Source organism: Pseudomonas atagonensis (assembly GCF_011369485.1).
GTDB classification, from domain to species: domain Bacteria; phylum Pseudomonadota; class Gammaproteobacteria; order Pseudomonadales; family Pseudomonadaceae; genus Aquipseudomonas; species Aquipseudomonas atagonensis.
Genome location: NZ_VXCA01000034.1, coordinates 1 through 57,671, shown reverse-complemented (window position 1 = coordinate 57,671; position 57,671 = coordinate 1). Strand labels below are relative to the sequence as shown.

The 57,671-nt window shown below is 59.3% G+C and carries 49 protein-coding genes (1 of these 49 running past the window's edge); 19 read left to right on the top strand and 30 right to left on the bottom strand.

From position 1 onward, the window contains the following. From F2P67_RS22835 to F2P67_RS22825, 3 genes are all read left to right on the top strand, one after another. A protein-coding gene (locus F2P67_RS22835; protein ID WP_166224047.1) for a glutamine--tRNA ligase/YqeY domain fusion protein crosses the window boundary here: on the top strand, window positions 1-931 show its 3' portion. 770 nt of this gene lie to the left of the window's left edge; only the last 931 of its 1,701 coding nucleotides appear in the window; its start codon lies beyond the left edge, outside the window; its stop codon occupies window positions 929-931. Between the two features lie 22 nt (window positions 932-953). Then, window positions 954-2,336, top strand: a complete 1,383-nt coding sequence (gene cysS, locus F2P67_RS22830) for a cysteine--tRNA ligase (protein WP_166224044.1) — start codon at window positions 954-956, stop codon at window positions 2,334-2,336. 326 nt (window positions 2,337-2,662) lie between these two features. Further along, a complete protein-coding gene (locus F2P67_RS22825; RefSeq protein ID WP_166224040.1) occupies window positions 2,663-3,880 on the top strand; it encodes an MFS transporter in 1,218 nt (405 codons plus the stop codon). Between the two features lie 190 nt (window positions 3,881-4,070). On the opposite strand, the gene F2P67_RS22820 is transcribed toward F2P67_RS22825, so the two are convergent. Then, a complete protein-coding gene (locus tag F2P67_RS22820) occupies window positions 4,071-5,912 on the bottom strand; it encodes a sigma-54-dependent Fis family transcriptional regulator (protein ID WP_166224037.1) in 1,842 nt (613 codons plus the stop codon). A 383-nt stretch (window positions 5,913-6,295) separates the two neighbouring features. Here F2P67_RS22820 and F2P67_RS22815 point away from each other — a divergent pair, with 383 nt between their 5' ends. Genes F2P67_RS22815 through F2P67_RS22790 form a run of 6 tightly spaced genes read left to right on the top strand, consistent with a single transcriptional unit; the run spans window position 6,296 to window position 12,252 of the window. Beyond that, complete coding sequence (locus tag F2P67_RS22815; protein WP_166224034.1) at window positions 6,296-7,390, top strand: ABC transporter ATP-binding protein; 1,095 nt, start codon at window positions 6,296-6,298, stop codon at window positions 7,388-7,390. Next, the gene (locus F2P67_RS22810; RefSeq protein ID WP_166224031.1) at window positions 7,390-8,505 is read left to right on the top strand and encodes an ABC transporter ATP-binding protein; all 1,116 of its coding nucleotides are present in this window, start codon (window positions 7,390-7,392) and stop codon (window positions 8,503-8,505) included. Before F2P67_RS22815 ends, F2P67_RS22810 begins: the two co-directional genes overlap by 1 nt. Beyond that, on the top strand, window positions 8,502-9,368 hold the full coding sequence (locus F2P67_RS22805; protein WP_166224028.1) for a carbohydrate ABC transporter permease: 867 nt from the start codon (window positions 8,502-8,504) through the stop codon (window positions 9,366-9,368). The genes F2P67_RS22810 and F2P67_RS22805 overlap by 4 nt, the downstream gene beginning before the upstream one ends. A 9-nt stretch (window positions 9,369-9,377) precedes the next feature. Beyond that, the gene (locus F2P67_RS22800) at window positions 9,378-10,178 is read left to right on the top strand and encodes a carbohydrate ABC transporter permease (RefSeq protein WP_027614646.1); all 801 of its coding nucleotides are present in this window, start codon (window positions 9,378-9,380) and stop codon (window positions 10,176-10,178) included. Window positions 10,179-10,188: 10 nt separating this feature from the next. Further along, window positions 10,189-10,461, top strand: coding sequence for a DUF2160 domain-containing protein (locus F2P67_RS22795; RefSeq protein WP_103305295.1), 273 nt, complete (start codon window positions 10,189-10,191; stop codon window positions 10,459-10,461). Between the two features lie 48 nt (window positions 10,462-10,509). Then, window positions 10,510-12,252: an ABC transporter substrate-binding protein gene (locus F2P67_RS22790; protein ID WP_053121662.1), complete on the top strand. Its 1,743-nt coding sequence runs from the start codon at window positions 10,510-10,512 to the stop codon at window positions 12,250-12,252. Window positions 12,253-12,619: 367 nt separating this feature from the next. Here F2P67_RS22790 and F2P67_RS22785 read toward each other — a convergent pair whose 3' ends face one another. From F2P67_RS22785 to F2P67_RS22775, 3 genes are all read right to left on the bottom strand, one after another. Beyond that, window positions 12,620-12,823 carry a hypothetical protein gene (locus F2P67_RS22785; RefSeq protein WP_246226540.1) on the bottom strand — a complete coding sequence of 68 codons (204 nt, stop codon included), beginning with the start codon at window positions 12,821-12,823 and terminating at the stop codon, window positions 12,620-12,622. A 225-nt stretch (window positions 12,824-13,048) separates the two neighbouring features. Beyond that, window positions 13,049-14,488, bottom strand: coding sequence for a heavy metal sensor histidine kinase (locus tag F2P67_RS22780; RefSeq protein WP_166224022.1), 1,440 nt, complete (start codon window positions 14,486-14,488; stop codon window positions 13,049-13,051). Continuing rightward, the gene (locus F2P67_RS22775; RefSeq protein ID WP_166224019.1) at window positions 14,485-15,159 is read right to left on the bottom strand and encodes a heavy metal response regulator transcription factor; all 675 of its coding nucleotides are present in this window, start codon (window positions 15,157-15,159) and stop codon (window positions 14,485-14,487) included. The genes F2P67_RS22780 and F2P67_RS22775 overlap by 4 nt, the downstream gene beginning before the upstream one ends. Before the next feature lie 409 nt (window positions 15,160-15,568). Here F2P67_RS22775 and F2P67_RS22770 point away from each other — a divergent pair, with 409 nt between their 5' ends. The 7 genes from F2P67_RS22770 to F2P67_RS22740 all read left to right on the top strand — a co-directional run bounded on the left by F2P67_RS22770 (window position 15,569) and on the right by F2P67_RS22740 (window position 23,047). Continuing rightward, a complete protein-coding gene (locus F2P67_RS22770) occupies window positions 15,569-16,816 on the top strand; it encodes a TolC family protein (protein ID WP_166224016.1) in 1,248 nt (415 codons plus the stop codon). A gap of 49 nt (window positions 16,817-16,865) precedes the next feature. Next, entirely contained in the window at window positions 16,866-18,068 is a 1,203-nt protein-coding gene (locus F2P67_RS22765) for an efflux RND transporter periplasmic adaptor subunit (protein ID WP_166224013.1), read from the top strand. 15 nt (window positions 18,069-18,083) lie between these two features. Then, window positions 18,084-21,233, top strand: coding sequence for a CusA/CzcA family heavy metal efflux RND transporter (locus F2P67_RS22760; RefSeq protein WP_166224010.1), 3,150 nt, complete (start codon window positions 18,084-18,086; stop codon window positions 21,231-21,233). 134 nt (window positions 21,234-21,367) lie between these two features. After that, window positions 21,368-21,571 carry a co-regulatory protein PtrA N-terminal domain-containing protein gene (locus F2P67_RS22755; protein WP_166224007.1) on the top strand — a complete coding sequence of 68 codons (204 nt, stop codon included), beginning with the start codon at window positions 21,368-21,370 and terminating at the stop codon, window positions 21,569-21,571. Window positions 21,572-21,649: 78 nt separating this feature from the next. After that, complete coding sequence (locus F2P67_RS22750; protein ID WP_166224004.1) at window positions 21,650-21,982, top strand: DUF2790 domain-containing protein; 333 nt, start codon at window positions 21,650-21,652, stop codon at window positions 21,980-21,982. A 353-nt stretch (window positions 21,983-22,335) separates the two neighbouring features. Beyond that, complete coding sequence (locus F2P67_RS22745; RefSeq protein WP_166224001.1) at window positions 22,336-22,716, top strand: DUF6124 family protein; 381 nt, start codon at window positions 22,336-22,338, stop codon at window positions 22,714-22,716. Window positions 22,717-22,801: 85 nt separating this feature from the next. Then, entirely contained in the window at window positions 22,802-23,047 is a 246-nt protein-coding gene (locus tag F2P67_RS22740) for a hypothetical protein (RefSeq protein WP_166223998.1), read from the top strand. Window positions 23,048-23,513: 466 nt separating this feature from the next. Here the strand turns inward: F2P67_RS22740 and F2P67_RS22735 are convergent, their stop codons facing one another. The 25 genes from F2P67_RS22735 to F2P67_RS22615 form a co-directional block, all read right to left on the bottom strand. Further along, the gene (locus F2P67_RS22735) at window positions 23,514-24,839 is read right to left on the bottom strand and encodes an OprD family porin (RefSeq protein ID WP_166223995.1); all 1,326 of its coding nucleotides are present in this window, start codon (window positions 24,837-24,839) and stop codon (window positions 23,514-23,516) included. A gap of 172 nt (window positions 24,840-25,011) precedes the next feature. Continuing rightward, window positions 25,012-25,326, bottom strand: a complete 315-nt coding sequence (locus tag F2P67_RS22730) for a helix-turn-helix domain-containing protein (protein ID WP_027614657.1) — start codon at window positions 25,324-25,326, stop codon at window positions 25,012-25,014. Continuing rightward, window positions 25,316-25,717, bottom strand: coding sequence for a type II toxin-antitoxin system RelE/ParE family toxin (locus tag F2P67_RS22725; RefSeq protein ID WP_166223992.1), 402 nt, complete (start codon window positions 25,715-25,717; stop codon window positions 25,316-25,318). The genes F2P67_RS22730 and F2P67_RS22725 overlap by 11 nt, the downstream gene beginning before the upstream one ends. Window positions 25,718-26,119: 402 nt before the next feature. Next, window positions 26,120-27,583 (bottom strand): NADH-quinone oxidoreductase subunit NuoN, encoded by a 1,464-nt coding sequence (nuoN, locus tag F2P67_RS22720; RefSeq protein WP_007920173.1) that lies wholly within the window; start codon window positions 27,581-27,583, stop codon window positions 26,120-26,122. Window positions 27,584-27,590: 7 nt separating this feature from the next. Then, the gene (nuoM, locus tag F2P67_RS22715; RefSeq protein WP_166223989.1) at window positions 27,591-29,123 is read right to left on the bottom strand and encodes an NADH-quinone oxidoreductase subunit M; all 1,533 of its coding nucleotides are present in this window, start codon (window positions 29,121-29,123) and stop codon (window positions 27,591-27,593) included. Between the two features lie 39 nt (window positions 29,124-29,162). Then, a complete protein-coding gene (gene nuoL, locus F2P67_RS22710) occupies window positions 29,163-31,016 on the bottom strand; it encodes an NADH-quinone oxidoreductase subunit L (protein WP_166223987.1) in 1,854 nt (617 codons plus the stop codon). Continuing rightward, window positions 31,013-31,321 carry an NADH-quinone oxidoreductase subunit NuoK gene (gene nuoK, locus F2P67_RS22705; protein WP_003180046.1) on the bottom strand — a complete coding sequence of 103 codons (309 nt, stop codon included), beginning with the start codon at window positions 31,319-31,321 and terminating at the stop codon, window positions 31,013-31,015. The genes nuoL and nuoK overlap by 4 nt, the downstream gene beginning before the upstream one ends. Window positions 31,322-31,324: 3 nt before the next feature. Beyond that, window positions 31,325-31,825 carry an NADH-quinone oxidoreductase subunit J gene (gene nuoJ, locus F2P67_RS22700; protein ID WP_025108991.1) on the bottom strand — a complete coding sequence of 167 codons (501 nt, stop codon included), beginning with the start codon at window positions 31,823-31,825 and terminating at the stop codon, window positions 31,325-31,327. Between the two features lie 9 nt (window positions 31,826-31,834). Continuing rightward, entirely contained in the window at window positions 31,835-32,383 is a 549-nt protein-coding gene (gene nuoI / locus F2P67_RS22695) for an NADH-quinone oxidoreductase subunit NuoI (protein WP_003223795.1), read from the bottom strand. A gap of 11 nt (window positions 32,384-32,394) precedes the next feature. Next, on the bottom strand, window positions 32,395-33,402 hold the full coding sequence (nuoH, locus tag F2P67_RS22690; protein WP_166223984.1) for an NADH-quinone oxidoreductase subunit NuoH: 1,008 nt from the start codon (window positions 33,400-33,402) through the stop codon (window positions 32,395-32,397). Further along, window positions 33,399-36,113, bottom strand: coding sequence for an NADH-quinone oxidoreductase subunit NuoG (gene nuoG, locus F2P67_RS22685; RefSeq protein WP_166223981.1), 2,715 nt, complete (start codon window positions 36,111-36,113; stop codon window positions 33,399-33,401). Before nuoG ends, nuoH begins: the two co-directional genes overlap by 4 nt. A gap of 136 nt (window positions 36,114-36,249) precedes the next feature. Further along, window positions 36,250-37,605 carry an NADH-quinone oxidoreductase subunit NuoF gene (gene nuoF / locus F2P67_RS22680; RefSeq protein WP_166223978.1) on the bottom strand — a complete coding sequence of 452 codons (1,356 nt, stop codon included), beginning with the start codon at window positions 37,603-37,605 and terminating at the stop codon, window positions 36,250-36,252. Beyond that, entirely contained in the window at window positions 37,602-38,099 is a 498-nt protein-coding gene (gene nuoE / locus F2P67_RS22675; protein ID WP_003223804.1) for an NADH-quinone oxidoreductase subunit NuoE, read from the bottom strand. The genes nuoF and nuoE overlap by 4 nt, the downstream gene beginning before the upstream one ends. Before the next feature lie 2 nt (window positions 38,100-38,101). Further along, window positions 38,102-39,886: an NADH-quinone oxidoreductase subunit C/D gene (gene nuoC / locus F2P67_RS22670; RefSeq protein ID WP_166223974.1), complete on the bottom strand. Its 1,785-nt coding sequence runs from the start codon at window positions 39,884-39,886 to the stop codon at window positions 38,102-38,104. A 73-nt stretch (window positions 39,887-39,959) separates the two neighbouring features. Next, on the bottom strand, window positions 39,960-40,634 hold the full coding sequence (locus tag F2P67_RS22665; protein WP_003223809.1) for a NuoB/complex I 20 kDa subunit family protein: 675 nt from the start codon (window positions 40,632-40,634) through the stop codon (window positions 39,960-39,962). A gap of 10 nt (window positions 40,635-40,644) precedes the next feature. After that, entirely contained in the window at window positions 40,645-41,058 is a 414-nt protein-coding gene (locus F2P67_RS22660) for an NADH-quinone oxidoreductase subunit A (protein ID WP_003223812.1), read from the bottom strand. A 642-nt stretch (window positions 41,059-41,700) separates the two neighbouring features. Further along, the gene (aceA, locus tag F2P67_RS22655) at window positions 41,701-43,026 is read right to left on the bottom strand and encodes an isocitrate lyase (protein WP_016775277.1); all 1,326 of its coding nucleotides are present in this window, start codon (window positions 43,024-43,026) and stop codon (window positions 41,701-41,703) included. A 477-nt stretch (window positions 43,027-43,503) separates the two neighbouring features. Then, window positions 43,504-44,256: a secretin N-terminal domain-containing protein gene (locus tag F2P67_RS22650; protein ID WP_166223971.1), complete on the bottom strand. Its 753-nt coding sequence runs from the start codon at window positions 44,254-44,256 to the stop codon at window positions 43,504-43,506. 242 nt (window positions 44,257-44,498) lie between these two features. Next, window positions 44,499-44,924, bottom strand: a complete 426-nt coding sequence (locus F2P67_RS22645) for a GNAT family N-acetyltransferase (protein WP_166223968.1) — start codon at window positions 44,922-44,924, stop codon at window positions 44,499-44,501. Then, window positions 44,917-46,089 carry a ribosomal protein uL16 3-hydroxylase gene (locus F2P67_RS22640; protein ID WP_166223966.1) on the bottom strand — a complete coding sequence of 391 codons (1,173 nt, stop codon included), beginning with the start codon at window positions 46,087-46,089 and terminating at the stop codon, window positions 44,917-44,919. The genes F2P67_RS22645 and F2P67_RS22640 overlap by 8 nt, the downstream gene beginning before the upstream one ends. An 86-nt stretch (window positions 46,090-46,175) precedes the next feature. Further along, entirely contained in the window at window positions 46,176-47,546 is a 1,371-nt protein-coding gene (purB, locus tag F2P67_RS22635; RefSeq protein ID WP_166223963.1) for an adenylosuccinate lyase, read from the bottom strand. Between the two features lie 126 nt (window positions 47,547-47,672). Further along, window positions 47,673-48,296 carry a high frequency lysogenization protein HflD gene (gene hflD, locus F2P67_RS22630; RefSeq protein ID WP_166223960.1) on the bottom strand — a complete coding sequence of 208 codons (624 nt, stop codon included), beginning with the start codon at window positions 48,294-48,296 and terminating at the stop codon, window positions 47,673-47,675. Continuing rightward, on the bottom strand, window positions 48,293-49,417 hold the full coding sequence (gene mnmA, locus F2P67_RS22625) for a tRNA 2-thiouridine(34) synthase MnmA (protein WP_166223957.1): 1,125 nt from the start codon (window positions 49,415-49,417) through the stop codon (window positions 48,293-48,295). Before mnmA ends, hflD begins: the two co-directional genes overlap by 4 nt. Before the next feature lie 59 nt (window positions 49,418-49,476). After that, complete coding sequence (locus F2P67_RS22620; RefSeq protein ID WP_166223954.1) at window positions 49,477-49,923, bottom strand: NUDIX hydrolase; 447 nt, start codon at window positions 49,921-49,923, stop codon at window positions 49,477-49,479. 218 nt (window positions 49,924-50,141) lie between these two features. Beyond that, a complete protein-coding gene (locus tag F2P67_RS22615; protein WP_166223951.1) occupies window positions 50,142-52,367 on the bottom strand; it encodes an NADP-dependent isocitrate dehydrogenase in 2,226 nt (741 codons plus the stop codon). A 480-nt stretch (window positions 52,368-52,847) separates the two neighbouring features. Between F2P67_RS22615 and icd the strand changes: the two genes are divergently transcribed. After that, window positions 52,848-54,104, top strand: coding sequence for an NADP-dependent isocitrate dehydrogenase (icd, locus tag F2P67_RS22610; RefSeq protein ID WP_095192705.1), 1,257 nt, complete (start codon window positions 52,848-52,850; stop codon window positions 54,102-54,104). 79 nt (window positions 54,105-54,183) lie between these two features. Here the strand turns inward: icd and F2P67_RS22605 are convergent, their stop codons facing one another. Beyond that, window positions 54,184-54,477: a cold shock domain-containing protein gene (locus F2P67_RS22605; RefSeq protein ID WP_166223948.1), complete on the bottom strand. Its 294-nt coding sequence runs from the start codon at window positions 54,475-54,477 to the stop codon at window positions 54,184-54,186. A gap of 224 nt (window positions 54,478-54,701) precedes the next feature. On the opposite strand from F2P67_RS22605, the gene clpS reads away from it, so the two are divergent. Both clpS and clpA read left to right on the top strand, forming a co-directional pair. Beyond that, a complete protein-coding gene (gene clpS / locus F2P67_RS22600) occupies window positions 54,702-55,085 on the top strand; it encodes an ATP-dependent Clp protease adapter ClpS (protein WP_016987405.1) in 384 nt (127 codons plus the stop codon). Between the two features lie 30 nt (window positions 55,086-55,115). Further along, window positions 55,116-57,386: an ATP-dependent Clp protease ATP-binding subunit ClpA gene (gene clpA, locus F2P67_RS22595; protein ID WP_007964841.1), complete on the top strand. Its 2,271-nt coding sequence runs from the start codon at window positions 55,116-55,118 to the stop codon at window positions 57,384-57,386. Window positions 57,387-57,671: the final 285 nt, after the last annotated feature.

Genomic DNA, 57,671 nt, shown 5'->3' with positions numbered 1-57,671 from the left:
CGCATTGCCAGTGCCGGCGCACCCGCGTCAGTACGAGTTCAGCCGTCTGAACCTGAACTACACCATCACCAGCAAGCGCAAGCTCAAGCAGCTTGTGGACGAGAAACACGTCAATGGCTGGGACGATCCGCGCATGTCGACGCTGTCGGGCTTCCGCCGCCGTGGCTACACCCCGGCGTCGATCCGCAACTTCTGCGACATGATCGGCACCAACCGTTCCGACGGCGTGGTCGACTTCGGCATGCTCGAGTTCAGCATCCGTCAGGACCTGGACGCGAACGCACCGCGCGCCATGTGCGTGCTGCGTCCGTTGAAAGTGGTCATCACCAACTACCCGGAAGATCAGGTCGAGAACCTCGAACTGCCGCGTCATCCGCAGAAAGAAGAACTCGGCGTTCGCAAGCTGCCGTTCGCCCGTGAAATCTACATCGACCGCGATGACTTCATGGAAGAGCCACCAAAGGGCTACAAGCGCCTGGAGCCGAACGGCGAAGTGCGTCTGCGCGGCAGCTACGTGATCCGTGCCGACGAAGCGATCAAGGATGCCGACGGCAACATCGTCGAGCTGCGTTGCTCGTACGATCCGGACACCCTGGGCAAGAACCCTGAAGGTCGCAAGGTCAAAGGCGTGATCCACTGGGTGCCGGCCGCTGCCAGCATCGAGTGCGAAGTGCGTCTGTACGATCGCCTGTTCCGTTCTCCGAACCCGGAGAAGGCCGAGGACAGCGCGAGTTTCCTGGACAACATCAACCCTGACTCACTGCAAGTGCTGACCGGTTGTCGTGCTGAACCCTCGCTGGGCAACGCACAGCCGGAAGACCGTTTCCAGTTCGAGCGCGAAGGCTACTTCGTCGCGGATATCAAGGACTCGAAACCAGGTCAGCCGGTATTCAACCGTACCGTGACCCTGCGTGATTCGTGGGGCCAGTGATTCTGCGTCAAGGAAATTTAAAGTGCTGACGATCTACAACACGCTCACCAAGAGCAAAGAAGTCTTCAAGCCGCTGGATGGCAACAATGTGCGCATGTACGTCTGCGGGATGACTGTGTACGACTACTGCCACATCGGCCACGGCCGCAGCATGGTCGCGTTTGACCTGGTGACCCGCTGGTTGCGGTTCAGCGGTTATAACCTGACCTATGTGCGCAACATCACCGACATCGAAGACAAGATCATCAATCGTGCCCGCGAGAACGGCGAGCCGTATGACGCGCTGACCGAGCGCATGATCGCCGCAATGCACGAGGACGAGGCGCGCCTCAACATCCTCAAACCGGACATGGAACCACGTGCCACGGACCACATCCCGGGCATGCTGTCGATGATCCAGACCCTGATCGACAAGGGTTACGCCTACGCTCCGGGCAATGGCGACGTGTACTACCGCGTCGCGAAGTTCATGGGTTACGGCAAGCTGTCGCGCAAGAAGGTCGAAGACCTGCGCATCGGCGCGCGGATCGAAGTCGACGAAGCCAAGGAAGATCCGCTGGACTTCGTACTGTGGAAAGGCGTCAAGCCGGGCGAGCCGAGCTGGGAATCGCCGTGGGGCGCCGGGCGTCCGGGCTGGCACATCGAGTGCTCGGTGATGTCCACCTGCTGCCTCGGCGAGACTTTCGACATTCATGGCGGCGGCAGCGACCTCGAGTTCCCGCACCATGAAAACGAAATCGCCCAGAGCGAAGCGGCCACCGGCAAGACCTACGCCAACGCGTGGATGCATTGCGGCATGATCCGTATCAATGGCGAGAAGATGTCCAAGTCCTTGAACAACTTCTTCACCATTCGCGACGTGCTCGACAAGTACCACCCGGAAGTCGTGCGTTACCTGCTGGTGTCGAGCCACTACCGCAGCGCGATCAACTATTCGGAAGACAACCTCAAGGACGCCAAGGGCGCACTGGAGCGCTTCTACCACGCGTTGAAAGGCCTGCCGAACGTGGCGCCGGCCGGTGGCGAAGCGTTCGTCGAGCGTTTCACCACGGTGATGAACGACGACTTCGGCACCCCTGAAGCCTGCGCGGTGCTGTTCGAGATGGTGCGTGAGATCAACCGTCTGCGCGAGAGCGATCTCGATGCGGCGGCCGGTCTGGCGGCGCGTCTGAAAGAGCTGGCGAGCGTGCTGGGCGTGTTGCAACTGGAGGCCGATGAATTCCTCCAGGCCGGCGCCGAAGGGCGTGTCGATGCGGCTGAAGTTGACGCGCTGATCGCTGCGCGTCTGGCAGCACGGGCGGGTAAAGACTGGGCCGAATCCGACCGCATCCGCGACCAGCTCACTGCCATGGGCGTGGTGCTGGAAGACGGCAAGGGTGGGACTACCTGGCGTTTGGCTGACTGATCGCTGTGTTTGGCTTCAAAACAAAACCCGCTTTGTGCGGGTTTTTGTTTGGCTGCGAAAAGAGCTCCTCACCCTAACCCTCTCCCGGAGGGAGAGGGGACTGATTGGGGGATGTTCAAGAAATACGCCGGCCTGAAAGCTTTTCTCCGAATCCATAATCGACGCAATCTCTCAGGTCGATGTACAACGCCAGACACCTCGGTCGGCTCCCTCTCCCTCCGGGAGAGGGCTGGGGTGAGGGATTGCTTTTGATGTTCGCGTAGGTCTTGATGTCGGCAACGCGCTCAGCCGGAATCTGAGCGGCGACGATTCGGAACGGAGAGATCATGGCAAACCACTATCGCGAACTCCTGACAACCCCCGGCGCAACGGGATTGGTGCTCGCGAGTTCCATCGCCCGATTACCGCAGGCAATGATCGGCATCGGCATCATCACCATGCTGGTGCAGCAGACCGGCGTTTACTGGCTGGCCGGCGCAGTCGCCGGTACGTTTACCCTGGCCAATGCGCTGCTTGGCCCGCGCATCTCCAAGCAGGTTGATCAGCGTGGTCAGAGTCGCGTGCTGCCCGTTGTCACGGTTTTCAGCATCGTCATGTTGCTGGCGCTGATTGTGGCCGTGCACCTGAAGGCGCCCGCCGCGTTGTTTTTTGTGCTGGCGGCACTGGCGGGGACAATGCCAAGCATGCCGTCCATGATCCGCGCCCGCTGGACGCAGTTGTTCCGTGGCAAGCCGCAGTTGCACACCGCGTTCTCGCTGGACACAGTCCTCACCGAACTGGCTTACATCATCGGCCCGCCGCTGGCGATCGGCTTGAGCGTGAGCTTTTTCGCGGAGGCCGGGCCGCTGGTGGCGGTGGCGCTGCTGGCTGTAGGCGTGACGGCGTTTCTCATGCAGCGTCAGACCGAACCGAAAGTAGTGGCGGGCAACCGGAAAAACAGCGGATCGACCCTGCTGATCCCCGGCGTTCGCACCATTGTCCTCGCGTTGTTGGCGATGGGCGTTATCGGTGGAGCAATCGATGTTGCCGTCGTGGCGTTCGCCAATGCCCAGGGCTGGCCAGCGTCTGCCACCTTCATCCTCGCCGCCTATGCGTTCGGCTCGCTGGTGGCGGGCCTGACCTTCGGCGCGTTGCGGGTTTCGCTGGCGATTGAAAAACAGTTCTTTATCGGGATATTGGTCACGGCAGTCACCGGCGTATTGCCGATCTTCTCACCGGACGTTTATGTGCTGTCGGCGATGCTCTTTATCGCCGGCATCTCGTTTGCGCCGACCATGGTTGTGGTCATGAAGCTGGGGACGATCATCATCCCACCGTCAAGGATGACCGAAGGGCTGACGTGGATGACCACCGGCATCAGCATCGGTGTGGCGCTTGGGGGCATGCTGGCGGGGGTGGTTATCGATGCTTTTGGTGCACGAGCAGGGTTTGGCGTGGCGATTGGCGCGGGGGTGATGATGATGGTGGTGGTGCTGATTGGGCTGCGCACATTGGCGGCAGTTTCAACTGCGCGTGTTGAGCCGGCCTTTTCGCCCTCACCCTAGCCCTCTCCCCCAGGAGAGGGGACTGATTGGGGGCTATTCACGAGATACACCGACCTGAACGATGTGCGCCGAATCCATAATCGCCACGATGTTTCAGGTCGATGTCCAGCGCCAGACACCTCGGTCGGCTCCCTCTACCTCTGGGAGAGGGCTGGGCGGGCGGCGTTCCGATGAGGGGCGTGGGATTCACTCAACCCTCAATCTGCCGCAACCGCTTATAAAGCGTGTTTCGACTAACGCCCAGCCTTCTGGCCAAGTGCGAGATATTCCCCCCGGCCGCCTTCAACTCCCGGTTCAATGCTTCAACATCATTCAAATCCAATCCCAGCGGCTGCGCGCTCTCAACCGGCTCCATCTCCAGATCGACAAAAAAATCATCCGGCAAATGCTCCGGCCGCACCGGTTGTTCCTCGGCCATGGCCAACGCCACCTGCATCACACTACTAACCTGACGCAAATTCCCCGGCCACGGATGACGGCTGAACAGCTCCAGCACCTCTTGGCTCAATCCCGCCCATTGCGTCGGCTCACGATGCTGCTCCCACAGCCGCTTAAACAACGCCTCCTTGTCACTGCGCTCCCGAAGTGGCGGCAACTCCAGCGTCAGCCCGCCAATGCGGTAATACAAATCCTCTCGGAAACGCCCCAACTGCACCTGTTCGCGCAGTGATCGGTTGGTCGCCGAGATAATCCGCAAATCCACCGCGAACAGCTCGCTGCTGCCCACCGGTTGCACGCAACGCTCCTGCAAAACCCGCAATAACCGCGCCTGGGTCGGCAGTGGCATGTCGCCGATTTCGTCGAGAAACAGCGTGCCTTTGTCGGCCTTGCGGATCAGGCCGATGCTGCCTTTCTGATTGGCGCCGGTGAACGCGCCTTTCTCGTAGCCGAACAGTTCGGATTCCACCAGCTCGGCGGGGATCGCTGCGCAGTTGACGGCGATGAATGCCTGTTTGCTGCGGGAGCTGGCCTGATGCAGGGCTTTGACGAACACTTCCTTGCCGACGCCGGTTTCGCCATGAATCAGCAACGGAATGTCTTTTTCCAGCAAGCGTTCGGCCTGACGCACGGCTTTTTCCACGCGACTGTCGCCGAAATGCAGGCTGTTGAGGCTGATCGTTGTGGGGGCGGGCGGTTTGGTGGCTTCGGCGGTAAACACCCGTGCCTGAATCGGCGCCTGTTTTGGCCGCTTCAACAAACACTGGAAACGGTTGCGTCCAGAGGTTTGCAAGGCGAACGGCAAGCCGTCTGGCTGATTGATCAACTCCAGCAACGACACCTTGAACAGACTCTCGACGCTGACCCGCGACAAGCGAACACCGAGCAGATTGTCGGCCCGGCGGTTGGCCGAGAGCACCTGACCGCTTTCATCAAAAATCAGCAGCCCGGCCCACTGACTGTCGAGGTTGTTCAACCCCGTGTTGAAGGTCAATTGAAAATGCTGGCCATGGAACAGGTTGAGGATCAGCCGGTTCTCCACGGTCTGGCTCATCATCTTGACCATGCCCAACGTGTGTGAGGGCGGCAGGTAGCTGTCGCTGGAGACATCGAGCACGGCAATGACTTTGCGCTCGGCATCGAAAATCGGTGCGGCAGAACCGGTCATGAAGCGGTTGGCCTTGAGAAAGTGTTCATCGTGTTCGATGTGCACGGCTTGCTCGCAGGCCAGTGCGGTGCCGATTGCATTGGTGCCGCTGGCGCGCTCCATCCAGCTCGCACCGGCCTGAAACCCACGGGCCAGGTTCGGCTCGATAAAGCGCTGAGTGCCCCACGACGTCAGTACCTGGCCCTGATTGTCAGCGAGCATGATCAGGCAATTGGAATTGCTCAGGATGTTTTCGTAATAGGGCAGGACTTCCTGGTGCGTGGTCTGCACCAGCGAATGATGGCGGTCGAGCAGATGGGTAATGCCGGCGGCGGGCAATTGATCGAAGGCCGGCGTGCTTTGGTGGTCGAGACCGAACGCGCGGCAACGTTGCCAGGAATGCTGGACGATCGCGTCGTGGGACAGCGGCGGGGCAGGTGCGGCCATGGCAGTGGGCCTCTGATGCAGCGATTTTTATTGTTGTTATGAACCCGTCTCTTGAACACCACACAGATCAACTGTGGGAGCGGGCTTGCTCACGAAAGCGCAGTATCAGTCACCCATCCAGTGAATGACACACCGCATTCGCGAGCAAGCCCGCTCCCACATTTGGATCTTCAGCGTTCATGATATTGGGCAAAAAGCGTTCATAGAGTGTTGTTCACTATTGTTCATTGTCAATCGCCCCACTGTTCAAATGTGTTCAGCAATGAACGCCTGTTCTCCACGTTTTCAGCGAATTTCACGACAAATCAACAGCTTGCCTTTTCTGGCACGAAACTCGCTCCTGTGCACAGGTCGCTTGACTCCAATAATAAAAAGGCCGAGCCATGTCACTCACCCTGGAGCACGTCAGCCGTACCGTCGAGGGCCAGACCTGGATCGACGATGCGAGCCTGAAATTCGAACCTGGATCCTTCAACGTTTTGCTCGGGCGCACACTGTCCGGCAAGACCAGTCTGATGCGTCTGATGGCCGGTCTGGACAAGCCCGACAGCGGCCGCATCCTGATGAACGGCGTCGACGTCACCCAACGTCCGGTACGTTTACGCAACGTGTCGATGGTTTATCAGCAGTTCATCAACTACCCGACCATGACCGTGTTCGAGAACATCGCCTCGCCACTGCGTCAGGCCGGGATCGCCAAAGACATCATCCACAGCAAGGTGCAGGAAACGGCGAAGATGCTGCGCATCGAGAAGTTTCTGCAGCGTTATCCGCTGGAACTTTCCGGTGGTCAGCAACAGCGCACCGCCATGGCCCGGGCGCTGGTCAAGGATGCCGAACTGATTCTGTTCGATGAGCCGCTGGTCAACCTCGACTACAAACTGCGCGAAGAACTGCGCCAGGAAATGCGCGAGCTGTTCAAGCTGCGCCACACCATCGCCATCTACGCCACCACCGAGCCTAACGAAGCGCTGGCGCTGGGCGGCACCACCACCATTCTTCATGAAGGCCGGGTGATCCAGAGCGGCCCGTCGACCGAGGTGTATCACCAGCCGCAAACGGTGCTGGCGGCGGAGTTGTTCTCCGAACCGCCGATCAACCTGATGCCGGGGCGCATCGCCGGCAACGAAGTCAGCTTCGCAAATTTTGTGCATTTCCCGCTGAACGTTGACCTGCGACCGGTGGGCGAGGGCGAGTTCCGTTTTGGCGTGCGCCCCAGCCATATCTCGCTGGTGCCGAGCAATGACGACGATCTGGAATTGGCGGTGACCGTTGAAGTCGCCGAGATCAGCGGTTCGGAAACCTTCCTGCACGTGCGCAACGAGCATTTCCTGCTGGTGCTGCATCTGCCGGGTGTTCACGAATACGACGTCGATGCGCCGATCCGCATTTACATCCCGACCCACAAACTGTTCGTTTTCGATGCGCAGGGTCGTCTGGTGCAAGCACCGGGCCGGCGTGTCGCGAGGGTTGCCTGATGGCCGAAATCCGTTTGCAGCACCTCGCCCACAGCTACAGCAAAACCCCGAGCGGCGCGGAGGATTACGCGATCCGCGAGATGGATCACGTTTGGGAGCAGGGCGGCGCTTACGCCTTGCTGGGGCCGTCGGGTTGCGGCAAATCGACCTTGCTCAACATCATTTCCGGCCTGCTCAGCCCCTCGCAAGGCCACGTGTTGTTCGACGGCAAAGCGGTCAACGACCTGACGCCGGAGAAGCGCAACATCGCTCAGGTTTTCCAGTTTCCGGTGGTCTACGACACCATGACCGTGTTCGACAACCTGGCCTTCCCGCTGCGCAATCAGGGCATGGCTGAGGCGAAGGTGCACAGCAAGGTGCAGGAAATTGCCGAGGTTCTCGACCTGCAAAATCTGCTGAGCAAAAAGGCGCGCAACCTCACCGCCGACGAAAAACAGAAAGTCTCGATGGGCCGTGGATTGGTGCGCGACGACGTTTCGGCAATCCTCTTCGATGAACCGCTGACGGTGATCGATCCGCATCTGAAGTGGAAACTGCGGCGCAAGCTCAAGCAGATTCACGAGCAGTTCAACATCACCATGGTCTACGTCACCCACGATCAACTGGAGGCTTCGACCTTCGCCGACAAGATCGCGGTGATGTACGGCGGCCAGATTGTGCAGTTCGGCACGCCTCGGGAATTGTTCGAGCGGCCGAGCCACACCTTCGTCGGCTACTTCATTGGCAGCCCGGGGATGAACCTGATTGAAGTGCAGCCGCAACCGGGCGGCGTCGGATTTGCGTCGACGCATCTGCCGCTGTCCGAGGCCTTGCAGCGCCATATCGAACACGGCCAGTGGAAAAATCTGAAGGTCGGCATCCGCCCCGAGTTCATTCACGTGTGGGACGAGCCGTTTGACGACGCGATGCAGGCACAAGTCGTACACGTCGAAGACCTTGGCACCTACAAGATCATGACCCTCAACCTCGACGGCGCGCCGCTGAAAGTGCGTCTGGCCGAAGACAAACCGGTGCCGCAGGGCACGGCGTACATCAGTTTTCCGGCGCAGTGGCTGATGGTCTATGCCGACGAGTTCCTTCTCGAAGACACCGACAGTACCGAGGTGCAGCCATGAACAAGGTGCAGAACAACAAGGCCTGGTGGCTGGTGTTGCCGGTGTTCCTGCTGGTGGCGTTCAGTGCGGTGATCCCGATGATGACCGTGGTCAACTATTCGGTGCAGGACATCTTCGACCAGTCCAGCCGCTATTTCGTCGGCGCCGACTGGTACAAACAAGTGCTGCTCGACCCGCGCCTGCACGATTCGCTGCTGCGCCAGTTTATTTACTCGGCGTGCGTGTTGTTGATCGAAATCCCGCTGGGCATTGCGGTCGCGCTGACCATGCCGACCAAGGGCCGTTGGTCGTCGGTGGTGCTGATCATTCTGGCGATTCCGTTGCTGATTCCGTGGAACGTGGTCGGCACCATCTGGCAGATTTTCGGCCGTGCCGACATTGGTCTGCTCGGCTCCAGCCTTAACGCGATGGGCATCAGCTACAACTACGCGGCCAACACCATGGACGCCTGGGTGACGGTGCTGGTGATGGACGTCTGGCACTGGACCTCACTGGTGGCGCTGCTGTGTTTCTCCGGGCTGCGGGCGATTCCCGACGTCTATTACCAGGCCGCACGCATTGATCGCGCCTCGGCGTGGGCGGTGTTCCGCCACATCCAATTGCCCAAGCTGAAGAGCGTGTTGCTGATCGCGGTGATGCTGCGCTTCATGGACAGCTTCATGATCTACACCGAGCCGTTCGTACTCACCGGCGGCGGGCCGGGCAATGCCACGACTTTCCTGAGTCAGACGTTGACCCAGATGGCCGTAGGCCAATTCGACCTGGGGCCGGCGGCGGCGTTTTCGCTGGTGTACTTCCTGATCATCCTGTTGGTGTCGTGGCTGTTCTACACCGCCATGACCCACAACGATGCCAACCGCTGAGGCCCGGCCATGAGCAAAAGAAAGCTTATCCCGTTGCTGGTGTACATCCTGTTCCTGCTGGTGCCGATCTACTGGCTGCTGAACATGTCGTTCAAGAGCAACACCGAAATCCTCGGCGGGCTGACCCTGTTTCCGCAGGATTTCACCTGGCACAACTACAAGGTGATCTTCACCGATCCGAGCTGGTACACCGGTTATCTCAACTCGCTGTATTACGTGAGCCTGAACACGGTGATTTCGCTGAGCGTGGCGCTGCCGGCGGCGTATGCGTTTTCGCGCTACCGCTTTCTTGGCGACAAGCATTTGTTCTTCTGGCTGCTGACCAACCGCATGGCGCCGCCAGCGGTGTTTCTGCTGCCGTTCTTTCAGTTGTATTCGTCGATTGGTCTGTTCGACACGCACATCGCCGTGGCGCTCGCGCACTGCCTGTTCAACGTGCCGCTGGCGGTGTGGATTCTGGAAGGCTTCATGTCCGGTGTTCCGAAAGAGATCGATGAAACGGCTTACATCGACGGCTACAGTTTCCCCAAGTTCTTCGTGAAGATTTTCATCCCGCTGATCGGCTCGGGCATCGGTGTCACGGCGTTTTTCTGCTTCATGTTTTCCTGGGTCGAACTGCTGCTCGCGCGCACCTTGACCTCGGTAAATGCCAAGCCGATTGCAGCGGTGATGACGCGCACCGTGTCGGCGTCGGGTATCGACTGGGGCGTGCTGGCGGCGGCGGGGGTGTTGACGATCCTGCCTGGCATGCTGGTGATCTGGTTTGTGCGCAACCACGTGGCCAAGGGCTTTGCCCTCGGCCGGGTCTGAGGAGCTGATGATGGAATGGATGAGCTGGACCACCCCGACTGCGGGGTTCTTCATCGCCATTGGTCTGCTGCTGGTGGGCATGACCACATGGGAATTGCGCTCGCCGAGCATCCTGCGGCGAGGTTTTCTGCCGATTGCCACCACCCGTGGCGATCGCTTGTTCATCGGTCTTCTCGGCAGCGCCTACCTGCATTTGCTGGTTATTGGCGCCACCGACTGGAGCATCTGGGTGGCGTCCGCGTTGTCCCTGGTGTGGCTGTTGGCTGTGATGCGTTGGGGCTAGTCGAGTCATTCGGCAACCGTGCTCCGAAATCCTAAACAGGAGGTCTCTATGTTCGACAAAAACAATAAGCTGCGACATAGCATTTCATTGGCAGCCATGCTGGCTCTCAGCGGTTTGAGCGCCGCCGCGTGGGCCGATGCCTACGAAGACGCGGCGAAAAAGTGGATCGGCAGTGAGTTCAAACCGTCGACCCTGACGGCCGAGCAGCAACTCGAAGAACTGAAGTGGTTCATCAAGGCCGCGGAGCCGTTTCGCGGGATGGAAATCAAGGTCGTTTCCGAAACCCTGACCACCCACGAATACGAGTCCAAGGTACTCGCCAAGGCCTTCACCGAAATCACCGGGATCAAACTCACCCACGACCTGCTGCAAGAAGGCGACGTGGTCGAGAAAATGCAGACGGTGATGCAGTCCGACAAGAATATTTATGACGGCTGGGTCAACGACTCGGACCTTATTGGTACGCACTTTCGCTACGGCAAGACCGAATCGATCACCGACCTGATGGCCAACGAAGGCAAGAACTTCACTTCGCCGACCCTCGACATCAAGGACTTCATCGGCATCTCGTTCACCACGGCGCCGGACGGCAAGATCTATCAACTGCCCGATCAGCAATTCGCCAACCTGTACTGGTTCCGCGCCGACTGGTTCGAACGTGCCGACCTGAAAGCCAAGTTCAAGGAAAAGTACGGCTACGAATTGGGCGTGCCGGTGAACTGGTCGGCCTATGAAGACATCGCCAAATTCTTCAGCGAAGACGTCAAGGAAATCGACGGCAAACGCGTGTACGGGCACATGGACTACGGCAAGAAAGACCCGTCGCTGGGCTGGCGTTTCACCGATGCCTGGTTCTCCATGGCCGGTGGCGGTGACAAGGGGCTGCCCAACGGTTTGCCGGTGGACGAGTGGGGGATTCGTGTCGAGGATTGCCACCCGGTCGGTTCCAGCGTGACCCGTGGCGGCGACACCAACGGCCCGGCGGCCGTATTCGCCACGCAGAAATATGTCGATTGGCTGAAGGCCTACGCGCCACCGGAAGCGGCGGGCATGACCTTCTCCGAGTCGGGGCCGGTGCCGTCGCAAGGCAACATCGCCCAGCAGATCTTCTGGTACACCGCGTTCACCGCCGACATGACCAAACCGGGCCTGCCGGTGGTCAATGCCGACGGCACGCCGAAATGGCGGATGGCGCCATCGCCGCGCGGGCCGTATTGGGAAGAGGGCATGAAGCTCGGCTATCAGGACGTGGGTTCGTGGACGTTCATGAAGTCCACGCCTGAGAAGCAGAAACTCGCGGCCTGGCTGTATGCGCAGTTTGTGACGTCGAAAACCGTGTCGCTGAAGAAAACCATTGTCGGGCTGACGCCGATTCGTGAGTCGGATATCAACTCGCAGGCGATGACCGATCTGGCGCCGAAACTCGGTGGGCTGGTTGAGTTTTATCGCAGCCCGGCGCGGGTGCAGTGGACACCGACCGGGACTAACGTGCCGGACTATCCGCGTCTGGCGCAGTTGTGGTGGAGTCATATTGCTGAGGCGGCGAGTGGTGAGAAGACGCCGCAGCAGGCGCTGGATGGGTTGGCGAAGGATCAGGATGCGATCATGACGCGTCTGGAACGTTCCAAGGCCCAAGCGGTGTGTGCGCCGAAGATGAATCCGGAGCGGGATGCGCAGTACTGGTTTGATCAGCCGGGCGCACCGAAGCCGAAACTGGCGAACGAGAAGCCGAAGGGCGAGACCGTGAGCTACAACGAACTGCTGAAGTCGTGGGCGGATGCGCGTAAGTAAAAGCTGAAATGTGAAAGGCGAACGGCACCGTAGGGTGCCGTTTTCTTTGATGATGGTGTGTATATCTATTTCTTCGGGTGTTGCTGATTATGGTTTCGCCCTTACGGCGAGTCCCTTTGGCAAACGCCCCAAAGGAACCAAAGGTCTGTGCCCTGACGTCCGGCCCTCGCTAAGGCTCGGGTTCCTTCGCTCCGGGTTCATCCGGGGGCATCGCCTACGGTTTGCTTCGCTGCACCTCCTCTCGATGCTTTTCCCCGTATGAATCCCTCCACTCAGCCTCCCGACGGGCTTTCAGATCAAGATCAAAAGCTTTGTCGAGCTTGCGCTCATCCTGTGTAGGAACTGCCGAAGGCTGTCTTGCACAAACTCATGCTTGATTTCCTTCAAAGGTATCAAGCATGACGTCAGGCAATGGCGAATCGAAATTTACAGGCAGTGCAAGCTTGCCTTTCATTGCGCCAATCCTCTGTATGCAGGTTTTTTTTGTGCGATTGAGAGGAGGGTGCGCGCGAGATTGGGCAGACGGGGCTTCGAATCCTTCATTTAATTCAAAAAAATTGTCTTTACTCACTTTTTGCCTCGCTTCGACATTTCCGTTTACCAAAGACTTCACCATAGAGCTATCTACTCAAAACTGGCTGTAGGACAAAACGGAGGTTGCGGCGAGAGCTTTCGGCGTTTGTGTGGGGCGAGAGCAAATCGGTAAAAAATCGTACAAAGATATCGACTGACCCGGCGCCATCGATTGCAGTCAAGCTCCCATAGGTTTTGGTGGTACTTACGATTCCCGCCTACATCACAGCTCCCAGTGGGAGCTGCTTGCCAGCGATGGGACCGTTGGTGTCGCCGCAGGGAAGCCGAGGCGGAATACGGTCATCGCACCCGGCAGGCTCTTAACTTCCGCTACACCCTGATGCAGGCTCATGATCGAGCGCACGATCGCCAGGCCCAGCCCGGTGCTGCCCTGTGAACGCGAGCGGCTGCTGTCGACGCGGTAGAAGCGGTCGAACAGGTGCGGCAGGTGTTGCGCCTCGATGCAGAGGCCGGGGTTGCTGACCAGCAGGGAAGTCTGCGCCGCGCCTTGTTCAATCAGCAGTGTCACGGTTTTCCCGGTGGGGCAGTGGCGCAGTGCGTTGGAGAGCAGATTTGAGATCGCCCGCTGGATCATCAACCGATCACCCGACACCGAGGCGTTGCCGATGACATTCAAGTGGATGTCCTTGTCCTGCGCCGACAACGAAAACATCTCGGCGACTTTCGCGGCTTCAAGCTCCAGCGCCACCGATTCAAACGGTGCCAGCGCCGACGGATGACTGACCTGCGCCAGAAACAACATGTCCGACACAATCCGCGCCACGCGCTCAAGCTCTTCGGTGCACGACACCAGCACATCTTTGTACTCATCCACCGAGCGTTCGCGTGACAGCGTGACCTGCGCCTTGCCCATCAGGTTATTGATCGGTGTGCGCAGTTCATGCGCCAGGTCGTCGGAGAACTGCGACAACTGCTGCACCCCGGCATCAAGGCGATGCAGCATGAAGTTGATGCCCTGCGCCAGTTCGCTGAGTTCCTGCGGCATGTTGACCACCGACAGTCGATGGTCGAGGTCTTGGGTGGAGACCATCGCCGCGACTTTGCGGAATTCGCGCATCGGCGCCAGTCCGCGTTGTACCGCGCCCCACGCGGTCAGGCCGATGAACACCAGTAACAACGGCAGGGCGATCAGTGTCGAGCGCAAATAGGCGCTGAGCAGCGCTTCGTCATGGGCGTTGTCCATCGACAGCAACACCGGCACGCGGTTGCCGTCCTTGAGGCCGATCAGCCGGGACGCGGTGAGAAATTTCGCGCCCTCGCCGTCGGTGCTGGATACGTACGCGAGGTCGTCGGTGATTGCCCGCACGGCTTTCAGTTCAAGGCGTGGGTCGGCCATGCCGGTGCCGGACTTGAGCAGCGGCATGCGCAGGTTGCTGCGGTCATAAATGGTCAGCGTGAGGTTGTCGTGGCCCATCACCTGATCGAGCAGGATATGCGGTTTGCCGCTGATTTCACTGGTGTCGGCGTACAGCGAGAGGCTGTGCTCAACCTGCGCCATTTTCTTTTCCAGACTGTCTCTGGATAGCGCGTTCAACTCGTGGGTCAGGGCGAAATACGCGAGGATCGCCAGAAACACCACCAGCAGCGCGCCGAGAATACTCACGGTCAAACCGAGGCGCATCGACAGGCTCGCCGGCTTCATTCCCGCGCCTCCAGCACATAGCCGACACCGCGCAAGGTGTGGATCAACTTGTGCTCGAACGGGTCGTCGATTTTTGCCCGCAAGCGGCGGATCGACACTTCAACCACGTTGGTGTCGCAGTCGAAATTCATGTCCCACACCAGCGAAATGATTTGCGTGCGGGTCAGCACCTCGCCGGACTGGCGCATCAGCAGATGCAGCAGGGCGAATTCCTTGGTAGTCAGGTCGATGCGCTGCTCGCCACGAAACGCGCGGTGACGGGCGGGATCAAGTTCCAGATCAGCGACTTTCAGCACTTGCGGTACAGGCATGTTTTCGCTGCGGCGCATCAAGGTGCGCACTCGCGCCAGCAATTCCGGAAACTCGAACGGCTTGACCAGATAATCGTCGGCACCCAGATCGAGGCCGCGAATCTTGTCGGCCAGACGCCCGCGCGCGGTGAGCATCATCACCCGCGTGGAATGGGTGCGGCGCAGCTGTTCCAGCACCCCCCAACCGTCCAGCTCGGGCAGATTCACATCGAGAATAATCAGGTCATAGGCTTGTTGTTGTGCCAGGTGCAAACCATCGGCACCGGTGGCCGCGTGGTCAACGATATAGCCACTTTCGGTCAAACCCTGATGCAAGTATTCGGCAGCTTTAAGCTCGTCCTCGACGACAAGGATTCGCATGATCTATCACCACTTTTATTTAATGGATAGTTAATTAAGGTGGTCGGGAAAGTTGTTGTTTTTGTAAGGTCTTCCGGACGTGTTGCAATCACTCGATGGCGTGCACGGTAAAGGCTGAAGTGGCTACAGAGTCAACGATCAACGCCTTTAAATCAGCCTTCTGCGACAGCCTGTCACAGCCGAAAGCAAAGAATCTCGCGAGTCTGAATTCGGCAAGAGCTGTTCGGCAGGTAACTTAAGTAGTTTTGTTTCGATGTATTGCAGCAAGGCCATTCGCACTTCGCATCCTAGAACAAAACAACTTGGCGAAACCGTGGATAACGGATTTGTAATGTTCCAGTCACCTTGTCGATAAGTTCAAAACCCTACCGTGGCGGCATTGAAAAATCCTCAATGAAGGAAGTCTCCATTGCCCGGTTCAAGACAACTGACGGCGCGATCACGCCTGCGAAAAACAGCCAGTGGCATTCTGTTGCTGGCGAGTGCCAGCCTTGCGAGCGCATCGACCCTGACCCTCGATCAGGCCCTGCAAACAGCCTTCGCCGGCAACCCGGATCTGGCCGCCGCGCAGTGGGAAATCGGCATCGCCGAGGGTGACCGCAAGCAGGCCGGGCTGATCCCCAACCCCGAGGTTTCGTGGGAAGCTGAAGACACCCGCCGCGACTCGCGTACCACCACGGTCATGCTCAGTCAGCCGATCGAACTGGGCGGCAAACGCGGTGCGCGCATCGATGTTGCCAGCCGCGCGCAGGACGCCGCCGGTATTGAACTGGAGCGCAAGCGCAACACCTTGCGTGCCGATGTGATTCAGGCGTTCAACAGTGCGCAAACCGCTCAGCAACGTCTGGAGTTGTCCCGCCAGTCACTGCAATTGGCCGAACACGGTTTGCGGGTGGCCCAAGGGCGGATCGAGGCGGGCAAGTCATCACCTGTCGAAGGCACGCGGGCGCAAGTACAGCTCTCCGAAGTGCGCCTGGAATTGCGCCGCGCCGAACGCGATCAGGCCAACGCGTATCAGCAATTGGCGCAGGTCATGGGCGCGCCGTTATCGACCTCGACCACGGTGCAAGCCGCCGCACAAAACCTCGTCAACGTACCACCGCCGAACCGCTTGCTTGAACGCCTGAACGAGACCGCCGAGCTGCGTCTGGCCAGGCTGCAGATCGATCAGCGCGAAGCGTCGCTGGGGCTGGAAAAGTCCCAGCGCATCCCCGACCTGACCGTGAGCATCGGCAGCCAGTACAGCGAAGCCGAGCGCGAGCGGGTCAATGTGGTCGGGCTGTCGATGCCGATTCCGCTGTTCAACCGCAATCAGGGCAACGTCCTCGCGGCGGCACGCCGAACCGATCAGGCGCGGGATCTGCGCAACGCCACCGAGCTGCGTTTGCGCACCGAAATCCAGACCACCCTTGCGCAATGGCAGACCGCCAACGGCGAAGCCAAAGCGTTCAACCAGACCATCCTGCCCGCCGCGCAAAGTGCGGTGGAAAGCGCCACGCGCGGGTTCGAAATGGGCAAGTTCGGCTTCCTCGATGTACTCGACGCCCAGCGCACCCTGATCGCGGCGCGCAGCCAATACATCCAGGCCGTCAGCGAGGCGACCGACGCCCGCGTACGCATCGAACGGATCTTCGGCGACCTCAACGTCAGCCCTTGAATTTCATTTTTCAGATGACTGCGCGCGGGTCTGGCGCAGAGGAGTTTGCATGGACAAAAAACTGATCGTGGTCGCTGCGGCGACGCTGGCGTTGGGCATCGGTATCGGCTCGATGTGGGACGGTAATGGCGCTATCGACGCGCACGCCGATGAGGCCGCAGAACATGCCGATCACGCGGATCATGCCGAGGAGGGCGCTGCTGCCGAAGGCGAACATGGCGAAGAAGGCCACATCGAATTAAGCGCCGAACAAATCACCGCCGCCGGCATTCAACTGGCCGAAGCGCGGGCGCAGACCATCAGTCTCGGTTTGCCGTTCCCCGGTGAAGTGCGCTTTGACGAAGACCGCACCGCCCATGTGGTGCCGCGCGTGCCCGGCGTGGTCGAGTCGGTGGCGGTCAACCTCGGCCAATCGGTGAAAAAAGGCCAGTTGCTGGCGGTGATTGCCAGCCAGCAAATCTCCGAGCAACGCAGCGAACAGGCCGCCGCGCAACGTCGTCTGGCGTTGGCGCGCACCACCTACGAGCGGGAGAAAAAGCTCTGGCAGGACAAGATCTCCGCCGAACAGGATTTCCTGCAGGCGCGTCAGGCGCTGGAGGAGGCCGAGATTGCTTTGGCCAACGCCCGACAAAAGATCAGCGTGCTCAGCGGCAGCGTCGTCGCCACCGGCGGCAATCGTTACGAACTGCGCGCGCCGTTCGATGGCGTGGTGGTGGAAAAGCACCTGACGCCGGGCGAAGTCGTCGATGAAACTACCGCGGCGTTCACCCTTTCGGATCTGTCGCGGGTGTGGGTGACGTTCGGCGTTTCGCCGAAGGATCTGAACAAAGTGCAGGTGGGCAAAGCGGTCACCGTCAGCGCTGCGGAACTGAACGCACAAGTCCTTGGCAGCGTGGCTTACGTCGGCAGTCTGCTCGGTGAACAGACCCGCACCGCCACCGTTCGCGTGACGCTGGAAAACCCGCAGGGCTCGTGGCGTCCCGGCTTGTTCGTCACCGCACGGGTGGCGACCGACAGCCGTGAAGCGAAAGTCGCCGTACCGGAAACCGCGATTCAGACGGTTGAGGACAAACCCACGGTGTTCGTGCGCACCGACGACGGCTTCAAGGCGCAAGCGGTGGAGCTGGGCAGTCGCGCGGCGGGCCAGGTGGAAGTCACCGCCGGACTGGAGCCGGGCGTGCAAGTGGCGAGCGCCGGCAGCTTCGTCCTCAAATCGGAGCTGGGCAAAGCCTCGGCCGAGCACAGTCACTAATCGCGGAAGACTCCCATGTTCGAACGCCTGATCCAGTTTGCCATCGAGCAGCGCATCATCGTGCTGCTCGCCGTTCTGCTCATGGCCGGCCTCGGCATCGCCAGTTATCAAAAACTGCCGATCGACGCCGTGCCCGACATCACCAACGTCCAAGTGCAAATCAACACCGGCGCCGCCGGGTTTTCGCCGCTGGAAACCGAGCAGCGCATCACTTTCCCGATTGAGACTGCGATGGCCGGTTTGCCGGCGCTGGAGCAGACCCGTTCACTGTCGCGCTCGGGGCTGTCGCAGGTCACGGTGATCTTCAAGGACGGCACCGACCTGTTCTTCGCCCGTCAATTGGTTAACGAGCGGTTGCAGATCGCCAAGGAGCAATTGCCCGAAGGCGTGGAAGCGGTCATGGGGCCGATTTCCACCGGGCTCGGCGAGATTTTTTTGTGGACGGTCGAGACCAAGGAGGGCGCGCTGAAAGATGACGGCACGACCTACACCCCGACCGATCTGCGGGTGATTCAGGACTGGATCATCAAGCCGCAACTGCGCAATGTTCCCGGTGTGGCCGAGATCAACACCATCGGAGGCTTTGCCAAGGAATATCAGATAGCGCCCGATCCAAAAAAACTCGCAGCCTACAAACTGACCCTCACCGATCTGGTCACCGCACTGGAGCGCAACAACGCCAACGTCGGCGCCGGTTACATCGAGCGCAGCGGCGAGCAATTGCTGATTCGTGCACCGGGGCAAGTGGCGAGCACCGAGGACATCGCCAACATTGTCATGGCCAATGTCGACGGCACGCCGATCCGCGTGAAGAATGTCGCCACCGTCGAAATCGGCCGCGAATTGCGTAGCGGTGCCGCCACTGAAAACGGTCGTGAAGTGGTGCTCGGCACGGTGTTCATGCTGATCGGCGAGAACAGCCGCACGGTGTCGCAAGCGGTTGCCAGCAAGCTCGAACAGATCAACAAATCCTTGCCGCAAGGCGTGGTCGCCGTGCCGGTGTACGACCGCACGCACCTGGTCGACAAAGCCATCGCCACGGTGAAGAAGAATCTCATCGAAGGCGCGATTCTGGTGATCGCGATTCTGTTCCTGTTCCTCGGCAACATCCGCGCGGCGCTGATTACCGCGATGGTGATTCCGCTGTCGATGCTGTTCACCTTCACCGGCATGTTCAGCAACAAGGTCAGCGCCAACCTGATGAGCCTCGGCGCGCTCGACTTCGGCATCATTGTCGACGGCGCGGTGGTGATCGTCGAAAACACTCTGCGCCGGCTGGCCCATGCGCAGCAACATCACGGGCGTCTGCTGACCCGCGCCGAGCGCTTCAAGGAAGTATTCGCAGCGGCAAAAGAGGCGCGGCGACCGCTGATTTTCGGCCAGTTGATCATCATGGTCGTGTACCTGCCGATCTTCGCCCTCAGCGGCGTCGAAGGAAAAATGTTCCACCCGATGGCGTTCACCGTGGTCATCGCTTTGCTCGGTGCGATGCTGTTGTCGGTGACCTTCGTGCCGGCAGCGATTGCGCTGTTCGTGACCGGCAAGGTCAAGGAAGAAGAGGGCGCCGTCATGCGCAGTGCGCGTCGCGTATATGCGCCGGCATTGGCCTGGGTCATGTCCCATCGCGCAGTCGCCGTGAGTGCGGCGCTAGGCGTGATCGTGCTTAGCGGTGTGCTCACCAGCCGCATGGGCAGCGAGTTTGTGCCGAGCCTCAGCGAAGGTGATTTCGCCCTGCAAGCCTTGCGTGTGCCGGGCACCAGCCTGACGCAGTCGGTGGACATGCAGCAGCGGCTGGAGACGTTGATTCTGGCGAAGATGCCGGAAGTCGAGCGCGTCTTTGCACGCACCGGCACGGCGGAAATCGCCTCCGATCCGATGCCGCCAAACATCTCCGACAGCTACGTGATGCTTAAGCCGAAAGATCAATGGCCGGACCCGGGCAAGTCCCGCGAAACCTTGATGGCCGAACTGCAAACCGCCGCCGCGACGCTGCCGGGCAGCAACTATGAACTGTCGCAGCCGATCCAGTTGCGCTTCAACGAACTGATTTCCGGGGTGCGCAGTGACGTCGCGGTGAAGGTGTTCGGCGATGACATGGACGTGCTCAACGCCACCGCCGCGAAGATTGCTACGGCGATGCAGAAGGTCAACGGCGCGTCCGAGGTCAAAGTCGAACAGACCACCGGGTTGCCGGTGCTGACCATCAACATCGATCGCGACAAGGCCGCGCGCTACGGGCTCAACGTCGGTGATGTGCAGGACACGATTGCGGTCGCGGTCGGCGGACGGCAGGCCGGGACGTTGTACGAGGGCGACCGGCGTTTCGACATGGTCGTGCGTTTGTCCGACGCCTTGCGCAAGGACATCGACGGCTTGTCGGCGCTGCTGATTCCGGTGCCCGCCGTGAATGGTCTGGCCAGTCAGATCGGTTTTATCGCGCTGAAGGACGTCGCCAGCCTCGATCTGGTGCTCGGGCCGAATCAGGTCAGCCGCGAAAACGGCAAACGCCTGGTGATCGTCAGCGCCAACGTGCGTGGCCGCGATATCGGCTCGTTCGTCAGCGAGGCCGGTGAAGTGATCGAGCGCGATGCGCAGGTGCCGGCAGGTTACTGGACCAGTTGGGGTGGGCAGTTCGAACAACTGCAATCGGCGGCCAAGCGTTTGCAGATCGTCGTGCCGGTGGCATTGCTCTTGGTGTTCGGGCTGTTGTTCATGATGTTCAACAACCTCAAGGACGGCTTGTTGGTGTTTACCGGGATTCCGTTTGCCTTGACCGGGGGCGTCATGGCGCTGTGGCTGCGGGATATTCCGCTGTCGATTTCGGCGGGCGTGGGGTTTATCGCGTTGTCGGGTGTGGCGGTGCTCAACGGCCTGGTGATGATCGCGTTTATCCGCAATCTGCGTGAGGAGGGACGGTCGCTGTCGGATGCGATCAACGAAGGTGCATTGACGCGATTGCGGCCGGTGTTGATGACCGCGTTGGTGGCGTCGCTGGGTTTTATACCGATGGCGCTGGCGACTGGCACGGGGGCAGAAGTGCAGCGGCCGCTGGCGACGGTGGTGATTGGCGGGATTCTGTCTTCGACGATTCTCACGCTGTTGATTTTGCCGGCGCTCTACCAGATTGCCCATCGCCGCGACGAGGAATCGCCCGCTGCTGCTTAGTCGTTTCATGGTTCAAAAATAGGCCCGCGATTGCGGGCCTTTCTACATAACGGATATGTAATTTCGGCGCCACCGTCACGAAAGGTTCGGATTGTTACCTTGATCCCGTCAGCTACTTAAACGAGGAATCAAAGATGAAACTTGCACAAATCGGTGCCTTTGCAGCGTCTCTGGCGATGTCTTCCCTGGCCTTGGCCGAGGGCGGCGGTGACCGCACTTTCGAACGCATGATGACCGCCAACGACCGCTCCGTGGAGCTGTTCGTCGCCAGGGAAAAAGCCGCCGGCAACCCGGTGGTCGTCACTGAAAAGAAAGACGAGAAAACCCGCGACCTGTAAGCCTGCAAACTCTGAACAAGCCCGTCATCGCGCATCGATACCGGGCTTTTTTCAAGCCCGGACGAGAAGGAAAAGGATATGAAACTGCTGAAGATGATCGCGTTCGCCGGCGTCATGGCGATGTCTGTGAATGTGCTGGCTGAAGGCGGCGGCGACCGCACCTTTGAGCGCGCATTCAGCGCCAATGCCAAAGCCATGGAGCAATATGCGGCCGCGCGGGGCAAAGCGGCGCCGGTGGTGAAAGAGTACGAATACGGCATGCCACTGGACGTGGTGAAAATCGTCAGTGTGGTCAAGCCGCAGCCGGCCTGCGCGGTAGTGCCCACTGCCATGACCTACGAAGATTCGAAAGGCCAGCTCAATACGCTCAAGTACAGCGTGGCGGGCGCTTGCCGGAACAGCGGTGGCTGATCAGGCGCACGTTGTGTATTTCAATTCGTGATGTTTAAGACTGTGTGGGAAATGCCGAAGCTTCCCACAATGTTTTCAGGTTGTCCGTCGGACGTCCGCTCTCTAGCCTGTGTGGGTCGCTGCCAAATCAGCGATCGGGTTTGGAACCCCGGAGAACGTGTCAGCGCCAAAGCGTCACTCATGACGTATGCTTGCGCACCTTCGTGGTGTGCAGCCAGTTATGGCGGCTGTGCGCGGGAGACTTTCGAGTCTGCCGGGTTTCTCCGTTCCCCGGGTTCCAACCTGCGTACAGCTGCCACCCCTTCGCGTGGAACCGAGTGGGTCAGCTCCAACGTTCCGAAGGAGAAAGCATGATGAAAAAACCAACCCCCAATCCCCCCGAAGCCGACGCTGTTGTCGAGCCTGATCCAACATCCCCCTACGCCAGCGTCGACAGCCGCAAACTCCACAAAGCCGCCGACCGCGCCCTCGACTTCTACCTCAATCCGGCGGCCCACATCATGGCCACGCCTTACACCCCCAACGAGCTGTTCTACGTCAACCCCAAAGCCGACACCGAAACCCTGCTGGCCAACGCCTGCGAATCCCTGGCCTCGGCCACGGTGATGCTCGGCGACTTCGCCGCGCTATTAGGCGGCACCCATCGCAAGACCCTGCTGGGTATCGCGCAGGTCGTCATGCTTGGTGAACTGGCGGTGAACAAGGCGCTGGATAACGTAGATCCTGCTCAATAGGTCACTGACAAAGTGGCGGGAGTTGTATTTCTCGCCACGCCGTGGCTAACGCAGGCCAATGCCCGAACACAACGGAGACAGGTCAATGCCCAGTCCAATTGAGCGCGATGTGATTACCGATCTCTTTTCAGGCTGTCGAAGAACAGATCGAAAGAAACAGCACGTGAATGATCTTGCACCCGTCATGTGCCAGCAGATGATTCTGGAGGCGCAACCGTATCTTCTCGATGACGTTGCATTCAACGCATTCGAGCAGACTATCGAAGCTAACCCCGCCCGAAGCAATATTCGCTTACACCAATTGAAAGCTCGCCCAAAACGTTGGAGCTGACATTAACCGTCGCTGGGTGTGCTGCCGAAATCAGATGACGTTTTTCGAGGCGTGCAAGTCGTAATGATTGGCGAACTGACGGTGAGCAGTGCGCTCGATGATGTCGAGCCTGTGGCTTATTTACCGAGGACCGATTTTATTTGTGTTGCGTGAGGCTCTCACAATCCCTCATCTGCCCTATTCGAAGCGATGGACAACCCCAAAGGAGAAAGGGAACAGATCTTCAAGCCATTCAAAACCAGAGTACGCCTCGGTTTTTCAGGTCGATGTATTTCCACTAAGCAGCTCGGTCAGTCCCCTCTACCTCTGGGAGAGGGCTAGGGTGAGGGTCGGGCCTAAACCTGGAAAACATAACCACGGCAAAACGCAAAGCAAAAAAAAGGCGCCCCCGAAGGGCGCCAAAAGATTCACCTCTGACCAAAGGAGCAAGGAGCTTCTAAAAGGTGAATGGTGTTGCTCGTTAAACTCAGAGAATCGCCAGCGGGTATTCGACAATTACCCGCACTTCATCCAGATCCGACTCGAATGCCGTGGCGCGAGTGGTGGCTTGGCGCAGGCGCAGAGAAAGATCTTTCATCGAACCGCTTTGCACCACGTATTTGACTTCGATATCGCGCTCCCAACGCTTCTGGTCGGTCAGCGGATTGCCGTCGGCATCGCGGCGCATGTACACGGCGTTGGCGTTGGAATAGTCGGCGTCGGTGCCACGCGCATATCGCGTCATGAACGACAGGCCGGGGACGCCGTAGGTCGTCATGTCGAGGTCGTAGCGCACCATCCACGAACGTTCCTTGGGCGAGTTGAAGTCGCTGTACTGGATGGAGTTGTCGAGGAAGATCGAGTCGGACTGACGCAGGTAATCGAAGTCGTCGTTGCCGTTGTTGCGCTGGTGGGAGAGGGCGACGGAGTGGGCGCCGAATTTCACGCCCGCACGGCCGCTCCAGATGTTGTTGTCGAACTCGCCGAGCAGTTGTTTGCCCTCATCGACAGCCTTGTAATAGTTCAGGCCACCGAACAGCGACAGGTCATCGGACAGTGGGTACGTCCACGCCGTACCGGCGTAGTACTGATTCCAGGCATCCTTGAGGCGGCTGGAGTAAAGGCTGAAACTGAGATTCTTGTTCAGCGCATAATCGCCGCCGCCATAGGCGATCCACGGCGAGTTGACCGGCCCGGCGTAGAAGGTGGCGAAGTTCTCGCGCATGTCGCTCGACACCGGTTGGCTCATCGCATGCAATCGACCGCCCTGCACCGACAGACCTTCGATGCTGGTGTTGGTCGCCGTCACACCGCGAAAGCTCTCCGGCAGCAATCGCGAGTCACCGGCTGCGACCACTGGGTTGGCCGGGAACACATCACCAACCCTGACCACGGTATCGAACGCCCGCACTTTCGCGGCGCCCCCGACCTTGGTGTATTCATCCCGTGCCTCACCGTCACTGTTGACCGGCAATACATCAAACGAACTGCGCCCACCGTTGCGCCCGTCGCCGGTGTCGAGTTTCAGTCCGATCATCGCAAAAGCGTCAACACCGACCCCCACGGTGCCTTGGGTAAATCCTGATTCGAACTTGCTGATCACCGCATGTGCCCAGGCTTCGGAATAACCATTGCCGGTAGGGCTGGACTGGCCGTTGCGGTGATCACGATTGAAGTAGTAGTTGCGGTTGAGCACCGTCAGGCTGCTGCCTTCGATAAACCCTTCGGGTTTTTCTTCTGCAAACACCATGGACGGCCCGGAGCCGAGCACCACTGCTAAAGCGGCCATCGACATTTTTGTATTGTTAACCATCAAACACTCCTTGGGTTCGGCAGAACGGGAACGTGCTTCGGCGTGGGTTTTATTGTTCGACGGGGCAGGGCCCGCCGGCATGGTCGCCGGGTGACATCGTTGCAAGCTGCGGATAACGCCAAGGTGATGGGGGAATTACAATTTCGTCATGTGTCTGGAATGAAAACCTCTGTCAGGTCAGGGCCGCGAGTTGTTCGATTGTCTGTGGAAAACGCTCGACCAGACGAATCAGAGTCGTTGCTTGAGCATTGGGTGTTGCTCGTCCTTGCTCCCAGTTTTCGAGCGTTCGCGTGTTGGTGCGTAGATACATCGCGAATACTGACCGGGAAAGATTAAGTTGCTGACGGATGGCTATGACTTCCTCTGCAGTGATCGGCATCAGTTTTGGCAATTGCACCTTGTGGGTACGCAAGGTGATCTTGCCTTGACGTTCATCGGCCAATGCTTCCAGGCCATCCATCAGTTCGGAAAAAATGTCACGTTTCATGGTGGGTTCTCGCGTTGAGTTCTCTATTCAGCGTTTGTCTGAAAAGTTTTTTCTGGGCAGGCGTCAGATCGTCCTGCTCGTTTTTGTTGTAGACGGTAAAGAGCCAGAACTGGTCGAAGCCTGACCACCAGTAATAAATCACTCGTAATCCGCTGCGTTTTCCTTTCCCTCTTCGTTGGTCGCCAAAGCGAATTTTACGAAGCCCGCCTGTGTCCTCGATAAGATCGCCCCCTTCCGGATTTTTCAGCAACTCCAGTTGAAAGCTGCGAAACAGATCGTCATCCAGATAGTCGTCTCGGTGCTTCTGAAACACAGGTAATTCGATAAATAGAGCATCCGTATACTGTACGTTACCTGCGTATAGTGTTGTCTCGATAATCGAATCGGTCAAGGCCTCCTGGCCTTGCTTTTCGTCCCTTGTTCAACGGTAGACTCCGGTCGTGGAAGCACCTGTAGGACGAGTTGACGGGGGCGGTGGGAACGTTCGACTGATCTATGAAGAGGCTGCGCAGCTGCCGTGTCGGAACAATCCCGCAGCAGCGCCCAACGCCGAATGGTGATAGCGGCGGGGTGTCAGGGGAAGAAGAGGTTGGATGTGCCGACGCCTTCGCGAGCAGGCTCGCTCCCACAGTGATCCAGGGTGATTACAGACTTTATGAACACCATCGAAACCTGTGGGAGCCGGGCTTGCTCGCGAAGGCGTTGGCGCAAGCGCTCGAGAGGCTAAATCCCACAAAAACAAAAACGGCACCCGAAGGTGCCGTTTCTTTTGTTGCCAGTCCTAACGGAGCAATCAGCCCGCCAGACCCGCCTGCTGAACCAGAGTCAGCAATGGCTGCGGGTACACACCCAGGAAGAACGCGACCAGGGCGATGGCCAGCAGCATTACGCCGCCTGCTTTCTGTTCCCAGTGCAGCTGGGCGTCGTGGCGACGCAGGTTTGGTTCGATCAGGTACAGGGTGACCATCACGCGCAGGTAGTAGAACACGCCGATGGCGCTGCCCAGCACCAGCGAACCGACCAGCCACCATTGATGCGACTCGACACCGGTAGCGATGATGTAGAACTTGCCGATGAAGCCCGCGGTCAGCGGGATACCAGCGAGGGACAACATCATCACGGTCAGGACGGCGGTCAGGTACGGACGGCGCCAGAACAGGCCGCGGTACTCGTACAGTGCGTCGGCGTCACGACCGTTGTACGGCGAGGACATCAGGGTGATCACGCCGAAGGCGCCGAGGCTGGTGATCACGTAGGTGACCAGGTAGACGCCGATGGCTTCCACCGCCAGACCCTTGCTCGCCACCAGTGCGATCAGCAGGTAGCCGAAGTGCGCGATGGACGAGTAACCGAGCAGACGCTTGAGGTTGCTCTGAGTCAGAGCCAGCAGGTTACCGAACAGGATCGAGGCGATGGCGATCACGGTCAGCACGTCGCTCAGCACGCCACTGCTCGCGGCAGGGGAGATCTGGAACAGACGCACCATTACCGCAAACACCGCAACCTTCGACGCCGTGGCGAGGAACGCGGCGACCGGTGCCGGAGCACCTTCGTAGACGTCTGGCGTCCACAGGTGGAACGGTACCAGCGACAGTTTGAACGCCAGACCGATCAGCATCATGCCCAGGCCCAGTTGTGCCAGCGAGCTAGGCAGGCCGGTTGCAGCCAGTGCCTGACCAATGCCAACGAAGCTCAGCGAACCCGAGTCTGCGTACAGCAGCGCCATACCGAACAACAGGAATGCGGAACCGGCGGCCGACAGCACCATGTACTTGATGCCGGCTTCCAGCGAGCGCTTGTTGAAGAAGGCGTAAGCCACCAGACCGTAGACCGGTACCGAGAGCAGTTCCAGACCGATGAACAAACCGGCCAGGTGCTGCGCGCTGACCAGAACCAGACCACCGGCGGCGGCCATCAGGATCAGCAGGTACAGTTCTTCACGGTTGCCCGGGTAACCCGAACCGCCATCACCGAGGTAGGCGTGGGCGAGGGTGACGCAGGCGAGGGTGGCGACCAGGATCAGCGCCATGTACAGGCAGGCGAAGGTGTCGATCTGCAGCAACGGGGTCACGGCCAGAGGCGCGACTTTCAGAGCCGGCAGGATCGACAGCAAGGCCAGGTTCAGACCAGCGACCGAAATCAGGAAGGTCTGCGAGTGGTTGCGGCGCCAGGCGATTGCCAGCATCACCACGATAATGGTGAGGCTGGTGATCAACAGTGGCGCAAGCGCAATAAAGTGTTGAATCGTGAATTCCATAGCGCTCTTACCGGGCCGAAGCGAGTTGAGTGAAGGCGGTGCCGAGCCACTGCTGGACGCCATGCATCGTGGCGGCAGAAGTGTCGAGGAACGGTTGCGGGTAAACGCCGAGGTAAATCAGCAGTACCGCAAGGCCCAGCACCATGATCAGTTCGCGACCGTCCATGCCGTGCAGGATCGAATCCGATTTGGCCGGACCGAAGTAAGCACGGTGGATCATGATCAGCGAGTAGACCGAACCGAACACCAGGCCGGAGGTGGCAATCGCGGTGACCCATGGGGCGCTGGCGAAGGAGCCGATCAGGATCAGGAACTCGCCGACAAAGTTACCGGTGCCCGGCAGACCCAACGAAGCGGCTGCAAAGAACAGGCTGATGGCCGGCAGGTAAGCGATACGCGACCACAGACCGCCCATCTCACGCATGTCACGAGTATGCAGACGCTCGTACAACTGACCGCTGAGGATAAACAGTGCCGCCGCCGACAGACCGTGGGCCAGCATCTGGATCACGGCGCCTTGCAGCGCCAGTTGGCTGCCGGAGTAGATGCCGATCAGTACGAAGCCCATGTGGGAAACGGACGAGAAGGCGATCAGACGCTTGATGTCGGTTTGCGCGAACGCCAGGAACGCACCGTAGAAGATCCCGATCAGACCGAGGGTCATAGCGATCGGCGCGAATTCGGCCGAGGCATTCGGGAACAGCGGCAGGGCGAAACGCAGCAGACCGTAAGCGGCGGTTTTCAGCAAGATACCAGCGAGGTCGACGGAACCTGCAGTCGGTGCCTGGGCGTGAGCGTCAGGCAGCCAAGAGTGGAACGGAACCACTGGCAGCTTGACCGCGAAGGCGATGAAGAAGCCGAGCATCAGAATGTACTCGGTGGTCATCGACATCTTGGTTTTCAACAGGTCGGCGTAGTTGAAGGTAATCACGCCAGTGTTGTTGAAGTTGACCAGCACCAGACCGAGGATCGCCACCAACATGATCAGGCCGGAAGCCTGAGTGAAGATGAAGAACTTGGTCGCAGCGTAGATCCGGGTTTTCTTGCCGTCCGAAGAACTGTGACCCCAGAGCGCGATGAGGAAGTACATCGGCACCAGCATCATTTCCCAGAAGAAGAAGAACATGAACAGGTCGAGGGCGAGGAACACGCCGACAACGCCGCCCAGGATCCACATCAGGTTCAGGTGGAAGAAGCCAACGTGACGCTGGATCTCTTTCCACGAGCAGAGTACCGAGAGGATACCCAGCAGGCCGGTCAGCAGGATCATCAGCAGCGACAGGCCGTCGAGGGCCAGGTGCACGTTGATGCCGAAGCGCTGGATCCAGACGTGCTTGAACTCAAGCGCCCAGGTCGGATCGGCGCCAGGCGCCGGAGCAAATGAATAGTCACCGTGGGCCCACAGCCAGAGGCCGAGGGCGAGTTCCAGGGTCATGGTCAACAGCGCAATCCAGCGGGGGAGGGTAGCGCCGAAGCGCTCACCCATCCAGCACAGCAGGCCGCCGATGAAGGGGATCAGGATTAGCCAAGGCAGAATCATGACGGGCTCGTTTCCTTTCGCAAATTCGCAAGGTTCATATCAGACCGCTACCAGCACGATGGCGCCAATAACCAGCACGGCACCAGCAGCCATCGAAGCAGCGTACCAACGCAGTTGACCGGTCTCGGTGCGGCTCAGGGCAGTGTGACCACCCTTGGCCATACGCGGGATCAGACCGATGGTCTGGTCGAGCGGGTCTTTGCGCAGCATGTGGCTGATCGCAAGGTACGGCTTGACGAACAGTTTGTCGTAGATCCAGTCGAAGCCCCAGGCAGCAAACCACCAGGCCGAGAGGAAACGGCCGATGCCGCTGTTGGCGATCGCCGTCACGAAGCGACGCTTGCCGAGGAACAGCAACGCTGCCAGCAGGATACCGGCCAGAGCGATGGCGCCCGAGGCGATTTCCAGACTGTGCTTGGCTTCGCCACCGGCATGGCCGACGCTTTCCGGCAGTACGCCGTGCAGCGGTGGAACGATCATGGCGCCGACGAAGGTCGACAGCACGATCAGCACCGACAGAGGCAGCCAGTGAGCGATGCCGTGACCGGCGTGGGCTTCAGTCTTGGCTTCACCGTGGAACGTGATGAAGATCAGGCGGAAGGTGTACAGCGAGGTCATGAACGCGCCGACCAGACCTGCGTAGAGCAGACCGTGGTTGCCGCTGGCGAACGCTTCCCAAAGGATTTCGTCCTTGGAGTAGAAGCCCGCAGTAACCAGTGGCAGAGCAGCCAGTGCCGCGCCGCCAACAATGAAGCTGGCGTAGGCCAGTGGCAGTTTTTTCCACAGACCGCCCATCTTGAAGATGTTCTGCTCGTGGTGGCAGGCAACGATCACCGCACCGGAAGCAAGGAACAGCAGAGCCTTGAAGAAGGCGTGGGTCATCAGGTGGAAAATCGCGCCATCCCATGCACCAACACCCAGCGCCAGGAACATGTAGCCGATCTGGCTCATGGTCGAGTAGGCGAGGATACGTTTGATGTCGGTTTGTACCAGAGCGGCGAAACCGGCCAGAACCAGGGTCACACCACCGACGATGCCGACCAGGTGCAGGATTTCCGGCGCCAGGGTGAACAGACCGTGGGTACGGGCGATCAGGTAGACACCGGCGGTCACCATGGTTGCGGCGTGGATCAGTGCCGAAACCGGGGTCGGGCCAGCCATCGCGTCCGCGAGCCAGGTTTGCAGCGGCAGTTGCGCCGATTTACCGACTGCGCCACCCAGCAACATCAGGGTTGCCAGAGTGATCCAGAAATCGCCAACCTGGAATTTCTGCGGTGCCAGCACCAGCAGTTCCTGGATGTTCAGCGTGCCCACTTGCTGGAACAGGATGAACAGGCCGATGGCCATGAACACGTCGCCGATCCGGGTCACGATGAAAGCCTTGAGTGCGGCGTTACCGTTGTTGCGGTTGCTGTAGTAGAAACCGATCAACAGGTACGAGCACAGGCCCACGCCTTCCCAGCCGAAGTACAGGAACAACAGGTTATCGCCGAGCACCAGGAACAGCATGCTGGCGATAAACAGGTTGGTGTACGAGAAGAAGCGCGAGTAGCCCGCTTCGCCGCGCATGTACCAGGACGCGAACAGGTGGATCAGGAAACCCACGCCCACCACCACGCCGAGCATGGTGATCGACAGCCCGTCGACGTAGAGGGCGAAGTCAGGCTTGAAGCCTTCCACCGCCATCCACTGCCAAAGCACCAGGGTGTAGTGACCGCCTTCGGGAGGCGCGACGTTGAATTGCCAGATGACGTAGGCGGCGACAATCGCCGACAAGCCAATGGAACCCACGCCGATCAGCGCCGAGAGGTTTTCCGACCAGCGTCCACGGGAGAAGGACAGCAGCAGGAAACCGATCAGAGGGAATACGAAAGTCAGAAAGATCAGGTTCATCCGCGCATCTCACTGGCAGCGTCGATATCGAGCGTGTGGAAGCGGCGATACAGTTGCAGCAGGATCGCCAGACCGATACTGGCCTCGGCGGCTGCAAGGCTGATCACCAGGATGAACATGATCTGTCCATCCGGCTGCGCCCAGCGGGCGCCTGCAACGATGAAGGCCAGTGCAGAGGCGTTCATCATCACTTCCAGGCTCATCAACACGAACAAAATGTTGCGGCGGACCATCAGGCCGACCAGACCAAGGCAGAACAGGATGCCGGCAACGGCCAATCCATGTTCGAGAGGGATAGCAGGCATGTCTTACTCCTTCGCCTCGTTACGGCCCAAATGGAACGCCGTGACGGCTGCGGCGAGCAGCAGCATCGAGGCGAGTTCGACCACCAGCAGGTACGGGCCGAACAGGCTGATGCCCACGGCTTTCGCGTCTACGGTGGTGTGGCCGATGGCCTGACCGCTCTGATGAGCGAACAGCACATACAGCAGTTCGGCCAGCAGCAAGGCTGCGAGAATCACCGGCCCTGCCCAGATTCCGGGCTTGAGCCAGCTGCGTTCTTGCTGAACCGAGGCGGGCCCCAGGTTCAGCATCATCACCACGAACACGAACAGCACCATGATGGCGCCAGCGTAGGCGATCACTTCCAGCACGCCGGCGAATGGTGCGCCCAGTGCGAAGAAGGTCATGGCCACGGCGATCAACGAGATGATCAGGTAGAGCAGGGCGTGCACAGGGTTGGTGTTGGTGACCACGCGAAGCGTGGACACAACCGCGATACCCGATGCGAAATAGAAAGCGAATTCCATCGTTCTTCCTTAAGGCAGCAAGCTCTTCACGTTGATCGGTTCGGCTTCGTTCTGCGCGGAGCCTTTAGGCTTGCCAGCGATTGCCATACCTGCAACACGATAGAAGTTGTAATCAGGGTTTTTGCCGGGGCCGGAGATCAGCAGATCTTCTTTCTCGTACACCAGGTCCTGACGTTTGAACTCGGCCATCTCGAAATCCGGCGTCAGCTGGATTGCGGTGGTCGGACAGGCTTCCTCGCAGAGACCGCAGAAAATGCAGCGCGAGAAGTTGATACGGAAGAAGTCCGGGTACCAGCGACCGTCTTCGGTTTCAGCTTTCTGCAGGGAGATGCAACCCACCGGGCAAGCCACGGCGCACAGGTTGCAGGCTACGCAACGCTCTTCGCCATCGGGGTCACGGGTCAGGACGATACGGCCACGGTAGCGTGGCGGCAGGTAGACCGGCTCTTCCGGGTATTGCAGGGTGTCGCGCTTGCGAAAGCCATGGCCGAAGACCATGACCAGGCTGCGCAACTGGGTACCAGTACCCTTAACGATGTCGCCAATATATTTGAACATGGGTCAAATCCTCACTGAACCGCAACCGCAGGTGTGTTCCACAACACAACCGCAGCGGTTATCAGCAAATTGATCAGGGTCAGTGGCAGGCAGAATTTCCAGCTGAAATCCATCACCTGGTCATAACGCGGGCGCGGAATGGAAGCGCGCAGCAGGATGAACAGCATGATGAAGAACGCGGTCTTCAGTGCGAACCAGACGAAGGACAGTTGCGGCAGGATGCCGAACGGACCGTGCCAGCCACCGAAGAACAGGGTGACCAACAGCGCCGAGATCAGGATGATGCCGATGTATTCACCGACGAAGAACATGCCCCATTTCATACCGGCGTATTCAATGTGGTAACCGTCGGCCAGTTCCTGTTCTGCTTCCGGCTGGTCGAACGGGTGACGGTGAGTCACGGCGACGCCAGCGATAAAGAAGGTACAGAAGCCGAAGAACTGCGGAATGATGAACCACAGGTTCTGCGCCTGGTACTCGACGATGTCGCGCATGTTGAACGAGCCGACCTGCACCACGATGCCCATCAGGGCCAGGCCCATGAACACTTCGTAGGACACGGTTTGTGCCGAGGCACGCAAGCTGCCGAGCAGGGCGAACTTGTTGTTACTCGACCAGCCGGCGAACAGCACCGCGTAGACCGACAGACCGGCCATGGCGAAGAAGAACAGCAGGCCGATGTTCAGATCCGCCACGCCCCAGGTCGGGGTGATCGGGATGATCGCAAACGCGATCAGCAGGGCGGACATGGCCACCACCGGTGCCAAAGTGAAGATCACTTTGTCGGCAAACGGCGGGGTCCAGTCTTCCTTGAAGAACATCTTCAGCATGTCGGCGGCGATCTGGAACATGCCGAACGGGCCAACGCGGTTCGGACCGTAACGGTCCTGCCACCAGCCCAGCAGGCGACGTTCGACAAAGCTGAGCAACGCGCCTGCGACCACAACGGCCAGCAGAATCACGATGGCTTTGATGACCGACAGGATCACATCGATCACTTCAGGGGTGAACCAGGTCATTGCGCTGCCTCCTGCAGACCGTCGACGGACACGCCGGCGAATGCCGGTGGAATGCCGGCGATGCCCGCAGGCAAGGCCACCAGACCTGCGCCCAGTTCTTCATTGATGCGCAGCGGCAGACGCAGGGTCTGGCCGGCGACGTTCAGGCTCAGCAGGGCACCGTCGTTGACGCCCAGACGATCCGCTTCGGACTTGGCCAGCGACACGTAGGCAGCCGGAATGCGTTCCTGCACCGGAGCGGCTTTCGACGAGTTTTCGTCGCTGCCGAACAGGTGATAGAACGGCACGGCTTGCCAGGTGCCCGGCGCCGGGTTGAACGCACGCGGCGCGGCAGCGAACCAGTTCAGCGAATCGCCAGTGCTTTCGATCAGGCGGGTGCCCGGATCGCCAGCGCGCAGGTGACCACCGACTTCGTCCTGGAACTTGTTCCACGCTTGTGGCGAGTTCCAGCCTGGCGACCAGGCGAATGGAACCTGCTGACGTGGCTCAGCCGAACCCGAGTAACCTTCCATGGAGAAGGCGAACGCGGTGTCTTTGTCTTGCGGGGTGCGCGGTTCGTGAACGCTGATGTCGGCGCGCATTGCAGTGCGACCGGAGTAACGCAGCGGCTCACGCGCCAGTTTCAGACCCTTGATGCGGAACGCAGCGGATGGGGCAGCGTCAACGATACGCGCCAGTTGCCCGGTGCTCGAAGCAACGGCCGCGGTAACGTGGTCGAGTTGCGTCCAGTCGATCGGCTGGTTCAGCAGGGTGGCGCGCAGGGCGTGCAGCCAGCGCCAGCCTTCGTGAACCAGAATGCTGGCGTCCATGTACTGCGGATCGAAAACCTGGAAGAAGCGCTGGGCACGACCTTCCTGGCTAACCAAAGTACCGTCGCCTTCAGCGAAGCTCGCCGCTGGCAGAACCAGGTGGGCGCGGTCGCTGGTCGCGGTCTTCTGATGGTCGGCAACGATCACGACTTTCGCAGCGTTCAGTGCCGCATCGACCTTGGCTTTCGAGGTGCGGGTGTACAGATCGTTTTCCAGCACGACAATGGCGTCGGCCTTGCCGTCGATGACTGCTTGCAGCGCAGCGTCGACCGATTCGCCACCGAGCATGGCCAGACCGAGGCTGTTGGCTTCCGGCACGATCAGGCTGATCGAACCGTTCTTCTCGCGCAGCTTCAGGGCCTTGGCGATATTCGCAGCAGCTTCGATCAAGGCTTTGGAGCCCAGCGAAGTACCAGCGATGATCAGCGGACGCTTGGCGGCGAGCAGGGCGTCGGCGATGCGCTTGGCCAGTTCCTGCGCTTCTGCGTCCAGACCTTCAACGGCCGGTGCGCTGGCGTCCAGGGCGTGAGCCACGGCGAAACCGATGCGGGCCAGGTCGTCCGGAGCTGCGTGTACGCATTCTTCGGCGATGTCGTCGAGCTTGGTTTCCGCCAGGCTGGCGATGAACAGCGGGTTCAGCGCGTGCTGACCGATGTTCTTCACTGCCGCGTCGAGCCAAGGCTGAACGCGCATGGCTTCGGCCATGTCTTCGGCCTTGCCTTTGACCGACTGACGCAGAGCCAGGGCCATACGCGCAGCAGTCTGAGTCAGGTCTTCACCGAGGACGAAAATGGCGTCGTGGTCTTCGATGTCGCGCATGTTCGGCACTGGCAGCGGGCTGTCCTTCAGCACTTGCAGGACCAGGCGGATGCGTTCCAGTTCAGAGGCTTCGATACCGGAGTAGAAGTGCTCGGCGCCGACCAGTTCACGCAACGCGTAGTTGCTTTCAAGGCTGGCACGCGGCGAACCGATACCAACGATATTGCGACCGCGCAGCAGATCGGCGGCTTTATCCAGCGCGGCGTCGAGACCCAGCTTGGTGCCGTCGGCCAGCAGCGGCTGACGTGGACGGTCGGTGCGGTTGACGTAGCCATAACCGAAACGGCCACGGTCGCACAGGAAGTACTGGTTTACCGAACCGTTGAAACGGTTTTCGATGCGACGCAGTTCGCCGTAACGCTCGCCCGGGGAGATGTTGCAACCGCTGGAGCAGCCATGGCAGATGCTCGGCGAGAACTGCATGTCCCACTTGCGGTTGTAGCGCTCGGAGTGAGTCTTGTCGGTGAACACACCGGTCGGGCAGACCTCGGTGAGGTTGCCGGAGAACTCGCTTTCGAGGGTGCCGTCTTCAACGCGACCGAAATACACGTTGTCGTGGGCGCCGAACACACCGAGGTCGGTGCCGCCAGCGTAATCCTTGTAGAAACGCACGCAGCGGTAGCAAGCGATGCAGCGGTTCATTTCGTGGGAAATGAACGGGCCCAGTTGCTGGTTCTGGTGGGTGCGTTTGGTGAAACGATAACGGCGCTCGTTGTGACCGGTCATCACCGTCATGTCTTGCAGGTGGCAGTGACCGCCTTCTTCGCACACAGGGCAGTCGTGCGGGTGGTTGGTCATCAGCCATTCAACAACACTGGCGCGGAATGCCTTGGACTCTTCATCGTCGATGGAGATCCAGGTGTTGTCGGTGGCAGGCGTCATGCAGGACATGACGATGCGACCACGGGTGTCGTTCTCGTCGGTGTACTGCTTGACCGCGCACTGGCGGCAAGCCCCGACGCTACCAAGCGCCGGGTGCCAGCAGAAATATGGAATGTCGAGGCCCAGCGACAGACATGCCTGTAACAGGTTGTCTGCCCCGTCGACTTCGAGCGCTTTGCCGTCTACGTGGATAGTGGCCATGGTTCAAAGGTCTTCGTTGGCCCGGTGTCAGCGGGCGTGGCTAATGGAATCTTGTTATCCGTCCGAATCCAGTCAGCCCCGAAAGGCGTCATCGGACGAAAGGCGAAGGGCACGGACCCTTCGCCTTTTTAAGCGTTTACGCGCCGACTACGATCGGCCTTGCCAGAGGCGGGACGGCGGCGCTTGCAGGCGCGATACCGGCTTCGAACTCTGGACGGAAGTATTTGATGGCACTGCCCAACGGCTCCACGGCACCCGGTGCGTGAGCACAGAAGGTCTTGCCCGGGCCGAGGAAGTTGACCAGACCCAGCAGGGTCTCGATGTCGCCTGGCTGACCACGGCCTTGTTCGATGGCCATCAAGAGCTTGACGCTCCATGGCAAACCATCGCGGCACGGGGTGCAGAAGCCGCACGACTCGCGAGCGAAGAACTGCTCCATGTTGCGCAGCAAGGAGACCATGTTGACGCTGTCGTCCACCGCCATGGCCAGGCCGGTACCCATACGGGTGCCCACTTTGGCGATGCCGCCGGCGTACATTTGTGCGTCGAGGTGCTCAGGCAGAAGGAAACCGGTACCGGCGCCACCTGGCTGCCAGGCCTTGAGTTTGTAACCGTCGCGCATGCCGCCGGCGTAGTCTTCGAACAACTCGCGACCGGTGACGCCGAACGGCAGTTCCCACAGGCCCGGGTTTTTCACTTTGCCGGAGAAGCCCATGAGCTTGGTGCCCATGTCTTCGCTGCCTTCGCGGGCCAACGATTTGTACCAGTCCACGCCGTCGGCAATGATCGCCGGCACGTTGCACAAAGTTTCTACGTTGTTCACGCAAGTCGGCTTGCCCCACACGCCCACGGCGGCAGGGAAGGGCGGCTTGGAGCGCGGGTTGGCGCGGCGGCCTTCGAGGGAGTTGATCAGTGCGGTTTCTTCACCGCAGATGTAACGCCCGGCGCCGGTGTGGACGAACAGTTCGAAATCAAAGCCGCTGCCCAAAATGTTTTTACCCAGCAGGCCTGCAGCCTTGGCTTCTTCCACGGCACGGTTGAGGTGCTTGGCGGCGGTGGTGTATTCGCCACGCAGGAAGATGTAGCCACGGTAGGTTTTCAGTGCGCGGGCACTGATCAGCATGCCTTCGATCAGCAGATGGGGCAGTTGCTCCATCAGCATGCGGTCTTTCCAGGTGTTCGGCTCCATTTCATCCGCGTTGCACAGCAGGTAGCGGATGTTGATGGATTCGTCCTTGGGCATCAGACCCCACTTCACTCCAGTGGGGAAGCCTGCACCGCCGCGACCTTTAAGGCCGGCGTCTTTCACGGTCTGGACGATGGCGTCCTGATCCATGTCGGCGAAGGCTTTGCGCGCAGCCGCGTAACCGTTCTTGGCCTGATACTCGTCGAGCCAAACGGCTTCGCCGTCGTCACGCAGACGCCAGGTCAGCGGGTGAGTCTCGGCCGAACGCTGAATGCGGTTGGCAGGACCGAAAGATGTCAGGGTCATACGTAGCCCTCGAGCAGTTTGGCCACGCCAGCAGGCTGCACGTCGCCAAAGGTGTCGTCGTCGATCATCAGCGCCGGTGCCTTGTCGCAGTTGCCGAGGCAGCAGACAGGCAGCAGAGTGAAACGACCGTCGGCGGTGGTCTGACCCAGGCCGATGCCCAGATTGTTCTGGATTTCGCTGACCACCGACTCGTGGCCGCCGATGTAGCAGACCATGCTGTCGCAGACGCGAATGATGTGACGGCCAACCGGCTGACGGAAGATCTGGCTATAGAACGTCGCCACACCTTCAACGTCGCTGGCAGGGATGCCGAGGATCTCGCCGATTGCGTACAGGGCGCCATCCGGCACCCAGCCGCGTTCTTTCTGAACAATCTTCAGGGCTTCGATCGACGCCGCGCGCGGGTCTTCGTAGTGATGCAGCTCGTGCTCGATGGCCGAGCGCTCGGTTTCACTCAAGGTGAAACGGTCTGTCTGGATAAGCGTGCTGTTCATGCTTAGCGGTCCACGTCGGCCATAACGAAGTCGATACTACCCAGGTACGCAATCAAGTCCGCGACCATGCTGCCTTTGATCACCGAAGGGATCTGTTGCAGATGCGGGAAGCTCGGAGTACGGATCCGGGTACGGTAGCTCATGGTGCCGCCGTCGCTCGTCAGGTAATAACTGTTGATGCCCTTGGTCGCTTCGATCATCTGGAAGGATTCGTTGGCCGGCATGACCGGGCCCCACGAAACTTGCAGGAAGTGCGTGATCAAGGTTTCGATGTGCTGCAGCGTGCGCTCTTTCGGCGGCGGCGTGGTCAGCGGGTGATCCGCCTTGTACGGGCCTTCCGGCATGTTGCGCATGCACTGGTCGATGATCTTGATGCTCTGGCGCATCTCTTCGACGCGAACCATGCAGCGGTCGTAGGCATCGCCGTTGGCGGCCAGCGGTACTTCGAACTCGAAGTTCTCGTAGCCCGAGTACGGGCGCGCTTTACGCAGGTCGAAGTCGCAACCGGTGGAACGCAGGCCAGCACCGGTGACGCCCCATTCCAGAGCTTCCTTGGTGTTGTACTGGGCAACGCCGATGGTACGACCCTTGAGGATGCTGTTCTGCAGGGCAGCCTTGGTGTATTCGTCGAGGCGTTTTGGCAGCCATTCAACGAAGTCTTTCACCAGTTTTTCCCAGCCGCGTGGCAGGTCGTGGGCGACGCCACCAATGCGGTACCAGGCCGGGTGCAGACGGAAACCGGTGATGGCTTCGATCACCGTGTAGGCCTTCTGGCGGTCGGTGAAGGTGAAGAACACCGGGGTCATGGCGCCGACGTCCTGGATGTAGGTACCCAGGAACAGCAGGTGGCTGGTGATCCGGAAGAACTCGGCCATCATGATGCGGATGACGTCGACCTTCTCGGGTACCTTGATGCCGGCCAGCTTCTCGACCGAGAGCACGTACGGCAGGTTGTTCATCACGCCGCCGAGGTAATCGATACGGTCGGTGTACGGGATGAAGCTGTGCCAGGACTGACGCTCGGCCATCTTCTCGGCGCCACGGTGGTGGTAACCGATGTCCGGGACGCAGTCGACGATCTCTTCGCCGTCCAGTTGCAGAATGATGCGGAATGCACCGTGCGCCGAAGGGTGGTTCGGGCCCAGGTTGAGGAACATGTAGTCCTCGTTGGCACCGGAACGCTTCATGCCCCAGTCTTCAGGACGGAAGCGCGCGGCTTCTTCCTCAAGCTGTTGCTTGGCGAGGTTGAGGCTGAACGGATCGAACTCGGTGGCGCGCGCCGGGAAGTCCTTGCGCAGCGGGTGACCTTCCCAGGTTGGCGGCATCATGATGCGCGACAGGTGCGGGTGGCCTTTGAAGTCGATGCCGTACATGTCCCAGACTTCACGCTCGTACCAGTTGGCGTTCGGCCAGATACCGGTGACGGTCGGCAAGCTCAGGTCGCTCTCGGACAAGGCAACCTTGATCATCACGTCACTATTACGCTCAAGCGACATGAGGTGATAGAACACGGTGAACTCGGCGTCCGATGGCAGCCCTTGACGCTTGGTGCGCAGACGCTCGTCCACGCCGTGCAGGTCATAGAGCATGACGTACGGCTTGGGCAGGTTGCGCAGGAAAGTCAGGACTTCAACGAGTCTGGCGCGAGCCACCCACAGCACCGGCATGCCGGTGCGGGTCGACTGAGCGGTAAACGCTTCGGCGCCAAAACGGTTGTTCAATTCGACGACCACATCCTGGTCGTCTGCCTTATAAGGCGGGATGTACAGAGCGCTGCCTGTAGTCATGGTTATTTTTTCGCTTTCGGTCAACGTAAAGAATGAAGCCAGCTTCTCGTTTCTTTGTAAGAACAGATCTGGATCAGACTTCGTCAGGGCTGCGCAGGTTGGTGACTGCGATTCGCTGTTCGCGGCGCTGTTCCTTTTGCGAAGGCATGTCGGCGCGATAGACGCCTTGATCACCAACGACCCAGGAAAGCGGACGACGCTCCTGTCCAATCGATTCCTGCAACAGCATCAAGCCTTGAAGGAATGCTTCCGGACGGGGCGGGCAGCCAGGTACGTAGACGTCCACAGGCAGGAACTTGTCCACCCCTTGAACCACGGAGTAGATGTCGTACATGCCACCGGAGTTGGCGCACGAACCCATGGAGATAACCCATTTCGGCTCGAGCATTTGCTCGTAGAGACGCTGAATGATCGGCGCCATCTTGATGAAGCAGGTACCGGCGATAACCATGAAGTCGGCCTGACGCGGAGATGCCCGGATAACTTCGGCGCCGAAGCGCGCGATGTCGTGGGGCGCCGTGAAGGCGGTGGTCATTTCCACGTAGCAGCACGACAAGCCGAAGTTGTACGGCCACAGGGAGTTCTTACGTCCCCAGTTGACCGCGCCACTCAGCACGTCTTCCAGCTTGCCCATGAAAATGTTTTTGTGGACTTGATCTTCTAACGGATCGGAAACGGTTTCCCGTTCGCCGATCGGATACTGCTCGTTAGGAGCATCGGGGTCGATTCTGGTGAGATTGTATTGCATTGCCAAAGCCTCATTGTTTCAGCTTCGCCTGCCGCTTGCGACGAGCTTCCGGAGCCCAGTCAAGGGCGCCCACTCGGAACAGGTAGACAAGACCTGCCAACAGAATTGCTATGAAAACGAGAGCTTCGACGAATCCGGTCCAGCCGCTTTCGCGGACGGACACAGACCATGCAAAGAGAAAGAGGGCTTCGATATCGAAGATCACGAAGAGCATCGCGACCAGATAGAATTTGGCTGAGAGCCGCAAGCGGGCGCCACCGGTAGGTAGCATGCCGGACTCGAACGGTTCGTTTTTGCTGCGGCCCCAGGCTTTTGACCCGAGGAGGCTGGAGACGCCGAGCATGAAGGCACACAGGCCGACTACACCCAGAAGGAAAATGGCAAAGCCCCAGTTGTGGGCCATGAGTCCTGTCGCTTCGGGCATGCTGGTAATCCTTAACAGAGAGCAAAGGTCTCTGAGCTTGATAAAGAAATAAGGCAGTGACGATATGTCGCAGCAATCAATCGCGCTGATTTTATGGCTAAACACCCTGCAAGTAAAATTCCTATAGCGAAATTATTTATTGGAATAAGGACATAGCGCACCTCGACGGCCCTGTAGCCCATGCGTTGCGGGCATTAGCCGGTTTTACGTGAATTATGTTTTGTAGGAAATGTAACGAACATAGTTGTGTCTGAATGATAATTAATATCGTTTGGAGTGGTTTTATAACTGTTTAACGGGTTGGTAGTTGGGAAGTTGTCTTACTTGCACGTTACTGCAAGTAGCGACGGCGCCCGTTTTACCCGAATTTTCTGACGTCGATACCGCTCTGGATCAATGTTTTTGTACGGGCTACGCCGATCCCTGTAGGAGTGAGCCTGCTCGCGATAGCGGTGTATCAGCCAACAAATAAGGTGACTGACTCACCGCTATCGCGAGCAGGCTCACTCCTACAGGGGTTCTGTGATGTTCACGAAATCGTGGGCAAAAAAACGCCCCGAACCAGTCGGGGCGTCAGTTTTGCGGCTCTGCGGTTAGCTTTCTATACGATCCGCAGAGGCCGTTTTCTCAGGCGAAGCAGAATCAGTGGAACTGTTCTTCTTCAGTCGAACCGGTCAGTGCGGTTACCGAAGACGAGCCACCCTGAATCACGGTGGTCATGTCGTCGAAGTAGCCGGTGCCCACTTCCTGCTGGTGAGCCACAAAGGTGTAACCTTTGGCGGCGTCAGCGAATTCCTGCTCTTGAAGCTTCACGTAGGCAGTCATGTCGTTGCGGGCGTAGTCGTGCGCCAGGTTGAACATGCTGTGCCACATGTTGTGAATGCCGGCCAGGGTGATGAACTGGTGCTTGTAACCCATGGCGGACAGTTCGCGCTGGAACTTGGCGATGGTCGCGTCGTCCAGGTTTTTCTTCCAGTTGAAGGAAGGCGAGCAGTTGTACGACAGCAGTTGGTCCGGGTATTCCTTCTTGATCGCTTCAGCGAAGCGACGCGCTTCTTCCAGATCCGGCTTGGCGGTTTCGCACCAGATCAGGTCGGCGTAAGGAGCGTAAGCCAGGCCACGAGCGATCGCTTGATCCAGGCCGGCACGAACCTTGTAGAAACCTTCCTGAGTACGCTCGCCAGTCACGAACGGCTGGTCGTACGGGTCGCAGTCGGAAGTCAGCAGGTCAGCAGCGTTAGCGTCGGTACGTGCCAGGATGATGGTCGGCGTACCGGCCACGTCAGCAGCCAGACGCGCAGCGGTCAGCTTCTGTACGGCTTCCTGAGTAGGCACCAGTACTTTGCCGCCCATGTGGCCGCATTTCTTCACCGAAGCCAACTGGTCTTCGAAGTGAACGCCGGCGGCGCCTGCTTCGATCATGCTCTTCATCAGTTCGTAGGCGTTCAGTACGCCGCCGAAACCGGCTTCAGCGTCAGCCACGATCGGTGCGAAGTAGTCGATGTAGCCATCGTCGCCCGGGTTCTTGCCGGCTTTCCACTGGATCTGGTCGGCACGACGGAACGAGTTGTTGATGCGTTTGACCACGGTCGGAACCGAGTCCACCGGGTACAGCGACTGGTCCGGGTACATCGATTCGGCGGAGTTGTTGTCCGCAGCCACTTGCCAGCCCGACAGGTAGATCGCCTGGATACCGGCCTTGACTTGTTGAACAGCCTGGCCGCCGGTCAGGGCGCCCATGCAGTTGACGAAATCTTTCTCTGGGCGGAAGGACGGCTTGGCACCCTGGGTGACCAGGTTCCACAGCTTCTCGGCGCCCATTTTCGCAAAGGTGTGCTCAGGTTGAACCGAGCCACGCAGACGGACGACGTCAGCAGCGGAATAAGTGCGAGTCACGCCTTTCCAGCGCGGGTTTTCAGCCCAGTCTTTTTCAAGGGCTGCAATTTGCTGTTCGCGTGTCAGTGCCATGGAGATAAACCTCGTCGCGTCTTTATGAAAAGTTGTTCTGCGGTGGAAAATTCCTTGCGCTCGCTGACCAGAAGCTTAGGTGGTCAGGTCGGGTTCGGCGGGGGAGGCGACGGGATGAACGATGGGCTCGAGGGGAAGTGAGCAGGTAAGGGCGAAACTGGCGGGCGCATTCGGGCGTCGTGGGCCTTTATACGAACTACAGTGTGATGCCGGGTTACCTAATTACGCTTCCGTCCCTCGGGACAACTTCGTTCCAGTCGGCAACCTCGTCAAACACACCTTGTGGGCGGTACAGACACGAAACGGTTCGCGGGGGTAGTTGCGAACATCGCTTCGAAGGCCCTTGCCAGAGCCTCTGATTAGCGGGAGCGAGGCCATCATGCCTTCGCTTTTTTACCTCGTCAAACGTTTTGTAGTGCTTTTTTTCAAGCACTACATCTTTCGTCTAATACGACTAATCAGTCAGTTTTTGGTGCTTTAGTCCAAGGCGTCGACTTTGACCCGCAAGGTCATGTCATCCCGGCCTTGAGTCGAGTAGCTGCGGCTCAGGCTCTGTTTATCAGCCTGAGTCTGGCGATTCACGCCGGCCAGTGTGATCCACTCACCAAGGCGTCCGCTGACGGTTGTGTCGGTGCTTTGCACGTTCACTACATCGGGACGTTCCTGGCTCATGCGGTCACGGTTGGTACTGATCGCCAGATGAACGATGTCGCCAGTGACGCTGGCGGTGACGTAGAACCCCTGCGTGACGTTACGATATTGCGTCTGACTGCTGTAATCGCCGTAGGAATTGCTCTGGCTGCTGGTGATCGGCACGCTCTGGCCGACCTGGATCAGTGCCGGCATGCCATCGGTGGCTTGTACTTGCTGAACGCCGCCGTCACGGCTGGCGGTGCTGCGGCTGATGATGCGTGTCTGCGCGCCGTTGACCGAATAGCCTTCATCGCCACGCCCGTTGTTTTCGTTGGTGTCGACAGTGATCAGCAGGCGTTTTGGCGCGGTGTCGAGCTGGGTGATCAGAGCCTTGAGTTCCTGGATCTTCTCCGGTTCAGCCTTGATGATCAGTTGATTGCCATAGGCGCTGACCTGGCCGTCCTTGCCGAGAAAGTCTTGCGCCATCGGCAGCATGTCGGTGCTGGTACGGTAATTGAGAGGCACGATTTCTGTGGCTGCCATCACCGAAAAACTGCAGCCGAGCAGAAGGGTGGTGAGCAGGGTGCGTAGGGACATGTCCGTTATCTCCGCTTTCGAAAGGCTTGATATTGCCAGTTTGTCGGCCTCGGGTGGGGCAAGTTGAATCGTAGACAGCAAAACGCCCCGGCATCGTGAGATGGCGGGGCGTTTTACGTGATCGTTCCCACGCTTCGCGTGGGAACGCAGCCAGTGACGCTCTGCGTCACCTGCCGCAAGGGACGCGGAGCGTCCCGAGAGGCATTCCCACGCAGAGCGAGGGAACGATCGGCGCCTCGGTCTTAAGCCGAATGCCGAACCATGTCGACATGTGGAATCCCGGCTTCAAGAAATTCCTCGCTGACCAGGCTGAAGCCCAGGCGCTCATAGAACGCCGTGGCCTGTACCTGAGCGCTGAGCATCTGCTGCTTCAGGCCGCGTGCTTCTGCTTCGGCAATCACCGCTTGCATCAGCGCATCGCCGACCTTCATGCCGCGCCAGTCTTTGAGCACCGAAACCCGGCCAATGTGCCCGTCGGGCAACAGGCGCGCGGTACCGATAGGGAAGTCGCCTTCGAACGCCAGAAAATGCACCGCAGTCGCGTCATCCGCGTCCCACTCAAGCTCGGGCGGCACCGATTGCTCGGCGATGAACACCGTTTCACGAATGCGCCGAATCTCGGCGTTGTCCTTTTGCCAGTCTGCGACACGTACGCGAATCTTATTCATCGGCGAACCCCAGGCTGCCTTGCTTGACCAGCTCGCACAGCAGGCCGCGACCGTCTTCGTCGTTCAGCCATTCGCCGAGGTTGTCGGCATGCAGGGCGTCGGCGGCGCAGATCAGTTTCAGCAGCTCGCGCAGTTTGCCCGGCAGATAACGGCTCTGGCCGCTGGCGAACAGCAGCAGATCGTCATCGACTTCCGACCAGGCCAGGCGCGCGCTCGGGTTGCGGATCAGCACGGCGCCATCCTGCAGCGCGCCGAGGAAATCTTCTTCTTCGACATCTTCCGGGCCGACCACCAGTTCCGGGTAGCGCGGCTCGGTCATGTACTGGCCGAACCAGGTCAGCAGCAGGCGTTCGTCGCTCATGTGTTCGGCGAGCAGCGACTTCAGGCGGCCGAGGGCATCGTGCTGGATTTGATGTGGATCATCGCTGACCGGTTTTGCATCGGCGTCGGTGTAGCGTTCTTCGTCAGTCAGGAACTGGCTGAGGAAGTCGGTGAAGTGGGTCAGCACTTCAGCGGCGCTTGGTGCGCGGAAGCCAACCGAGTAGGTCATGCAGTTGTCGACCGCGACGCCGCAATGGGCCAGACGTGGCGGCAGGTAGAGCATGTCACCCGGCTCCAGTACCCACTCTTCGGTTTCGTGGAATTCAGCGAGAATGCGCAGGTCGGCGTGTTGCAGCAGCGGGCTCTCGGAATCGCACATCTGGCCGATTTTCCAGTTGCGCTTGCCGTGACCCTGCAACAGGAATACGTCGTAATTATCGAAGTGCGGGCCGACGCTGCCACCCGGGGCGGCGAAGCTGATCATCACGTCGTCGACGCGCCAGCTCGGCAGGAAGCGGAAGTTTTCCAGCAGTTCGCTGACTTCCGGTACGAACTGGTCGACTGCCTGCACCAGCAGGGTCCACTCTTTTTCCGGCAGCTTGCTGAATTCGTCTTCCGCGAACGGGCCGCGACGCAGTTCCCACGGACGCTCGCCGTGCTCGATCACCAGGCGCGATTCGACTTCTTCTTCCAGGGCCAGGCCGGCCAGTTCGTCGGCATCGATCGGGCTTTCGAAATCAGGAAACGCCTGACGGATCAGCAGTGGTTTTTTCTGCCAGTAATCGCGCATGAACTCGCGCGCCGTAAGACCACCCAGAAGTTGAAGAGGAATATCGGGATTCATATGTAACCTATTGAAAAAAAGCATTTTTCAGACGGGAATAAAAACGCCCGGCGCGGCCGGGCGTCTCAAACGGGTCAAGCGGTCGATCAGATGCGTTTTGCTTGCGCTACAGCGTTGCCGATGTAGTTGGCCGGGGTCAGCTGTTTCAGCTCGGCTTTCGCTTCGGCTGGCATGTCCAGGCCGTCAATGAAAGTCTGCAGCGCTTCAGGGCTGATGCCCTTGCCGCGGGTCAGCTCTTTCAGTTTCTCGTACGGGTTTTCGATGTTGTAGCGGCGCATCACGGTCTGGATCGGCTCAGCCAGGACTTCCCAGCACGCGTCCAGATCGGCAGCAATCTTGTCAGCGTTCAGTTCAAGTTTGCTGATGCCTTTGAGGCTCGCTTCGTACGCGATCACGCTGTGGGCGAAGCCGACACCGAGGTTGCGCAGCACGGTGGAGTCGGTCAGGTCGCGCTGCCAGCGGGAAATTGGCAGTTTGCTCGCCAGGTGCTGGAACAGCGCGTTGGCGATGCCCAGGTTGCCTTCGGAGTTTTCGAAGTCGATCGGGTTGACCTTGTGTGGCATGGTCGACGAACCGATTTCGCCAGCGATGGTGCGCTGCTTGAAATAACCCAGGGAGATGTAGCCCCAGATGTCACGGTCGAAGTCGATCAGGATGGTGTTGAAGCGCGCAATGGCGTCGAACAGCTCGGCGATGTAGTCGTGCGGCTCGATCTGCGTGGTGTACGGGTTGAAGCCCAGGCCCAGTTCGTCTTCGATGAAGGCGCGGGCGTTGGCTTCCCAGTCGATCTGCGGGTAGGCCGACAGGTGTGCGTTGTAGTTGCCGACAGCGCCGTTGATCTTACCCAGCAGCGGAACGGCAGCGACCTGAGCGATCTGGCGCTCGAGGCGGTAAACCACGTTCGCCAGCTCTTTACCCAGAGTGGTCGGGGAGGCTGGTTGGCCGTGGGTGCGCGACAGCATCGGCACGTCGGCGAAGCGGATGGCCAGTTCGCGGATGGCTTCTGCGGTCTGGCGCATCAGTGGCAGCATCACGTCGTCACGGCCTTCGCGCAGCATCAGGGCGTGGGACAGGTTGTTAATGTCTTCGCTGGTGCACGCAAAGTGAATGAACTCGCTGACCTTGGCCAGCTCAGGCAGCTTGGCCGCTTGCTCTTTGAGCAGGTATTCGATCGCTTTGACGTCGTGGTTGGTGGTGCGCTCGATCTCTTTGACGCGCTCGGCGTGCTCCAGCGAGAAGTTTTCAGCCAGTTCATTGAGAACGGCGTTGGCCTCGGCGGAGAAGGCTGGCACTTCCGGGATACCGGCGTGAGCGGCGAGGCGCTGGAGCCAGCGCACTTCAACCAGAACGCGGGCACGGATCAGGCCGTACTCGCTGAAAATCGGGCGCAGGGCCTGGGTTTTGCCGGCGTAGCGGCCGTCAACAGGGGAAACCGCAGTGAGCGAAGAAAGCTGCATGGGGTGTTCTCGGACAGTCGGGCAACGAAATGGGGCGCGTATCATACATGAAAAAATCCGCCGGTCCGTTGCCAACTGACCGGCGTATTACGCGTTACAGACTACAAAGCTTTTATTGCGCGGCGTTTACTCGCTGCGCATCAACGGATACAGCTCTTTGAGCAATTTGCGACGGCTGATCACCAATTGCCAGCGGTGACCGCCGAGCTGTCGCCACAGGCGTGCCGAACGGATGCCGGCGAGCAGCAGGGCGCGAATCTTCGAGGCGTTGCTCGGTTGCTGCAGGTTGCGCATGTCGCCGTGCACCTGAATGCGTTGGCGCAGCGTGCTCAGGGTGTCCTGATACAGTGCGCCGCAGGCAGCGACCACGTTTTCGTGGGCCGGGCCGAAATGTTCGACCTGCGATTGAATCTGCGGCAGGCGCTTGCCGATCACGTCGAGCATGTCGCCGCGCTTGGCCAGTTGTCGCTCCAGACCGAGCATCGACAGCGCATAGCGCAACGGTTCGCGTTGCAAGGTACTCGGGTCGCGCTCAAGTGCGCCGATCAGCGCGCGGTAACCCTCGCGCAGATTGAGGTCGTCGCCGCCGTAGACGTCCAGCGTGTCTTTCGGATCGCGCACCAGCAGGCTGCCGAGCATGCAGCTCAGGCCGGCCTCGCTGGTCTGCCCGGTCTTGGCGATCCGGTCGACCAGAACGGCGGCGAGAAACACGCCGCCCAGCGCCGTCAGTTGTTCCTGAGTCGGGCTCATGCCTGGCCGCTCCACGGCTCGGCGACTTCAATCACGCCGCCGCCGAGGCAGATTTCTCCGTCATAGAACACCACCGACTGGCCCGGCGTGACCGCGCGTTGCGGCTCGTCGAACACGGCGCGATAGCCGGTCGGAGTCTTTTCCAGGGTGCAGGCCTGATCGCTCTGGCGATAGCGAACCTTGGCGGTCAGGCGTAGCGGCTGGCTCAGATCGATCGGGTTGACCCAATAGATTTCCGAAGCGAGCAGGGCGCTGGAGAACAGCCATGGATGGTTGTTGCCCTGGCCGACGATCAGTTCGTTGGTGTCCAGATCCTTGCGCAGCACGTACCACGGCTCGTCGCCCGCGTCTTTCAGGCCGCCGATGCCCAGACCCTGACGCTGGCCGATGGTGTGGTACATCAAACCGTGGTGACGGCCGATGACTTCGCCTTCGGTGGTCTTGATTTCACCCGGTTGTGCCGGCAGGTATTGCTTGAGGAAGTCGCTGAAACGGCGCTCACCGATGAAGCAGATCCCGGTGGAATCCTTCTTCTTGGCAGTCGCCAGCTCATATTTCTCGGCAATCGCACGGACTTCCGGTTTTTCCAGCTCGCCGACCGGGAACAGGGTCTTGGCGATCTGTTCGCCGCCGACGGCGTGCAGGAAGTAGCTCTGATCCTTGTTCGGATCCAGTCCCTTGAGCAGTTCGGTGCGGCCATCGATGTCACGGCGGCGCACGTAGTGGCCGGTGGCGATCAGGTCGGCACCGAGCATCATGGCGTAGTCAAGGAACGCCTTGAACTTGATCTCGCGGTTGCACAGGATGTCCGGGTTCGGCGTACGTCCGGCCTTGTATTCGGCCAGGAAGTGTTCGAACACGTTGTCCCAGTACTCGGCAGCGAAGTTGGCGGTGTGCAGCTTGATACCGATCTTGTCGCACACAGCCTGCGCATCCGCCAGGTCGTCCATGGCGGTGCAGTATTCCGTTCCGTCGTCTTCTTCCCAGTTCTTCATGAACAGGCCTTCCACCTCATAACCCTGCTCGATCAGCAGGAGAGCGGAAACGGAAGAGTCCACGCCGCCGGACATGCCGACAATGACGCGCTTCTTGGATGTGTCAGAAGGGGCTGGATCACGCATAGGGATTCAATGAGTGTCTTGAAAAAGGACGCGATTCTATCAGGCTCACGGCCTCAAGGCTAAAGGGAAGGGCGTATCAGTTCGAGGCTGTAGTGATGGCCGGCCAGATAATCGTCGATGCAACGGATGATCAGCTCACTGCGCCAGTTCTCGCGCTGGGCCAATAATTCGTCGCGCGTCAGCCACTTGGCGCCGACGATGCCGTCGTCGAGTTGATAATCCGGGTGGTGTTTCACGGCTTTGGCGCTGAAGCACACGCGCTGGTAAGTCACGCCGTTGCTCGGGGCGGTGTACAGGTAAATGCCGACGACGCCGATGGGTTCGACGTCCCAGCCGGTTTCTTCGAGGGTTTCGCGCACGGCGGCTTCGATCAGGGTTTCGTCCGGATCCAGATGACCGGCAGGCTGATTGAGCACGTTACGGCCGGCCTTGTGTTCCTCGACCATCAGAAAGCGGCCGTTGTCCTCGACGATGGTGGCGACGGTGATGTGGGGGAGCCATTCCATAAAACCTACCTCAATCTATTGGTTGAAACCCAATCCCTTGTGGAAGCGGGCTTGCTCGCGAAAGCGGTTTGTCATTCAAAATCTTCATTGGCTGAACCGACGCATTCGCGCGCAAGCCCGGTCCCACACTGGTTTGTATTTCAAAGATAAATGGGTGCAAACGCCACAAAAACAAACCCCGGCACAGGGCCGGGGTTTGTGATGTTCCCTTTACAACCTTAAACCAGTGCAGCAATCGCCGCGTTGAAGGTTGCGCTCGGGCGCATTGCCTTGCTAATCAGATCGGCGTCGGCGTGGTAGTAACCACCGATGTCGACTGGCTTGCCCTGAACGGCGTTGAGCTCGGCAACGATGGTTGCTTCGTTCTCGGTCAGAGTCTCGGCCAGCGTCGCGAACTGCGCCTGCAGTGCAGCGTCTTCAGTCTGCGCCGCCAGAGCCTGAGCCCAGTACAGCGCCAGGTAGAAGTGGCTGCCGCGGTTGTCGATGTTGCCGACTTTGCGCGATGGCGACTTGTTGTTATCGAGGAACTGGCCGGTGGCCTGATCCAGGGTTTTCGACAGAACCAGTGCTTTCGGGTTGTTGTAGTTCACACCCAAATGCTCAAGGGACGCTGCCAGCGCGAGGAATTCGCCCAGCGAATCCCAACGCAGGAAGTTCTCTTCGACCAGTTGCTGCACGTGCTTCGGAGCCGAGCCGCCGGCGCCGGTTTCGAACAGGCCACCGCCGTTCATCAGCGGCACGATCGACAGCATCTTGGCGCTGGTGCCCAGTTCCATGATCGGGAACAGGTCGGTCAGGTAGTCGCGCAGTACGTTACCGGTCACCGAAATGGTGTCCTTGCCTTCGCGGGTGCGCTGCAGGGTGTACTTCATCGCGTCGACCGGCGCCATGATCTGGATGTCCAGACCGGCAGTGTCGTGATCCTTCAGGTAAGCCTGAACTTTCTCGATCACTACACCATCGTGGGCGCGCATTGGGTCCAGCCAGAAAATGGCCGGGGTGCTGCTAGCGCGAGCACGGTTGACGGCCAGTTTGACCCAGTCCTGGATCGGCGCGTCTTTGGTCTGGCACATGCGGAAGATGTCGCCGGCTTCAACAGCCTGTTCCATCAGCAGGGTGCCTTTGCTGTCGGTTACGCGAACCACGCCATCGGCCTTGATCTGGAAGGTCTTGTCGTGGGATCCGTACTCTTCAGCTTTCTTAGCCATCAGGCCAACGTTTGGCACGCTGCCCATGGTGGTCGGGTCGAAAGCGCCATTGGCTTTGCAATCTTCGATCACAGCCTGGTAGATAGTGGCGTAGCAACGATCCGGGATCACAGCCTTGGTGTCGTGCAGCTGGCCGTCGGTGCCCCACATCTTGCCGGAGTCACGGATCATCGCTGGCATCGAGGCGTCAACGATAACGTCGCTCGGCACGTGCAGGTTGGTGATGCCTTTGTCGGAGTTGACCATCGCCAGCGACGGACGAACGGCGTAGACCGCGGCCATGTCGGCTTCGATCTGCGCTTGCTGCTCAGCCGGCAGGGCCTTGATGCGCGCGTACAGATCGCCGATGCCGTTGTTCAGGTTGAAGCCGATCTGCGCCAGCACGTCAGCGTGCTTGGTCAGGGCATCTTTATAGAACTCGGCAACGATCTGGCCGAACATGATCGGGTCGGAGACCTTCATCATGGTCGCTTTCAAGTGCACCGACAGCAGCACGCCTTGGGCCTTGGCGCTGTCGATTTCGGCGGCGATGAACGCGCGCAGGGCGTTTTTGCTCATCACGGCGCAGTCGAGGATCTCACCAGCCTGAACGGTGGTTTTCTCTTTCAGAACGGTCGCGGTGCCGTCTTTGGCGATCAGCTCGATTTTCACAGCGTCAGCGGCGTCGATCAGAGCAGCTTTTTCGCTGCCGTAGAAATCGCCGGTGCTCATGTGAGCGACGTGGGATTTGGAGTCTTTGGCCCAGGCGCCCATTTTGTGCGGGTGCTTGCGAGCGTAGTTCTTGACCGACAGCGGAGCGCGACGGTCGGAGTTGCCTTCACGCAGAACCGGGTTCACGGCGCTGCCCTTGACCTTGTCGTAACGCGCCTTGGCGTCTTTGTCGGCATCGCTGGTTACGGTTTCCGGGTAGTCCGGCAGGTTGTAACCCTGAGCTTGCAGTTCTTTGATCGCGGCTTGCAGCTGTGGCACCGAAGCACTGATGTTCGGCAGCTTGATGATGTTGGCTTCAGGCGTAACGGCCAGGTCGCCCAGTTCGGCGAGGTGGTCGGCTACGGCTTTGTCGCCCAGTTGCTCGGGGAAGCTGGCCAGAATACGTGCTGCAAGAGAGATATCGCGGGTTTCCACGGCGATATCGGCCGAGGCGGTGTAAGCCTCGATGATCGGCAGCAGGGAATAGGTGGCGAGGGCTGGAGCTTCGTCGGTGAAGGTATAGATGATCTTCGAGCGGGTGGGCATATTCGGATTAACTCTCTCTTCTTTGCTAAAGCGTGCGCAGAAACTCGAGGGGCGCCGGGTAAGCGCGTTCGTTCAAAGTCATCCATGAACCGAATGTCGAGAATCTTCGCGGTGATGTTGGGTGCATCGTTGAGCGTCAAGCAGTCAGGCTGCGATAACAACCCGACCAATCAGGCGGAAAGTCTCGTGCTAGAGAGGCCAGCCGTCGTGACCCTGTGGTCAGCGGGCGGCATTATACATAGGTAGCTGGCAATCTGCCGATGGTTCATATGCAACGATTCTCGTCCATTGGTCTAAAGGTCGCAGGGCAGGGTGGGGCGTAAAGTCGATGCGAATGCTTGAGTTTGGCGCTTTTCCCTTTGCTTTCAGGCTTGTACGAATCGAGTTGTGCGAATGCCGGGAACTGAGGGTTTGCGTGTTGATTCAAGTGGGTTACGCTCGGATCAAGCCAGATGTTCAATCCAAACAATGGAGTTCAGCATGGGTTACAAGAAGATTCAGGTTCCAGCCGTCGGCGACAAAATCACCGTCAATGCAGACCATTCTCTCAATGTTCCTGATAACCCGATCATCCCCTTCATTGAAGGTGACGGCATTGGCGTCGACGTCAGCCCCGTGATGATCAAAGTGGTTGATGCTGCCGTAGAGAAAGCCTACGGGGGCAAGCGCAAGATTTCCTGGATGGAAGTCTACGCTGGCGAAAAAGCGACCCAGGTCTATGACCAGGACACCTGGCTGCCTCAGGAAACCCTGGATGCCGTCAAAGATTACGTCGTCTCCATCAAAGGCCCGCTGACTACCCCGGTCGGTGGCGGTATCCGCTCCCTCAACGTGGCCCTGCGCCAGCAGCTCGATCTCTACGTGTGCCTGCGCCCTGTGGTGTGGTTCGAAGGCGTGCCGAGCCCGGTGAAAAAGCCCGGCGACGTCGACATGGTGATCTTCCGCGAGAACTCCGAAGACATTTATGCCGGTATCGAATGGAAGGCCGGCTCACCTGAAGCCACCAAAGTCATCAAGTTCCTTAAGGAAGAAATGGGCGTCACCAAGATCCGTTTCGATCAGGATTGCGGCATCGGCATCAAGCCTGTTTCCAAGGAAGGCACCAAGCGTCTGGTGCGCAAGGCCTTGCAATATGTAGTGGACAACGATCGCAAGTCGCTGACCATCGTGCACAAGGGCAACATCATGAAATTCACCGAAGGTGCCTTCAAGGACTGGGGTTATGAGGTGGCGAAGGAAGAGTTCGGCGCCGAGCTGCTCGATGGCGGCCCGTGGATGAAATTCAAGAACCCGAAAACCGGCCGTGAAGTCATCGTCAAGGATGCCATCGCCGACGCCATGCTCCAGCAGATCCTGCTGCGCCCGGCCGAATACGATGTGATCGCGACCCTCAACCTCAACGGCGACTACCTCTCCGACGCACTGGCGGCGGAAGTGGGCGGTATCGGTATTGCGCCGGGTGCCAACTTGTCCGACACCGTGGCCATGTTCGAAGCCACCCACGGTACCGCGCCGAAGTATGCCGGCAAGGACCAGGTCAACCCGGGGTCGGTGATCCTCTCGGCAGAGATGATGCTGCGCCACCTGGGCTGGACCGAGGCGGCCGACCTGATCATCAAAGGCACCAACGGCGCGATCAAGGCCAAGACCGTGACCTACGACTTCGAACGTCTGATGGAAGGCGCCACGCTGGTGTCTTCTTCGGGCTTCGGTGAGGCGCTGATCAAGCACATGTAAGAAACACGGCTGCAACGAAACCGCCCGACTCGAGTGATCGAGTCGGGCGGTTTGTTTTCTGGCAGGCGTTCGAGTCGCTTCAGCTCGTTACTGATTGTTGCTGAGCAGGCACCGCTGCAGCGGTCGAGGCGACATCTTTAGCAGGCTCGGCATTCTGAATTTTTGTGGCATGCAGGCCTTTTGGTCCTTGCATGATATCGAATCTGACGATTTGCCCGGCTTTGAGGGTTTTGTACCCGTCCATTTCAATGGCGGAATAGTGGGCAAAGAAATCTATCTCCTTGCCGTCCTCGTCCTTCCCCTCGCGGGACTCGGTATTGATGAAACCGAACCCCTTGGCATTGTTGAACCATTTCACCTTGCCGACAGCCATGCTCAAATCCCTCTGCAACAGACTCCAACGCTGGAGTATCATCCAGGACATCCGCAATCTAATCCGTTAAAAGGATTGACTCCGCGGATCTTTTTTACCCACTGTGGGCTCTATTGGTTGTAACACCGTTTTCCCGATAGTCAAGTTGACCGGGCAGTCGGAGTTGAAAACGTGGACAACCGCCCCCACCACTGTATTTGCACAACTGACGAACCTTTCTTTCCATGCATGCAATCAGCCAGATTCGACTAACATTCAATCAGGATCGCCCGCTTCTCCAAAAGGATCTTCCAGAGGAGCACGACGACGATTCGGCAGGCGTTGCTGTTCAGGAAGCAAAGCCTGCGTTACAGGCGCCGCCGATGTACAAGGTGGTTTTGTTTAACGATGACTACACACCGATGGATTTCGTCGTCGAAGTGCTCGAGGTGTTTTTTAACCTGAATCGCGAGCTGGCGACCAAGGTCATGCTGGCCGTTCACACAGAAGGACGGGCAGTATGTGGAGTGTTTACCCGCGACATCGCCGAGACAAAGGCCATGCAGGTCAACCAGTACGCCAGGGAAAGCCAGCATCCGCTACTCTGTGAAATCGAGAAGGACGGTTAATCGCCGACCACTTGGGTATGAGGTGAAGCTATGTTAAACCGCGAGCTCGAAGTCACCCTCAATCTAGCCTTCAAGGAGGCTCGTTCGAAACGTCATGAATTCATGACCGTCGAACACCTGCTGCTGGCCCTATTGGACAATGAGGCTGCCGCCACCGTTTTGCGTGCCTGCGGCGCAAACCTCGACAAACTCAAGCATGACCTGCAGGAGTTCATCGACTCCACCACGCCATTGATCCCCGTTCACGACGAAGATCGCGAAACCCAGCCAACCCTGGGCTTCCAGCGTGTACTGCAGCGTGCTGTTTTTCACGTACAGAGCTCGGGCAAACGCGAAGTGACTGGCGCCAACGTGCTGGTTGCAATCTTCAGTGAGCAAGAGAGTCAGGCTGTGTTTCTGCTGAAACAGCAGAGCGTGGCGCGCATCGATGTCGTCAACTACATCGCTCACGGCATTTCCAAAGTGCCGGGGCATGGCGATCACTCTGAAGGTGAACAAGATATGCAGGACGACGAGGGCGGTGAGTCTTCTTCTTCAGGCAATCCTCTGGATGCTTATGCCAGCAACCTCAACGAACTCGCCCGCCAGGGTCGCATCGACCCGCTGGTTGGCCGCGAGTCGGAAGTCGAACGTGTTGCGCAGATCCTTGCGCGTCGGCGTAAAAACAATCCGCTGCTGGTCGGCGAGGCGGGCGTGGGTAAAACCGCGATTGCCGAAGGCCTGGCCAAGCGTATTGTCGACAATCAGGTGCCGGATCTGCTGGCCAACAGCGTTGTTTATTCGCTTGATCTTGGCGCTCTGCTTGCGGGTACCAAGTACCGCGGTGATTTCGAGAAGCGCTTCAAGGCGCTGCTCAATGAACTGAAAAAACGTCCGCAGGCGATCCTGTTCATCGACGAGATCCACACCATCATTGGTGCCGGCGCCGCGTCAGGTGGCGTCATGGATGCGTCGAACCTGCTCAAACCGCTGCTGTCGTCTGGCGACATTCGCTGCATCGGCTCGACCACGTTCCAGGAATTCCGCGGCATCTTCGAGAAGGATCGTGCCTTGGCGCGTCGCTTCCAGAAGGTCGATGTCGTCGAGCCGTCGGTGGAGGACACCATCGGTATCCTGCGCGGCCTGAAAGGGCGTTTCGAACAGCATCACAACATTGAATACAGCGATGAGTCGTTGCGCGCCGCCGCTGAACTGGCGTCGCGTTACATCAATGATCGGCATATGCCGGACAAGGCCATCGACGTCATCGACGAGGCGGGCGCCTATCAGCGTCTGCAACCGGTCGAGATGCGTGTGAAGCGTATCGAAGTGCCGCAGGTCGAAGACATCGTCGCCAAAATCGCGCGGATTCCGCCGAAGCACGTCACCAGCTCCGACAAGGAACTGCTGCGTAACCTCGAGCGTGACCTGAAGCTGACGGTGTTTGGTCAGGACGCAGCGATCGATTCTCTGTCGACCGCGATCAAGCTGTCCCGTGCCGGGCTCAAATCGCCGGACAAGCCGGTCGGTTCGTTCTTGTTCGCAGGGCCGACCGGGGTGGGTAAAACCGAGGCGGCGCGGCAACTGGCCAAGGCGCTGGGGATCGAGCTGGTGCGTTTCGACATGTCCGAGTACATGGAGCGCCACACCGTATCGCGTTTGATCGGTGCGCCTCCAGGCTATGTCGGTTTCGATCAGGGCGGCCTGTTGACCGAAGCGATCACCAAACAGCCGCATTGCGTATTGCTGCTCGATGAAATCGAGAAGGCGCATCCGGAAGTCTTCAACCTGCTGCTGCAGGTGATGGACCACGGTACGCTGACCGACAACAACGGGCGCAAGGCGGATTTCCGCAATGTGATCGTGATCATGACGACCAACGCCGGTGCCGAAACGGCGGCTCGGGCTTCGATCGGTTTCACTCATCAGGACCACTCGTCTGATGCGATGGAAGTGATCAAGAAGAGTTTCACGCCGGAATTCCGTAACCGTCTGGACACCATTATCCAGTTTGGTCGCCTCAGTCATGAGGTCATCAAGAGTGTGGTGGACAAGTTCCTTACCGAGCTTCAGGCGCAACTGGAAGACAAGCGTGTGCTGCTTGAGGTTACCGACGCGGCGCGTAGTTGGCTGGCGGCGGGTGGTTATGACTCGGCAATGGGCGCACGGCCGATGGCGCGTCTGATTCAGGACAAGATCAAGCGTCCGCTGGCGGAGGAGATTCTGTTTGGCGAGCTGGCCGAGCATGGCGGTGTGGTTCACATCGACATCAAGGACGGTGAGTTGACGTTTGACTTCGAAACCACGGCTGAGATGGCCTGATGGCTTGTTGTTGATTGAAGAGGCGCCTTCGGGCGCCTTTTTGTTGTCTGGTGTTTTTGGGGTTTGGGTGTATATCCGTTGCTGCGGTAGCGGCTGCTTAGGGTTCCGCCCTTACGGCGGGTCACCTTTTCCAAACGCCGAAAAGGTAACCCAAAAGGCTTTGCCCTGACGTACGGCCCTCGCTGTGGCTCGGGTTCCTTCGCTCCGGGATCAAGATCAAGAGCGGTACTCGAGCTAACGCTCATTGTGTTAAGTGGGGCGGCATGCGCCGCGTGCGAGGGTGTA

What these genes read in the sequence shown, in the direction of transcription:
- nuoC (WP_166223974.1), bottom strand. Translation starts at nt 39,886, where the DNA reads ATGACTACAGGCAGCGCTCTGTACATCCCGCCTTATAAGGCAGACGAC.
- F2P67_RS22645 (WP_166223968.1), bottom strand. Translation starts at nt 44,924, where the DNA reads ATGAATAAGATTCGCGTACGTGTCGCAGACTGGCAAAAGGACAACGCC.
- F2P67_RS22790 (WP_053121662.1), top strand. Translation starts at nt 10,510, where the DNA reads ATGTTCGACAAAAACAATAAGCTGCGACATAGCATTTCATTGGCAGCC.
- nuoM (WP_166223989.1), bottom strand. Translation starts at nt 29,123, where the DNA reads ATGATTCTGCCTTGGCTAATCCTGATCCCCTTCATCGGCGGCCTGCTG.
- F2P67_RS22810 (WP_166224031.1), top strand. Translation starts at nt 7,390, where the DNA reads ATGGCCGAAATCCGTTTGCAGCACCTCGCCCACAGCTACAGCAAAACC.
- F2P67_RS22755 (WP_166224007.1), top strand. Translation starts at nt 21,368, where the DNA reads ATGAAACTTGCACAAATCGGTGCCTTTGCAGCGTCTCTGGCGATGTCT.
- nuoN (WP_007920173.1), bottom strand. Translation starts at nt 27,583, where the DNA reads ATGGAATTCACGATTCAACACTTTATTGCGCTTGCGCCACTGTTGATC.
- F2P67_RS22605 (WP_166223948.1), bottom strand. Translation starts at nt 54,477, where the DNA reads ATGGCTGTCGGCAAGGTGAAATGGTTCAACAATGCCAAGGGGTTCGGT.
- F2P67_RS22730 (WP_027614657.1), bottom strand. Translation starts at nt 25,326, where the DNA reads ATGAAACGTGACATTTTTTCCGAACTGATGGATGGCCTGGAAGCATTG.
- nuoL (WP_166223987.1), bottom strand. Translation starts at nt 31,016, where the DNA reads ATGAACCTGATCTTTCTGACTTTCGTATTCCCTCTGATCGGTTTCCTG.
- F2P67_RS22820 (WP_166224037.1), bottom strand. Translation starts at nt 5,912, where the DNA reads ATGGCCGCACCTGCCCCGCCGCTGTCCCACGACGCGATCGTCCAGCAT.
- F2P67_RS22620 (WP_166223954.1), bottom strand. Translation starts at nt 49,923, where the DNA reads ATGGAATGGCTCCCCCACATCACCGTCGCCACCATCGTCGAGGACAAC.
- nuoK (WP_003180046.1), bottom strand. Translation starts at nt 31,321, where the DNA reads ATGCCTGCTATCCCTCTCGAACATGGATTGGCCGTTGCCGGCATCCTG.
- F2P67_RS22665 (WP_003223809.1), bottom strand. Translation starts at nt 40,634, where the DNA reads ATGCAATACAATCTCACCAGAATCGACCCCGATGCTCCTAACGAGCAG.
- F2P67_RS22815 (WP_166224034.1), top strand. Translation starts at nt 6,296, where the DNA reads ATGTCACTCACCCTGGAGCACGTCAGCCGTACCGTCGAGGGCCAGACC.
- F2P67_RS22750 (WP_166224004.1), top strand. Translation starts at nt 21,650, where the DNA reads ATGAAACTGCTGAAGATGATCGCGTTCGCCGGCGTCATGGCGATGTCT.
- clpA (WP_007964841.1), top strand. Translation starts at nt 55,116, where the DNA reads ATGTTAAACCGCGAGCTCGAAGTCACCCTCAATCTAGCCTTCAAGGAG.
- nuoF (WP_166223978.1), bottom strand. Translation starts at nt 37,605, where the DNA reads ATGACCCTGACATCTTTCGGTCCTGCCAACCGCATTCAGCGTTCGGCC.
- nuoH (WP_166223984.1), bottom strand. Translation starts at nt 33,402, where the DNA reads ATGACCTGGTTCACCCCTGAAGTGATCGATGTGATCCTGTCGGTCATC.
- nuoG (WP_166223981.1), bottom strand. Translation starts at nt 36,113, where the DNA reads ATGGCCACTATCCACGTAGACGGCAAAGCGCTCGAAGTCGACGGGGCA.
- nuoJ (WP_025108991.1), bottom strand. Translation starts at nt 31,825, where the DNA reads ATGGAATTCGCTTTCTATTTCGCATCGGGTATCGCGGTTGTGTCCACG.
- F2P67_RS22775 (WP_166224019.1), bottom strand. Translation starts at nt 15,159, where the DNA reads ATGCGAATCCTTGTCGTCGAGGACGAGCTTAAAGCTGCCGAATACTTG.
- F2P67_RS22740 (WP_166223998.1), top strand. Translation starts at nt 22,802, where the DNA reads ATGCCCAGTCCAATTGAGCGCGATGTGATTACCGATCTCTTTTCAGGC.
- hflD (WP_166223960.1), bottom strand. Translation starts at nt 48,296, where the DNA reads ATGAGCCCGACTCAGGAACAACTGACGGCGCTGGGCGGCGTGTTTCTC.
- F2P67_RS22760 (WP_166224010.1), top strand. Translation starts at nt 18,084, where the DNA reads ATGTTCGAACGCCTGATCCAGTTTGCCATCGAGCAGCGCATCATCGTG.
- F2P67_RS22765 (WP_166224013.1), top strand. Translation starts at nt 16,866, where the DNA reads ATGGACAAAAAACTGATCGTGGTCGCTGCGGCGACGCTGGCGTTGGGC.
- F2P67_RS22780 (WP_166224022.1), bottom strand. Translation starts at nt 14,488, where the DNA reads ATGAAGCCGGCGAGCCTGTCGATGCGCCTCGGTTTGACCGTGAGTATT.
- icd (WP_095192705.1), top strand. Translation starts at nt 52,848, where the DNA reads ATGGGTTACAAGAAGATTCAGGTTCCAGCCGTCGGCGACAAAATCACC.
- F2P67_RS22735 (WP_166223995.1), bottom strand. Translation starts at nt 24,839, where the DNA reads ATGGTTAACAATACAAAAATGTCGATGGCCGCTTTAGCAGTGGTGCTC.
- F2P67_RS22615 (WP_166223951.1), bottom strand. Translation starts at nt 52,367, where the DNA reads ATGCCCACCCGCTCGAAGATCATCTATACCTTCACCGACGAAGCTCCA.
- aceA (WP_016775277.1), bottom strand. Translation starts at nt 43,026, where the DNA reads ATGGCACTGACACGCGAACAGCAAATTGCAGCCCTTGAAAAAGACTGG.
- purB (WP_166223963.1), bottom strand. Translation starts at nt 47,546, where the DNA reads ATGCAGCTTTCTTCGCTCACTGCGGTTTCCCCTGTTGACGGCCGCTAC.
- nuoE (WP_003223804.1), bottom strand. Translation starts at nt 38,099, where the DNA reads ATGAACAGCACGCTTATCCAGACAGACCGTTTCACCTTGAGTGAAACC.
- mnmA (WP_166223957.1), bottom strand. Translation starts at nt 49,417, where the DNA reads ATGCGTGATCCAGCCCCTTCTGACACATCCAAGAAGCGCGTCATTGTC.
- F2P67_RS22805 (WP_166224028.1), top strand. Translation starts at nt 8,502, where the DNA reads ATGAACAAGGTGCAGAACAACAAGGCCTGGTGGCTGGTGTTGCCGGTG.
- F2P67_RS22650 (WP_166223971.1), bottom strand. Translation starts at nt 44,256, where the DNA reads ATGTCCCTACGCACCCTGCTCACCACCCTTCTGCTCGGCTGCAGTTTT.
- F2P67_RS22795 (WP_103305295.1), top strand. Translation starts at nt 10,189, where the DNA reads ATGGAATGGATGAGCTGGACCACCCCGACTGCGGGGTTCTTCATCGCC.
- nuoI (WP_003223795.1), bottom strand. Translation starts at nt 32,383, where the DNA reads ATGTTCAAATATATTGGCGACATCGTTAAGGGTACTGGTACCCAGTTG.
- F2P67_RS22660 (WP_003223812.1), bottom strand. Translation starts at nt 41,058, where the DNA reads ATGCCCGAAGCGACAGGACTCATGGCCCACAACTGGGGCTTTGCCATT.
- F2P67_RS22825 (WP_166224040.1), top strand. Translation starts at nt 2,663, where the DNA reads ATGGCAAACCACTATCGCGAACTCCTGACAACCCCCGGCGCAACGGGA.
- clpS (WP_016987405.1), top strand. Translation starts at nt 54,702, where the DNA reads ATGCATGCAATCAGCCAGATTCGACTAACATTCAATCAGGATCGCCCG.
- F2P67_RS22800 (WP_027614646.1), top strand. Translation starts at nt 9,378, where the DNA reads ATGAGCAAAAGAAAGCTTATCCCGTTGCTGGTGTACATCCTGTTCCTG.
- F2P67_RS22745 (WP_166224001.1), top strand. Translation starts at nt 22,336, where the DNA reads ATGAAAAAACCAACCCCCAATCCCCCCGAAGCCGACGCTGTTGTCGAG.
- F2P67_RS22640 (WP_166223966.1), bottom strand. Translation starts at nt 46,089, where the DNA reads ATGAATCCCGATATTCCTCTTCAACTTCTGGGTGGTCTTACGGCGCGC.